Origin of the sequence: Sphingopyxis sp. (genome assembly GCF_035998965.1) — a bacterium.
Taxonomy (GTDB): Bacteria; Pseudomonadota; Alphaproteobacteria; order Sphingomonadales; family Sphingomonadaceae; genus Sphingopyxis.
Map to the genome: position 1 here is coordinate 1 of NZ_DASYHE010000040.1, position 57116 is coordinate 57116.

Sequence of the window (57116 nt, forward strand, 5' to 3'; positions counted from 1 at the left end):
TCCAGCAATCACCCGGCAATCACCGTGGCGGAAATTGCCGCGTAATTGGGGAAAAGATAGCATAGGGAGTGGCTATAAAAAACTAGCCTTTTCAACCCTATAGCACTCCTATATACGCCTCCAGCGAAAATACCAGACTTCGTGCCCCAGTCGGCGCGCCTTGGCTTCGTAACGCGTTTCTGGCCAGCCGCCCGGGCGGTTCTGGAAATCCTGCGCGTCGCTGGCCAGCCATTCGAACTGGTGGCGGTGGCGGCGCATGACCATCAGGGCATGTTGCAGATAGATCGGGTGGTCGGTGCCGAAACGGAATTCGCCGCCGGGCTTCAGTTTGGCCGCGATCAGGTCGAGCGGGCCGTCGTTCATCATCCGCCGTTTCGCATGGCGCGCCTTGGGCCAGGGGTCGGGGTGGAGCAGATAGGCAAAGCTGAGCGCGCCGTCGGGAACGCGCTGTAACACTTCCAAAGCGTCGCCGTGGTGGATGCGAACATTGCCCAGCGGCAGTTTCGCGCCATGATCGCCGGCAACATGGACCAGCGCCTGCGCGACCCCGTTGATGAACGGCTCAGCGCCGATAAAGCCATGATCGGGCAGCATATCGGCGCGCGCCGCCATATGCTCGCCGCCACCAAAGCCGATTTCAAAATGCAACGGAATTTCGGATCCGAACACACGCTGCGCGGAAACTTCGCCAACTTCCGGCACCGCAATCTGCGGCAACAATGTATCGACCAGCTCCTGCTGCCCGGCGCGAAGGGGCTTGCCCTTGGAGCGACCGTAAAGGCGGTTGATCGTCGTCGGATCGCCGGGTTTGTGCGCAGTCATGCGGTGCGCGTTAGCGCGGCCGCGCCGCCGGTTAAAGTGCGCTATTTCAGTTTTTCGCCACTGTTGATCTGGACCTGGCGATTCTTTCCCCACGTGCCCACCGTACTGGCGCGGTTGTTGGCGTTGAGTATTTCGATCACACGCTCCGGCGATGGCAATCGGTCCTGCAACAAGAAATTGATGTCCTGCGTCGCCGTATGGAGCGTGACATTATAGCGCAAAGAGGCTTTGGTTCCGTTCTTGCTCGCAATCTCGTCCATCGCGACCTTCATTGGCGAGGGGCCGACCCATATCCCATTGCCGTTGTCGCCATAAGCGAGCAAATAGCTCGTTTCCGAACCGCCGGGTCGATAGACGGCGATATTTCCATCCAGCTGCCTGTCGCGGCACCATTGTCCCATAGACGTTGTAGCTGGTTCTTTCTTGATCGAATCGTCACCGGCAGCGGCCGACATCAGTGCAACACCCAAGGCCTCAGCCGTCAGGTCGCTGCCGCTCGCATCTGCCGCTTTTCCTTGGAACTGGAGGGGTTTGGCGCAGGGAACAGCAGGCGAAGCTGCTTCGGCAGGTGCAATGTTCCGTGGCCACTCGATCTCCGCCAGCGCTGCGTCCATCCACCTCGCGAGGTCGGCGGGTGACCGCGTTTGCGACGAAGCCCGAATTTTTACATACCAGTTGCCGATCGGGAGCAGCATTACGCCGGTGCTCTTATACTGCGAGCGCCCGTTGGCGGCATAAATCGCGCTGAGCCCTGATGCCGTCGTCTGCCCGGGCGGCGTGAGGGCCGAGGGGGCGCCGACAATGTTCGGATCGCCATAAATGGCGCGATTCTCGATCGCCCATTGCGCCTGGGCGAACCACACCGGGACCGCGCCATTGGTGTTGCGGTAGATATAGACCGAAACCGCTTCCGCCGAACCCGGGGTGTCAAACTGCAGGCCGACATCCAGATCGTCCGCGGCAAAGCTCGTTGCGCTTGTCCGGGCATTGCCCGCTAGCGTCGCGGGCACCGATATGCCGCTATGCTGGTGTTTCCAAACTTTGCCCGGCTTGACCTTGAGCGGTTCTTGCGCTGCCGCAGAGCCCGCGACCAGCGTTAGTGCTGCTGCAAGAAAACACGCGTTCATCCAATAACTTGCCATCCCGTCGCTCCCGCAGCCTGATCCCCAAAGCTGTCAGATCGGAGCGGCAATGGCAAGCCGGTCAGGCAGCGAGCGCCGCCTTCAGCTTGTCGGTGAGGTCGGTGCGCTCCCAAGGGAAACTGTCACCTTCTGCGGTGCGCCCGAAATGGCCATAGGCTGCGGTCTGCTTGTAGATCGGCTTGTTGAGGCCAAGGTGGGTGCGGATGCCCTTCGGCGTCAGGCGCACGAGCTGCGGGATTGCCGCCTCGATGCGGCTTTCCTCGACGGTGCCGGTACCGTGCAGGTCGACGTAGATCGACAGCGGCTCGGCAACCCCGATCGCATAGCTCAGCTGGATCGTGCAGCGGCGCGCGAGGCCTGCGGCGACGATATTCTTCGCGAGATAGCGGGTAATATACGCCGCCGAACGATCGACCTTGGTCGGATCCTTGCCGCTGAACGCGCCGCCGCCGTGCGGGGACGCGCCGCCATAGGTATCGACGATGATCTTGCGCCCGGTCAGCCCGGCGTCGCCGTCGGGCCCACCGATTTCGAAGCGGCCGGTCGGGTTGATGTGATAGACCGTGTTGGCGGTGAGCAGCTCAGCGGGCAGCACGTCGGCGATCACGCCGAGCACATATTTGCGCAGCTCGGTGTAAAGCGCCTCGTCGCCTTCGCCATTGTGGAAGAAATAGCCCGGCGCATGCTGGGTCGACACGACGATCGCGGTCGCTTCGACCGGGCGTTCGTTGGCGTAGCGCAGCGTGACCTGGCTTTTGGCATCGGGTTCCAGGAACGGCGCGATGCCGGCCTTGCGGTCGGCGGCCATGCGTTCGAGGATCTTGTGGCTGTAATCAAGCGTTGCGGGCATCAGGTCGGGGGTTTCGTCCGACGCATAGCCGAACATGATCCCCTGATCGCCCGCGCCCTCGTCCTTGTTTTCGCCGGCATCGACGCCCTGCGCGATATGCGCCGACTGGCCGTGCAGATTGTTCTCGAAACGGAAGCTTTCCCAGTGAAAACCCGATTGCTCGTAACCGATTTCGCGCACCGTCTTGCGCACTGTCGCTTCGATTTCCTCCAGCGCGCCCGGCGCCCAGGCGTCGTTTTCGAACACGCCCTTGCAGCGGATTTCGCCCGCCAGCACGACCAGCTGCGTGGTGGTCAGCGTTTCACAGGCGACGCGCGCTTCGGGATCCTTCGACAGAAACAGGTCGACGATCGAATCGCTGATCTGGTCGGCAACCTTGTCGGGATGTCCTTCGGACACGCTTTCGGAGGTGAAGAGGAAGCTGTTGCGCATGGGAAGCCTTCTTGGAACGAATAGACGCGGATCGGATATAAAGGAAGCTTTATGTGAGGCCGCTGTTAGCGTCCGCGGCGGCGAAAGGCAATGGCCGCCGCGAGCAACAGCAGCGCAAATCCGACCGGCAGGATATTGCCGAAACGCGCGAACAGCGTCGGGGCGTGCGCAGGTGGCAGAACGGTGTCGATCCGCCCAGCGGCGTACATCGGCAACGATTCGCGGATGCGGCCATCGGCATCGATGACCGCGCTGATCCCGGTCGGCGTCGCGCGCACGACAGGCAGCCCTTCCTCAATTGCGCGCAGCCGCGCCTGCGACAGATGCTGCGGCGGACCCCAGCTACCGAACCAAGCGTCGTTCGAAGGGTTAAAGATGAAATCGGGGCGGTGGTCGCGGTCGACGACCTGCCCCGAAAAGATGATCTCGTAACAGATTTGCAGCCCCGCACGGCCAAAGGCGCCAAGGTCGAGGGTGCGCGGACCGGGGCCGGGCCAGAAATCGATATCGCCGGGGGCAAGGCGCGACAGCCCGATTGCCGACAACACGGGGCGCAGCGGCAGATATTCGCCATAAGGCACGAGATGCGCCTTGTCATACCGCGCGCCGAGGGTGCCGTCGGCATGTACAGTCATCACTGCATTGCGCGCGCCGACGACGTCGCCGCTTTTGTCGAGTTCGAGCTTGAGTGCGCCGAGCAGCATCACGTCATCGGGGTTCATCAAAGCCGTCAACCGCGCCCTCGCCGCGGCGGGCGAGCGGTCATAATAGACCGCCGGATAGCCCCATTCGAGATAGTCGGGCACTGCCGCCTCGGGCCACAGGATCAGGCGCGGGCTGTCGTCCTTCGGCGCAGTCAGCCGCGCGAGTTTGGCGAAATTGGCGTCGGCCTTGGCGCCGACCCATTTGTCCGCCTGCCCGACGTTCGGCTGGACGACGGTGATGGGAATGGATTTCGGTTGTGGCGTGGCCGCAGAAACGACGGCCCTATCAACGAAATTGCCCACGGCGCTTGCTTGAGCAAAAACCAGAGTGATCACTGCCGCTGCGACCAATATGCCGCCGAGTATGACGGTCGGAAATGTGCCAGCCCTCAATGAAGGGCCGAGCGCCCACCGCCATGCCGGCAGCCATCGCACCGCTTGGACAAGAATGAACCCGGCGGCTAGCATGACGATCGCCGACATTCCGTAGGTGCCGACCAGACGTGTCGGCGAGAGCATCGGCGTCATCGGTGCAAGGATCGCGCTCAGCGGATTCCACGCAAAGCCGGTGAACACCCAACTGCGCAGCCATTCGGTGAGCGTCCATAGTGCGGCAAAGGCGAGGATGGAGGACAGCGAAATCCTCCCCATCCCGGGGAGGGGGACCGGCGAAGCCGGTGGAAGGGGCTCGCGGCCTTGCACGACGTTGGTTGAAGGATGCACCCCCCCTCCGTCAGCGCTCTGCGCTGGCACCTCCCCTTTCCGGGGGGGAATGAATAGCCAAGCCCCCCAAGCCGCCAGCGCGGGATACACCGCCAGATACAGCGCCAGCAGCACAACGGCGATCCACCCCAGCCATGCGGGCATCGCCGCCTGATAGGTGAACGCCGTCGCGATCCAGTTCAGGCCGACGACGAAATGCCCGACCCCGAACGCCCAGCCGATCCCGAACGTCTGCCAGCCCTTAGGACTGCGCGCGACCAGCGTCATCCAGCCCGCGAGCGCGAGCAAGGTCAGCGGCCAGAGATTCAGGGGCGCAAATCCCGTCGCCGAAATGGCGCCGAGCGTCAGGGCGATCAGCTTGGGCCAGCGGGCGGCAAAAGCGGCAATGCGGGGGGATAACGCGGTCACGCGCGCTGCTTTAGCCGGGCGCCGCGATGCTCACTAGAGCATATATTTCATCTTGATGGCCTGATGCGTTTCGCCGGTGACCGCAAAGCTCGCCGATTTGAACTTGGGCGCACCCATGCCGATCGCCGGATTGCGCGAAAAGCCGAAGCCTTCCTTCGGCATGAACAGCGCCATATCCATCTTGTTGTTGCTGTTTTCGTCATGGACAACCGCAACCGCATAGGTGCCGTCAGCGGGGGCGGCGATCTTGAAATGACCCGCGTTGGCGGCCTTTACCGCCAGACGCACCGACGCCTTGTCCTTGCTGCAATCGGGAAAGGCCTTGGGGTTGGCGGTCAGGCAGACGAGTATCTGCCCCTTGGTGCTGCGCAGCCCGGTAACGCTGACATCAACCGTCGGCGGCGGGGGGCTCGCGGCGGCGGTGAGCAGCAGCAAAGCTGCCAAGCCCGATATCGGTGCCGCAGATCTTGTCCCAGAAACGGAAATACAGGCCATAATTCCCCCGGTAAGCGGCGTGATGCTGCTCGTGATGCGTTGCGGTTATCAGCCACCGCCCGACTGGTCCATGAACAAGCGCGCGCGGGAACATTTCCCAGCCCATATGATTGCCAACCCCCATGACGGTCATGATCGTCAGCACCAGCCCCAGCACCGCGACATGGATCGGGATCAGGAACACCAGCGCGGGGATGACAACCGCACCGGTGATCGCCTCGACCGGATGAAAACTCATCGCTGCCCACGCGGTTGGCGGGCGGCTTTGGTGATGGACTGCATGGGCGATACGGAACGGCCGCGGCCGGTGCATCCAGCGGTGGGTCCAGTAAAACCATGTGTCATGAGCGAGCAGATAGGCGAACAGGCTGACCGGGAGATACCAGAGCGGCCAGGCATCGACGTCGGTATAAATCCGTGTCCAGCCATGCGCCTGCCACCCCCACGCGACCACGCCTGCCGGGACGCCATAAATCGCGGCGCTGGCGAGGCTCCAGCCGATCTCGCGCCGCATCTGCGGCTCCAGTCCGCGATAAAGTCCCGGATGCTTGATCCGCGTCGCCAGGGCAAAGCCGCCGCTGCTGAGCAGGTAGCGGACCCCGACGATCAGCGTCATGGCCAGCGCAGACCAGAGCAGGGCGACGGCCGCCGTCACCCGCGTTTCGCGTCGAGCAGTCCGGCGACTCGCTGCCATAGCGCGGCATAGGCTTTGCCCGCCTTGCTGGAGCGGGCATAGGCGGCGAGCGGCTTGCGGCGCGCCGCCATCTGTTCGACGATGCTCGCCATCGGCAGCACCGGCCAAGCGGCTTCGGCGGCCAGCGCGGCGCGGTGAAGTCCCCGCCGCGCATCGACCATGGCATAGACGGGCAGCAAGGGGGCGCTGTCCTTTTTGGCCGGACGCAGATGCGCGATCACTTCGTCGAGCGCGCGGCGCGACAGCGGCGAAGGGATCACCGGCACGACGATGAGGTCGGCCGCGCGCATCATCTGCTCGCTGGTTTCGGTCAGCCCCGGCGGGCAGTCGAGGATGATGCGGTCATAATCGGTGCCGACGTCGGCAAGCAGCCGCGCAAGGCGCTTTTTCTTGCCGGCGTCGAGGAACAGGGCATCGAGGCCGCGCAGTGATGTATCGGCGGGCAGCAGGTCAAGTCCAGCGATCGCCGTTCCGGTGACAAGCTTGGACGGCGCGACGTCGCGGTCGAACACCTGTTCGGCGGTGCGTTTGCCCGGCCCGTCGTGACCCAGAATGAAGCTCGACGCCGCCTGCCCATCCAGATCCCATAGCAGCGTGCGCCCGCCCGCTTGCAGCGCCGCCTCGGCGGCCAGATTCACCGCCAGGCTGGTTTTTCCGACCCCGCCTTTCAGGCTGTAAATCGCGATGACATGCGCCGTTTTGCTCATGCCGCCCGGATTCGGTCGTTTCTCCCGGCAAGTCAAGCAAGGAGCGACCGGCACGGCGAACGGCTTTGCGCTTCGTCGTTAGCGCCGCTAGGGCGGACGGATGACCGCGTCCGAACCTGATTATTGCGACATTGCCATCGTCGGCGGCGGGCTGGCGGGCGGGCTCGCCGCGCTCGCGCTCGCGGCGAAGCGGCCCGCGCTCGATGTGCGGCTGATCGAACCCGATGCGATTGGCGGCAATCATATCTGGTCGTTTTTCGACAGCGACATCGCCAAGCGCGACCGCTGGCTCGTCGCGCCGCTCGTCCGCTACCATTGGGACAGCTATGACGTCGCTTTCCCTGACCGCGAGCGCCGGGTGCGGATGGGGTATAAGAGTATCACCGGCGAAGCGCTGGCCGAAGCAGTCGCCGCGGCGCTGCCCGCAGGCCGTATCATCACCGACAGGGCCAAGCATGTCGCGCCCGACCATGTGCTGCTGTCGCGCGGCGGTCGGTTGTCGGCAAAGCATGTCATCGACGCGCGCGGTACCGGCAAGACGTCGATGCTCGACTGCGGCTGGCAGAAATTCGTCGGGCAGGCGCTGACCGTCGAGGGTGGGCATGGCATCGACCGCCCGCTGGTGATGGATGCCACGGTCGAGCAAATGGACGGCTATCGCTTCGTCTATCTGCTGCCCTTCGATGCCCAGACGGTCTTTGTCGAGGACACTTACTACAGCGACACACCCGACCTTGATGTCGCAGCGGTGCGCGACCGGATCGCGACCTATGCGGCGCGGCGGCAATGGAATGTCACCGCAATCACGCGCGAGGAAACCGGCGTACTTCCCGTCGTCGTCGCGGGCGCGTTTGACCGGCTGTGGCCCGCGATCGACCGCACCGCGCGCATCGGCGTGCGCGCCGGGGTGTTCCACGCCTTGACGGGCTATTCGCTGCCCGATGCGGTGCGCACCGCGGCGGCGCTGCCCGCGCTGATCGATCGCGGCGATCTGGGGCCGCGGCTGCGCAGCCGCGCCGCGGGGTCATGGCGCCGCCAGCGTTTTTACCGGATGCTCGGCGCGATGCTGTTCCGCGCCGCCGAACCGGATGAGCGATACCGCATTTTTCAGCGCTTTTATGGCCTCGCGCCCGGCCTGATTGCGCGCTTTTATGCGGGACGGTCGAATACCGCCGACAAATTGCGCATCCTGTCGGGCAAGCCGCCCGTATCTGTACGCCGCGCGCTTGCGGCGCTTTCAAAACTGGACTGGAAATGACTCGCACCGCACTTGTTATCGGCGCCGGCTTCGGCGGCCTTGCGCTTGCCATCCGACTGCAATCGGCCGGGGTTGCGACGACCATCGTCGAGGCACGCGACAAGGCCGGGGGGCGCGGTTACCACTGGCAGCGGCAGGGATTCACTTTTGACGCCGGGCCGACGGTGATCACCGATCCGCCGTGCCTAAAGGAACTATGGGCGCTTAGCGGGCAGGATATTGCCGCCGACGTGACGCTCGATCCCGTGATGCCTTTTTACCGCCTGAACTGGCCCGATGGCACCAATTTCGACTATTCGAACGACGAAGCGGCGCTCAACGCCGAAATCGCGAAGCTCAACCCCGCCGACGTCGCGGGCTATGAGAAGTTTCTGACCTATTCGAAGGGAGTGTATGAGGAGGGCTATGTCAAGCTTGGCTCGGCCGCCTTCCTCGACTTCGCCTCGATGATCAAGGCGGCGCCGGCGCTTATGAAATATCAGGCATGGCGCAGCGTTTATTCCATCGTGTCCTCCTATGTGCAGGACGAGCGGCTCCGGCAGGCGCTGTCGTTCCACACGCTGCTCGTCGGCGGCAATCCGATGAACACCAGCTCAATCTATGCATTGATCCACACGATCGAGAAAGAGGGCGGGGTGTGGTTCGCGCGCGGCGGCACGAACAAGCTGGTCGCCGGCATGGTGGCGTTGTTCGAACGGCTGGGCGGGACGCTCCGCCTCGCCGATCCGGTGACCAAGATCGAGACGCAGGGTGACCGTGCGACCGCCGTGCAGACCGCGAGCGGCTGGCGCGGCGAGGCGGACATGATCGCATCGAACGGCGACATGATGCACAATTATGCCGCACTGCTGTCGGACCATCCACGTGGCAAGAAGGCGGCCAAATCGCTGGCGCGCAAACGCTGGTCGCCGTCGCTGTTCGTCGTCCATTTCGGGGTGAAGGGCGATTACCCCGACATCGCGCATCACAGCATCCTGTTCGGCCCGCGCTACAAGGGGCTGCTCGACGACATCTACAAAAACGGCGTCGTTCCCGATGACTTCTCGCTCTACCTCCACCATCCGACCGCGACCGACAAGGCGATGGCGCCCGACGGTTATTCAACCTTTTACGTGCTTGCCCCGGTCGCGCACCTGGGCAAGGCGAAGGTCGATTGGGATGGTGCATTCGGCCAGCAATTCGCCGATGCGATTTTGGACGAGGTCGAGGCGCGGGTGCTGCCGGGCTTGAAAGCCAATCTCGCGACCAGCTTCCACTACACCCCCGCCGATTTCGGGCGCGACCTGTCGGCGCATTTGGGCAGCGCGTTCAGCCTGGAGCCGGTACTGTGGCAAAGCGCGTGGTTCCGCGCGCACAATCGCGACGATGTTATTTCGAACCTGTATTTCGTCGGCGCGGGGACGCATCCGGGCGCGGGAATCCCGGGGGTCGTCGGCAGCGCGAAGGCGACTGCGAAGCTGATGCTCGAGGACGCCACCTGAATACCAAACACCGTTCGCCCTGAGCTTGTCGAAGGGCCGTTCTTCCTTCAAAGGCAGAGGAAGAAAGGGCGGGGCTTCGACAAGCTCAGCCCAACCGGAAATTTGCGAAAGCCTCAGAGCAATGAAACGTCTTGCCGTCTATTGCGGGTCCGCGACCCCTGCCGATCCGGTCTACATCGAAACCGCGCGCCATGTTGGCCGCACGCTGGCTGAGCGCGGCATTGGCGTCGTTTATGGCGGCGGCCGCCTCGGGCTGATGGGCGCGGTCGCCGATAGCGCGCTGGAGGCAGGCGGCGAAGTCATCGGGGTAATCCCCGACGCGCTCGTCGGCACCGAAGTTGCGCACCGCGGCTGCACCGAATTGCACGTCGTCAGCGGCATGCACGAACGCAAACGCATGTTCACCGACCTCAGCGACGGTTTCCTGACCATTCCCGGCGGCGTCGGCACGATGGATGAATTGTGGGAAGCGATCAGCTGGGCGCAGCTGGGTTATCACAACAAGCCGGTCGGGCTGCTCAACGCCGCTGGATTTTACAACGACCTGATCGCCTTCAACCGGAATATGATCGACGTCGGCTTCATCCGCCCCGCGCACGCCGGGATCATGATCGTCGACGCCGGGCTCGACGATCTGCTCGAGAAGATGGCGACCTATGAACCCCATGCGCCGATCTTCGCGATGAAGGCCGACGATCTGTAATGGATGCGGCGCCACAATGATTGAGGGGGTCTATGACGCGCACGCCCTCCACGGTTTCGCGCACGACAGCATCGCGCGCGGATCGAAAAGTTTCGCGCTCGCCAGCCAGTTGTTCGACCGCGAAACGCGCGAACGCGTCTGGCTGCTCTACGCTTGGTGCCGCGCTGCCGACGACCTGACCGACGGACAGGATCATGGCGGCGCGATGTCGCAGGATCATGACGCGCAGGCCGCGCTCGCGCGCATTCGCACCCTCACCGACGCCGCCTTTGCCGGACAGCCGACGGGGGAAAAAGCGTTCGACGCGCTCGGCTTTCTGCTGACTGACGTGGCAATTCCACGCGCGGTCATCGACGACATCATTGCGGGCTTTGCGCTCGACGCCGACGACTGGCGCCCGCGCAGCGAGGCCGACCTACTGCGCTATTGCTATCATGTCGCGGGCGCGGTCGGGGTCGCGATGGCACTGGTGATGGGGGTCGACCCCGCCGATGAGGCGACTCTCGACCGCGCCTGCGACCTCGGCATCGCGTTCCAGCTCGCCAATATCGCGCGTGACGTGGCCGAGGATGCCGCTGCCGACCGCTGTTATTTGCCGATGGAATGGATGGTCGAACTCGACATCCCGCCGGGCCAGCACATGCACCCCGCTTTCCGTGGACGATTGTCGGTGATGGCGAAATGGCTGGCCGAAATGGCCGAGGAATATGAGGCGTCGGCGCGTTGGGGCGCGCGCAAACTGCCGCCGCGCAGCCGCTGGGCCGTCCTCGCCGCCGCGGGCATCTATGGCGATATCGCGCGCGAAGTCCGCGCCCGCGGCGACCATGCGTGGGACCACCGCGCCAGCACGACGCGGCTGGCCAAGCTCGGCTGGATCGTGCGCGCCGGCTGGTCGGTGCTCCGCCGTCCGCCGGGACGCCGGATCAGCCGCGACGGGCTGTGGACGCGCCCGCATGTGGATGTGAAGCGGCTGGAACCGCCCGCGTGACGCAGATCGAATGGCTGGCCGCGGTGCTGGTCCTGATCAACGTCTCGCTCGTCGCGCTGCGCAGCGTTTGGAACTATCCGTTCGCACTGGTCGCGGTCAGTCTGTACGCTGCCGTTTTCTATGACGCGCGGCTGTACAGCGACATGGTTTTGCAGGGCTTCTTCTTCGCGCTTAATCTTTACGGCTGGGCCAGCTGGCTGCGCGCGAAAGGCGACAGCGGCGTCCCGGTCGGCTGGATGGACCGGGCGTCGCGCCAGGCTTGGGCCGCGGCGACGATCGTTGCGTGGATCGGATGGAGCTTCGCTATGGACCGCTACACCGATGCCGTTGCACCCTGGATCGACGGCGCGGTCGCGATGTGCAGCATCACCGCGCAATGGCTACTCGCGCGGCGGCGGGTCGAAAGCTGGTTTCTGTGGATCATCGTCGATCTGATCGCGATCCCGCTGTTCGCCTGGCGCGGGCTTTATGCGACCAGCGCGGTCTATGTCGTGCTGCTCGGCCTGTCGATCGACGGGCTGATCCAGTGGCGCCGCGCCGCGGCAACGGACAGGGTGGCGGCTTGACCCATCATGTCTGTTTCCACGGCGCCGAAAGCACCGGCAAATCGACGCTGGCACCGCGCCTCGCGTTGCGGCTGGGCGGGCTTGTCGTCCCCGAATATGGCCGCACCTACGCCGAGGCGAACGGGACCGATCTGGACGACATCGACCTGCTGGCAATCTTCGACGGCCATATCGCGGCAACCCGCGAAGCGCTGGCGCAAAATCCCGAATGGCTGATCTCCGATACCGATGCGCTGATGACGCAGGCATGGGCGATCATGCTGCTCGGCCGCCGCCTGCCCGAAATCGATCTGTGGGACGATGTTGCGGACCTCTACCTGGTGCCGGCGATGGACCTTGAATGGCAGGAGGACGGCACCCGCCTGTTCGGCAGCGACCTGGCGCGGCGGCAGTTCATGGATCTCGCGATCGGCGAGCTGGAACGGCGCAAGCTCAAATGGGCGTGGGTCGAGGGCGATGGCGACGCGCGCCTGCAAAGCGCGCTGGCGGCGATAGAGGCGGCTGGATTGGGCTGATCAATCCTCCCTGTGGCGAAGCCATGGGGAGGGGGAAAGCTCGCGAAGCGAATGGTGGAGGGGCATTGCGACGGTAGCGTTATCGCCTCCCCTCCGTCAGCGCTTCGCGCTGCCACCTCCCCATCGCTGCGCGACAGGGAGGATCACGTGGCGTAGGAGTCGCGCAATTCCCGCTTCAACACCTTACCGATCGGGCTGCGCGGCAGTTCGTCCACCACGGTGATGCCGCTGATCCGCTGCGTCTTCCCGACCTTGGCGTTGCAATCCGCGCGAACTGCCTCAGCATCGGCGCCGTCCTTCAGGACGACGAAGGCAACCGGGGTTTCGCCCCATTCCTCGCTCGGCATCCCGACCACGGCGGCCTCGACGACGCGGTCGTCGGCGAGCAGGATCGCTTCGAGGTCGCTCGGGAAAATGTTGAAGCCGCCCGAAATGATCATGTCCTTGGCGCGGTCCATCAGGGTCAGGAACCCGTCCTCGTCGATCCGCCCGATATCGCCGTGGCGATAGAAGAGATTTCCCTCCGCATCGTACCAGTGCATCGCCTTGGTCGCGTCGGGACGGTTGTTATATCCGGTCATCATCGCGGGCGAGCGGCCGACGACTTCGCCGACCGATCCTTGCGGCAGTTCGTTACCCGCCTCGTCGATCACCTTGGCGATATGGCCTGGCGCGGGGCGGCCGACCGTGTGCAGCTTGTCGGGGAATTGATGCGCCTCCAGAATGAACGCCGCGCCGCCCTCGGTCATTCCGTAGATTTCGACCAGCCCGCCGGGCCAGCGCGCGAGCACATCGGCCTTAAGCGATGCGGGGAAGGGCGCCGAGGTACAGTATTTGACCACAAAGCTGCTGAGGTCAAAGCTGTCGAAATTCTCCAGCGCCATGATGCGGCGATATTGCACCGGGACCAGCATGGTGTTGGTCGCACGCTCGCGCGCCGCGAGTTCGAGGAACCCGCGGGCGTCGAATTTCTTCATCAGCACGGTCTGGCCGCCCGACCCGACGGTCGGCAGGAAGCTCGCCATCGTCGTGTTCGAATAGAGCGGGGTCGATAATATGGTGACCGCGTTGGGACCATAAGCAGGGGCGCCGCGGATGATATGCTGCCACCGCATCGCATGGCTGTGGATGATGCCCTTCGGTATGCCGGTCGTCCCCGACGAATAGATGATGTTGAAACCGTCCTCGGGCAGGATCTCGACCGGCGTGTGCTTGGCGCCTGCCAGTGCCAGCCACGCGTCGAGTGGCGTCCCCGCCTCGCTGCCGTCCATCGCGATCAGGTCGCTGGCGGTAATCACCTGGCCTTCCAGGCTCGCTTTCGCCGCGCTGTCGATGAACAGGTGGCGCGCTCCGGTATCGGCGATCATCGCGGCCATCTGTTCGCCTGTCGCGCTGTTGGTGACCAGTCCCGCGACGCCCCCCGCGCGCAGCGTGCCGATGATGACGGCCATCTGCTCGACGCTGTTCAGTCCGGCAATCGCGGTGCGGTCGCCTTTGGCAAAGCCGTCCTGCTGCAAGCGCGCCGCGATTCGGTCGGCCAATTGATCCAGTTCGGACCAGCTCAGCCGCCGCTCGGCGTCGGCAGCCGCTACGGCATCGGGACGTTCCGCGGCATGGGCACGGACCAGGTCGGGCAGGGTGGCGAAGTCGCCGTCGAGGATCTGGGCTGCATTCATGCTGCGGAGTTAGCACAGGCGCGGTGTCGCGCAATGCCCGGTGCGCTGGGTAGATCGTAAGACGGGGCGAGGGAGCGTGGATGCGATCGACCGCATATATTGGATCCGAAACGCCGCACCCGCCCGGCCTCGCGGCGCCCGTGGTGGCGCTTTTCCATCCTGACGAAACGCGGGCCGAGCGGCTCGCCGGGGCCATCGTCGCCGAGGGGTGGCGCGCCCAGCGGCTCGCGCCACCCGCTGCGGGTTTGCGGCCGTGGCTCGACGGCTGTTTCGATATGCTCGTCCTCAACCCCTTTCTCGGTTGGCAGGAACCCGCAGAATTCGTTCGCCTCGCGCGCAGCATTGCGGGCAGCCGTCCGATGCTGGCGCTGTCCGATCGCGACAGCGTCGCCGACCGGTTGTTGGCCCTGCGCGGAGGTGCGGATGATGCCGCAGGATGGACCAGGAATTTGCCCGAAATACTTGCCCGCATTGCGGGCTTGCTGCGGCGCGCGCGGCTGACGGCGGGGCAGATCGGCGCGGGCGAGCTTCGCATCGATCTGATCGACCGGCGGGTCGAGCGCGCAGGGCGGCTGATCCGCCTGCCGCTGCGCGAGTTCGACCTGCTCGCCAATCTGGCGCGCGTTCCCGACCGGCCGATGTCGCGCGATGCGCTGCTCCGCGCGGTGTGGCGGCTCGATTTTGACCCCGGCACCAACCGCGTCGAAGTGCATATGTCGCGGCTGCGCGCCAAGGTCGATCGCGGCTTCGCTTGGCCGATGCTGTGGACCGTGAAGGGGCAGGGTTATGCTTTGCGAACGCGGCCCGATCCGATGTCATCGACGCCCGAAGCCGCGTGTTTCCCTCCCCTCGCTTGACCAAAAGTTTCAGCTTGCTACTGATCTGGGACATAAGAAACCAACGATTCCCGGAGATGATGGCCCGATGCACCCTTCCGTTCATGCCCGCAGCAACCCCGACAAAGCCGCGATCATTGTCGCCGAAACGGGAGAGGCGATCAGCTATGGCGAACTCGACGCGGCGTCGAATCGCGCCGCGCAATTGTTTCGCGCGCATGGGCTGGGGCATGAGGATGTCGTCGCCTTCATGCTCGACAACACCCCACATTATTACGGGTTGACCTGGGGCGCGCAGCGGTCGGGGCTGCGCTACGTCTGCATCTCATCGCGGCTGACGCAGGACGAGACCGATTATATCCTCGAAAATTCGGGCGCCAAGATGCTCGTCGTATCGGCCAGCCTGGGCGCCGCGGCGCAGCAGCTGACCACGACAATCACCCGCTTTGCGATGGGCGGCGAGATTGCAGGCTGGGCCAGCTGGGAGGATGCGGTTGCCGCGATGCCTGCGACCCCCGTCGCCGACGAGCGCGCCGGGGTCGACATGCTCTATTCGTCGGGGACAACCGGGCGGCCCAAGGGGGTGCGCGTGCCGCTGCCCGAAGAGCCGGCGATCGACGCGATGAACAGCCTGGTCATGCTCGCCTCTGCGGTGTTCCAGATCAATGCGGACAGCATCTATCTGTCGCCCGCGCCGCTCTATCATGCCGCGCCGCTGCGCTGGTCGATGACGATCCACCGTCTGGGCGGCACCGTCGTCCTGATGAAGAAGTTCGATCCCGAAGCGGCGCTGGCGCACATCGAAAAATATCGCGTCAATTCCAGCCAGTGGGTGCCGACGCATTTTGTGCGAATGCTGAAACTGCCCGAGGAGGTTCGTACCCGCTACGATACCTCGTCATTGAAGGTCGCGATCCACGCCGCCGCGCCATGCCCGATCCCGGTCAAGCAGGCGATGATCGACTGGTGGGGGCCGGTGCTCTTCGAATATTATGCCGGGTCCGAAGGCAATGGCATGACCTTCATCTCCAGCGCCGATTGGCTGACCCACCGGGGCAGCGTCGGTCGCCCGATCTTGGGCACGGTGCATATCATGGGCGAGGATAACGAGACCGAGCTTGGTGTGGGCGAGGAAGGCACGGTCTTTTTCGAAAGCGAGAATGTCTTTGAATATCACGGCGATGACGAGAAAACCGCGTCGAGCCGTAACTCAAAGGGATGGTCGACGCTGGGCGATGTCGGCAAGCTGGACGAAGAGGGTTTTCTGTACCTCACCGACCGCAAGAGCTTCATGATCATCACCGGTGGCGTCAACGTCTATCCGCAGGAGATTGAAAATCACCTCGTCAACCATCCGAAGGTCGCCGACGTCGCCGTGGTTGGCGGGCCGCACGACGAAATGGGCGAAGAGGTGATCGCGGTGATCCAGCCCGCCGATATGGCGGATGCGACCGACGAACTCCGCGGCGAACTGATTGCCTATGCCCGTGAGAAACTGTCGGGGGTGAAAATCCCGCGGCGCATCGACTTTCTGGAAACGCTGCCACGCCACGACACTGGCAAACTCTACAAACGCCTGCTCCGTGATCAATATTGGGACAAGGCGAAGGCGGAGACCTGAGCATGAGCGCGCGTGTCGAATTTTTCTTCGACCTGTCGTCGCCCTGGACCTGCCTTGCATTTCACAATCTGCCTGGCGTGCTTGAGCGGACGGGCGCGACCGCCCTGTACCGGCCGATCCTGGTCGGCGGGGTGTTCAATGCGGTTAACCCCGCCGTCTATGCAGCGCGCGAGCAGGCGGACAATCGGCGGCTCCAGCATAGCTGGAAGGTGCTCCAGGACTGGGCGCGGCTGGCAGGCGTACCGATGAATTTTCCTTCGCAATGGCATCCGGCCAAAAGCATCGCTGCGATGCGGTTCTGCTGCGCGCTGGAGGAGGATCAGGCGGCGCTTTTGCGTTTTGCGGCGGCGGTCTTCGTTAGCTATTTTGACCGGCAGGAAAATCTCGACGATCCGGGGGTGCTGGCGGCGGTTGCCGATGCCGAGGGGCTCGACGGCGCAGGGCTTGCCGCAGCTGCGCACAGCGACCCAGTGAAGGCGCGGCTGCGCGCCAATACCGACGAGTTGATCGCGCGCGGCGGCTATGGATCGCCGACGATTTTTGTCGATGGCGATGATATGTATTTCGGCAATGACCAGCTTCCGTTGGTTGAGGCCGCGCTGAAAGGGATTCCTCGATGAAAGACCGGATTTCGATCACCATGCTCGACGGCGGCATCGCCGATGTGCGGCTGATCCGCGCCGACAAGATGAACGCGCTCGACCCCGCAATGTGGGCGGCGCTGACCGAGGCGATCGATACGCTCAAGGCAATGGCGGGGCTGCGCGTCGTCGTCCTGTCGGGAGAGGGGCGTGCCTTTTGCGCCGGGCTTGATCTCTCCAGCCTGAGCAATGAGTGTGATCCCGGGACGAGCAGCACCGGCGGCAGTTTGACCGAGCGTGCGCACGGGATTGCCAATGGTCCGCAATATGCAGCGTGGGGGTGGCGCGAACTGCCGGTACCGGTCATCGCCGCGGTGCACGGTGTTGCCTTTGGCGCGGGCAGCCAGATCATGGCCGCCGCCGACATCCGCATCGTCCATCCCGACACGCGGATCGCGATCATGGAGATGCGTTGGGGGCTGGTCCCCGACGTCGCCGGGATGGCGCTGTGGCGCACGCAGGTCGCCGACGACGTGCTGCGCGAGATGATCTACACCAACCGCGAGTTCAACGGCTCGGAGGCGAAGCTGCTCGGGTTCGCGACGCATGTGTCCGATAATCCTTTGGCCAAGGCGTTGGAGCTGGCCGCGGTGATCGCCGACAAAAACCCCCATGCGATCCGCGGCGCCAAGCGGCTGTGCAACATGCTGGCCGATGCGACCGACGCGGAGATTTTGCAGGCCGAAAGCGACGAGCAGGTGAAGGTCATCCGCACCCCGAACCAGATGGAGGCGGTGATGGCCGGGATGCAGAAGCGGAAGCCGAATTTCGTGGATTGAAATCCTCCCTGTGGCGAAGCCATGGGGAGGGGGACCGTCCGCGAAGTGGATGGTGGAGGGGCAGCGACGGCAGCGTTATGGCCCCTCCGTCGCCACCTCCCCATCGCTACGCGACAGGGAGGATCGGTTTAGATCAACCCCAAAAACCGCACCGCATTGTCCCAGTCGCGCTTGTGGGCGGCGCGTTGCGCCTGCGCCTCGGCATCGGCGCCCCAGCGGCGTTCCTGATATAATTGGTCTAGGCTGACTGCGTCCCACAAATGCTCGGGGTGGAACGCTTGCGCCATGCAGGCCAACCCGGCGACCAGCGATCCGCCGATCGTCACGAGCGGCGTCAGCGCTGTCATCCGCCAAGGGTCATGTCCCAGCGTGGCAGCCCGCAGCGCCGCGACCGTCGCGGGCGGCTGGTCGACTGGGAGTATTCCCTGCGTGATGATGAATTCGACCCCGAATTGCGCTTCGGCCCACGCCAGGATCGGGTTCCACGCCGCCACCTGCTCCGCCTGCAACGCCGCATCGCGGTCGTCGCGGTAACAGAGGAGGTCGGTTTCCGCATAGGCGGCGACGGGTTCGCCGAACCCCGCCGGGTCGGGCGTCGCGAGGTCGATCGCGGCATTGGCGAGCCCGGTCATCGGCATCGCACGCGGATCGATCGTCTCGCCCTGCGCCTGCCATTCGGCTGCGATCGCTTCGGCCAGCGCCGTGTTCGCCACCACCAGCGGTGCGCGGTGCGGCGTGCGCGTCGGCCGTCCGTCGAGCGCGACACCCCAGCCACCGTCCTGCGGGACGACGGCGACCTCTTTCCAGAAGCGCTTCACAGGTTTCTGGGGGAGCGCCAGCGCCGCGCGAGCAACCGCGGCATCACAGCGAAATCGAAAGCGCCGATCAACACCAGCGCGACGCCGATCCAGCGGTCGGTCGGCTGCCCCGCCAGCTCCCAACCGCCGCGAATCAGCACGAAGCCGATCAGGACCAGCAACGCGCCCGCAAGGCGCATCGCGACAATCGCGAAATATCGTTTCTTGGCGAGCGCGTCGTCGGCTTGGGTCATGCGCCCTCCCTATCGTCGCCAAGGTGGCGCATCAACTGCGCGAGCGCGCCATGGCCCGTTGCCTCGACGCCCGCGGCAACGCGCTCGCGTTCGTCGGCGGACTTGTTCTGCGACAGCTTGATCGTGGGGCGCCAAGCGGTAATCCGAAGTTCGAAACCGGTAATCGCGCCGGTCATCTTGCTGAACAGCGCGGGGCTCATCTTGTCCCGGGTCCATGGGGGATTGGCGCCGACGCGCGCCTCATGGTTCGCCGACAGCGTGTCGAGGTGGGCGATGAGCGTTGCGTCGTCGAGCTTGCCGACGACGCCCTCCATTTCAATCGCGACATAATTCCACGTCGGCACCTGGTCGGCTGCCTCATACCAGCTGGCGCTGACATAGGCATCCGGCCCCTGCACCACTGCGAGGGCCGTTCCGCCATCGAGGTGCCGGGTCAGCGCATTGCCGCGCGCGAGGTGGAATTGCAGCGTGGCCAGGTCGTCGCTGAGAACCACCGGCGCGTGCGCAACGCGTGGGCCGTCGGGGGTGGCGGCGAAGATCGCGGCAAAGCCGATCTCGCGGACCAGCAGTTCGGCCAGGTCGTCTTGGCGCGGCCGAAAGGCGGAGTTGGGATGCATCAGCTTGCTCGCGGTGGACGCGCCGGGTGTTTCTTCGCGCTCGGTTTTTTGCCTGCGGCTTTTGCGGGCGCCGGTTTGCCGGGCTTGCCCGATTTCGCCTTGGGCTTGGGTTTCGGCTTGCCGACAAAGTCGGTGGGCTTGCCCTCCGCAGTGCGCCCGCGGCGTTCGCCGCGCCGCGCCTTGCGGATTTGTTTGCTGTGCGCCTTCGCCTGCGCCTTCAGCGCCGCTTTGGGCGGCGGGCCTTTATCGGTCGGATCGATCCCGACCTCGCCCAGCAGCAGGTCGAAGCCCAGCGCGTCAAGGCTGGCGGCGAAATGGTCCGGCACTTCTGCGCTGACATCGATTGCGCCGCCGTCGGGATGATCGATGCGCAGGCGGCGGCTGTGCAGATGCATCTTGCGGCTGATCGTCCCGGTCAGGAACGCGCCCTTGCCGCCATATTTGCCGTCGCCGACGATCGGATGGCCGATCGCCGCCATATGGACGCGCAACTGATGGGTGCGGCCGGTCAGCGGCTGCAGCTCGACCCACGCGGCGCTGTTCCCGGCGCGCTCGATGACACGGTATCGGGTTTTCGACGGCAGACCGTCGTCATGGACGTGCATCTTCTCGCCGCCCGACCCCGGCTGTTTGGCGAGCGGCAGGTCGATCTCGCCCTGCTGGATGTCGGGCACCCCGACGATCAACGCCCAATAGGTCTTCTTCGCGCTGCGGTTCGAAAAACTCTTCGCGAAATAGGCGGCGGCGCGCGGGGTGCGCGCGATCAGCAGCGCGCCCGATGTGTCTTTGTCAAGCCGGTGGACCAGCTTGGGCCGCGTTGGCCCGTCGAATTTCAGCGCGTCGAGCAGCCCGTCGACATGGCTGTCGGTCTTGGTACCGCCCTGCGTCGCCAGCCCCGGCGGCTTGTTGAGTACGATCGCGCTCGCGTCGCGGTGGATCATCATCCCGGTCGCCAACTCGATATCGGCATCGGTCAGCGGACGGCCCTTGCGCGCCGGACGCGCCGCGGCTTCGACCGGCGGCGTCGGCATCACCAGCTTTTGACCCGCGGCGATGCGGTCGGACACATCGGCCTTTTTGCCGTCGAGGGTCAACTGCCCCGACCGCGCCCAGCGCGCGAGCAACGCATGCGGCGTGCCTTCGCGGTGGCGCTTGAACCAGCGATCGAGGCGGATGCCGTCGTCCTCCTCGGCGATCGTGGCGCTGTCGAGCTGTGGCTTGGCGCCGGTCATGCCGGTATCTGTCGCATGATGAACAGGCCCAGCCCACACGCCGCGATCGCTCCGATCACCGACGCGAGGACATAGGCGGCCGCCTGCGCATTTTGGCCGCGTTCGAAAAGCATCCAGAATTCCATGCTGAAAGAGGAAAAGGTGGTGAAGCCGCCGAGGATTCCGACGCCGACGAACAGCCGCACTGTATCGCTAATGCCATCGCCGCGCGCGAGCGCACCGATGAGCAGGCCCATGAGGAGACTGCCGACGATATTGATCGTCAGCGTCCACCAAGGGAAGCCGGGACCGAGCCGCGCGAGCATCGCCTGGCCCACCAGATGGCGGGCACCGGCGCCGATCGCGCCGCCGATCATGACGGGAAACACACTGTTCATGACGCTCGCCCTAGCCCGAAACGGCGCCGAGGCATAGCGGGTGCGTTTTTGCTACGAGTCGGGCGTCGTCAGCGCCGTCGCAGGGCGCTCGTGCGCCGCGCGCCAGTCGGCGGGCCGGACAAAGTCGCCCTGCCAGATGCCGCGCCGCCGCGCCTGCGCTTCGGCTTCCTCGATCCTATAGGCATCGCTGGTCGCGACCGCCCAGCCCTGCCGTACCAGTTCGGCGCCCAGGTCCAGCCCATTCGGGAAAACAGCGGTGCGGCATGTGGCGAGCGTGCGTGCGTAACGATCCTTTGCCGTCAATTCGCAATGGAGCGGCCCGCGACCGGCCAGCTTCGCCAGCGCCGATCGCGCCTCCTGCCCGCAGGGCCAACGCGCGGCGGCGCGGGCGCAATCCTGTCGATATTCGACCGCATCGACACCCGAAAGCCGGATCGACAGCGCGGTGTCATCCTGCCGAACCGTCAGGCTGTCGCCGTCGATCACATGGACCAGCGGTACGGTGACCGTGGGTGCGGGCAACCACGCCCATGTTGTCAAAGCGAGACCGGTCAGCACCATCAGCGCGGCCACCGACCGTAAGCGCCGCCGCCAGCGGAGTCGGATCAACGAAGAGCGTCCGTTCGTCATAGCCTCGCCTGACCGGCGCGGGGCTCCTTGGCAAGCGGCGAAAATCGGTTGACGAAAAGAACAAACCATGTCCATTTTGAACTAAATTCATCGCCATAAACCCGCATCAACCCACGGCAGATCCGGCAAATGGGTCCGAATTGGCGGCGAATACGAACGAACAAAAGGTGAATATCGCCGAAATGACGACATAGTTACGCCAAGGTGGAGCAAGCAGGAGGGAACATTAGATGATGGACCATGACATGTGGATTCGGTCGGACGCGGCGGCCTTTCCCGGCAATGACGGGGATGCGGGGGATTGGGGAGCGCCTCTGCCGTTCGGTCATCTGGCGCATAGGGGCGTCCCCTCGTCGCTGGTGTTCGTGGGGCCGCAGCATGCCGTCCCGGACGTTGAACAGGGCGATGGCATACGCATTGCCGCGGTCGTTCCGGCGCCGCGTGCTGCGGAACATTTGCGACAAATGGGCGCCATCGACATTGTCTGGATTGCTGCGACAGACGCGATCGAATCCGCAACGCTGGCCGATCTGTTTGCGGTCGCGGTCGAGCGAAAGAGCAGGCTGATCTGCGAGACGACGCTCGCAGCGCTCGACCGTATTGCGGGCGTGGTACCCGAAACGCTGCGAACCGAATATCTGATCGATGCCGATGGAACCGATCGGCGAATGGCCCTGGCGGCAGCCCGCCGCGCGCCGCGGATGATGGTCCACGATAATGCGCGGGGCGATGCGATGGAGCGGATCGACCAGTTGCAGGAGGAGGTGGCGCGCATATCCCGGTTGCTCGGCGATCTGGCGGGTCGGCGCGGACTGGAAGGTACTCCGACCGGCTTTGCGCCGCAGGGCGGAGACTATGCCGACTATCCGGGGCAGGTTCGCGCGCCGATCCGCGACTATGCCGCAATTCCGCGCAGCTTCGTCCCCGAACAGCGCATCCTTGACCGGCAACGCGCCAAGGCGGTGCGCCAAATGCTGCGCCAGCGGCGAATGCGCGAGCAATTTTTCCCCGCCGACCTGTTCGCCGATCCGGCGTGGGACATGCTGCTCGACCTTTACGCGGCACGGCTCGAACGCCAGCCTGTATCGGTATCAAGCCTGTGTATCGCCGCTGCCGTTCCGGCAACGACGGCGCTGCGCTGGATCAAGACGATGACCGACGCCGGATTGTTCATCCGCGAAGCTGACCCGCACGACGGCCGCCGCATCTTCATCGCGCTGGCCGAAGGCGCGTGCGACGCGCTTGCGCGCTATTTCGAGGCGCTGGAGGAATAGCTACGGCTTGCCAGCGGTGGCCGGTTGTGGCAGGGGCGCGCTTCCCGGATTTCGGGGGCGCTTAGCTCAGTTGGTAGAGCATCTCGTTTACACCGAGAGGGTCGGCGGTTCGAGCCCGTCAGCGCCCACCATCCAGTCTTTTTCTATATATATCAACATGTTAACGGGATTTCCGCTAGCGGTTTTATGCCCTCATTTCGGGGGGGTGGGGCCGTTTTGAGCATCATGGATTCCGACTGAGAGACGTATTTGGCGAGGGAAATATGCGGTCGTTAGGCCGCTGATCCTGGCCGTGATAGCGGTTTGACCGCTTTCCGCTTACCAAGCGCCAACAGCCGACACTCTGCAGCCAACCAGTCTGGGACGAAAACGCCATTACGTTTTATCATGGCGTGCAGATTTTCGCATGTGCGGGAACCGACATCAAATGACGTGCTGCACCTGACCTCTTCCTACTATATTTGTGCTTCCCAAGTGCCGGTATCTCGGTCGGATTAGTGGTCGCACTGCCGTACTGCCGCATTGCCGCGCAACGTAAGCTCCACCGGACGGGTTGACCAATGTTGCGCCTCTGCAGGCACACGCGTCAAACAAATGGCGGAAAATTGCTCTTCGCGCATCGTTACATCGTGGGCAAAAGGGGACGGGTATGACGATTGCGAGACGCGAGCTGCTTGGCGCCGCGGCTTTAGGTGCCATTCTGGCCGACGGCGCGGCAGCCGCGCCGCGGCAAAAACAGGGCCCCGAAGGCGTGCGGGTTAACACCGGGGTCCGCTGTGAGACGGCAAGCGGGTCGGTTGCCGGCTTCGAGCGTGGCGGCGTGCGCATATTCCTCGGCCTGCCTTATTCCGCTACGCTGACTGCGGCGCATCGTTTCGGCTCGCCGCCGCCGCTTGCACCCTGGATCGGGGTGCGGCGGGCCTATAATTATGGCCCCACCTGCCCGAGCGAGGAGCGTCAAGCCGACGAAAGCACGAGCGAATGGCCCTTCCTGTTGCAGCGCGGGCCGATCACGCTGGCGAGCGAGGACTGCCTGCGCGTCAATGTCTGGGCGCCCGAGGCAGACGCCCCAGCGCGTCCGGTCATGGTCTGGCTGCACGCGCAGGGGTTCGGTGGCGGGTCGAGCCAGCATTTTCTGGCGACCAACGGCGAAAATCTTGCGCGCGAGCAAGATGTTGTGGTCGTCAGCCTCAATCACCGCACCGGGGTGCTTGGGTTTGCCGATGTGTCCGGGCTCGCGGGTGGCGATCCAGACGCCGGCAACGTCGGAATGCTCGACATTGTCGCCGCTCTGCGCTGGGTGCGCGAACATATCGCCGCCTTTGGCGGCGACCCTGGCAACGTGACTCTGTTTGGTCAGTCAGGTGGTGGTTTCAAGATCAGCGTCCTCCTTGGGATGCCGGCTGCGCGCGGATTGTTTCATAAGGCGATCATCCAGAGTGGCGCACGGCCCTTTGTGCACGAACGGGCCAGTGGGCGGGCCCTCGCCGATGCGTGGATCGAGGCACTGGACATCGGCAAGACGCCGGACCTGGCGGCGCTACGGGCCTTGCCGGTGTCGCGGCTTCTCGACGCAGCCGGGAAGGCGTCGGCACAGATCCAGCGCATCGCGGCGCGTCCGCTGGATCTTCATCCGCCCGCCTGGTACTGGCAGCCGGTCGCAGGCGTACCAAGCCTGCCCGACCAGCCGTTCGGCACGGTTCCATCGGAAATCTCGCGTGACATTCCGCTGCTGGTCGGAACCACGCGCCATGAATTCCCGCGGAGCGTCGATGCTCCGGAAGCGGAGGCCATGACTTGGGACGCGCTGACGACAAGCGTTGCGCGTGACCTTGGTGAGCGGGCTGGGCTGGCCGTTACAGCAGCGCGCAGCGACAATCCGGGCGCGTCTCCCGTCGAGGTCGCCGCCATTCTGTCGGGGCGCCATTTTCGCATGGGGGCGTTGCACATCGCGCGGCTCCGCGCAGCGGCCCGCCACGCACCGAGCTGGACCTATATCTTCGACTGGCGAACGCCCCTTCTCGAAGGCAGGCCCCGCGCCTATCATGGGGCGGAGGTGCCCTTCATCTTTGCCAATACCGACCTTTGCGACCAAGCGACAGGCGGCGGCGAGCGACCGCGCCGCCTGGCGCGCGTGATGGCTGGCACCTGGGCGCGCTTTGCACGCACCGGAAGCCCTGTTGGCAGAGACCTGCCGGTCTGGCGGCCATTTTCCCCTGCGGCGCCGTCGGCAATGATTTTCGATGATGTCTGCCGGATCGATCCCGATCCCGATCCCGCCCTCCGTTCGCTGCTGTTGCCATGACCTTTATCGGCAGTGCCGAACGGGCGATCTGGATATCGCAGAACGTGCTCCCTCACGAGCCTGTGCTGCGCCGCTGGCTGGCGGCACAGTCCGCCGACCATATCGATGTCGATGATATCGTTCAGGAAAGCTATGCGGTGGTCGCCAACCTCGCGAGCGTCGCGCACATTCACACGCCGCGCGCCTATCTTTTCGAGGTGGCGCGATCGATCATCCTGCAGCAGCTGCGGCGGTCGCGCATCGTCTCGATCCACAGCGTCGCAGATCTCGCGGCGCTGGAGATAGCGGGGGACGAACCCACGCCTGAAGACGTTGCGGGGGCCCGAATGGAACTGCGCGAACTCGCCGCAGCGATCGCGAAACTTCCGCCGCGCTGCGCCGAGGTCTTCCGTCTTCGCAAAGTCGATGGCCTGTCGCAGCGCGAGACCGCGGCCGCCCTCGGAATCTCTGAAAACACGGTGGAAAAGCAGATCGGCAAGGCAATAACGATCGTCTCCGACCTTCTTGGACGTGGCGGAAAAAGACCCGCCAAAGCATCGACGCAAAAGAACAATATGAAAGGACGTTATGCAGGACCGCGAGACCAGCTCGGCGATTGAATCCGAAGCTGTCCGCTGGGTAGCGCGGCTCGATCGGGGCCCGCTATCCGCAGAGGACGCTGAACGGCTAAGCAGCTGGCTCGCCGGCGATGCGCGTCGTCAGGGGGCCTTCGCGCGTGCGCAGGCTGTGATGGCTTTCGCCGACCGCGCGCGTGCTTTGCGGCGGCCCGATGTCGACACGTCGGAGGCAGAGAAAATCGTTCGCACCTCCTCCCGTCGCCGCTGGATCGGCGCGGCAGGCGCCGCCTGTGCGGCGCTTATGTTCACCTATTTCCTGCTGCCGCGGGCAGAGACGGTTGCGACGGCGCGGGGCGAGGTTCGCACGGTCGCGCTCGGCGATGGATCACGCGCGACTCTCGACACCGCCAGCCGGTTCGAGGTGCGCTTCGCGCGCTCGCGGCGCGACGTCGAATTGCTCGCTGGTGAGGCCTTGTTTGATGTCGCGAAAGATCGTGATCGTCCCTTTGTCGTCAAGGCGGGCCCGGTTGACGCGATCGCGGTCGGAACCAGCTTTAGCGTCGCGCACGACGGGCGGGGCGGGGCGATCGTGACGGTTCGGGAAGGCAAGGTGGAAGTGCGCTCGCGGTCGGGACGCCTGCTCCGCCTGCTCACCGCTAACATGGAGATGCACGTCGCGCCGTCCTCCGCGGCGGTCGTCAACACGCTCGCGAGCGAGGAAGTCGATCGCGAGCTTGCGTGGCGGTCGGGCATGATCGCGCTCGATGGCGACCGCCTAGACGACGCGGTCCGCGAGTTCGCGCGTTACGGCGGGCCCAGGATCATCGTCGAAGACCCGCGTCTGGCGGAGCACACGCTGTCGGGCTGGTTTGCTGCCAATGACCCGCGCGGATTCGCACGGGCGGCGGCGCTTTCGATCGGCGCGCGCGTGCGCGAAACCGACGAAGGAATCTTCGTCGAATAGCCGATGGCGGAAAATCGGTGTTCGCGCATCGACGTTTATGAAGGCGCCGGGGGGGGGCGCCATCTTAACAGGGGGGACATATGAATCCTTATCGCACCGCATTATGCACCGGCGTCGCGCTGCTTGGCCTTGTCGCTGCAACGCCCGTGCTGGCGCAGCAGCGCAGCTTCAACCTTGCGCCGCAGCCAGCGGCGACTGCGATTCCTGAGTTTGGTAGGCAGGCCGGCGTGCAGATCGTCGCGCCGGTCGATGCGTTGCGCGCGTTCCGGACCCCAGCGATCAGCGGCGTGCGCGATGTGCGCGACGCGCTTGCCGAACTTTTGCGTGGCAGCGGTCTTGAAATTGCATCCGACGACGGTCGCGTCATCGTTCTGCGCCGCGCGCGGACAGCCAGCACCGCGCCCACTGCGCTGGCGGCCGAATCCGCGCCGTCCGATGCCGAGATTGTGGTGACGGGCTCGCGCCTCCAGTCGGCGGGTCCCGTAACGGCTGCCCCGGTGGCGCAGCTGCGCGGCGATTCGGCTCTGACGCGCAGCGGCAGCATCTCGATCGGCGATCAACTCAGCCTCCTTCCGCAATTTCGCACTTCCGGTACACAGGCCGCGTCGACGGCGCTCGGCACTCAGGCGCCGGGACAGGTGGGGATCAACCTGCTTGATCTGCGCGGGCTCGGTCCCTCGCGCACCTTGGTGCTGCAGAATGGTCGACGCCTTGTGTCGAGCACGCAGCAGATATCGCAGCCCGATACGAACACGATCCCGGCCGAGCTTATCGACCGGGTCGATATTCTGACCGGAGGGGCGTCCAGCGTCTATGGCGCGGACGCGATCGCGGGGGTTGTGAACTTTGTCCTCAAGCAGGATTATGAAGGCCTGTCGCTGCACGGTCAGGCTGGCATATCGGATCGCGGCGATGCCGGGGCGCAGACCGTCGGTATCGTGGCTGGCCGCAACTTTGCGGGGGATCGTGGTAACGTCGCGATCTCCGCCGAATATGCGCGCCGGGATGCTCTCCGGTACCCCGACCGCGATTTTGCGCGCGGCCAGTCCGACTTCATCCAGAACCCGCTCGCGGCGCAGCCTGGCCAACCATTGACCATTCCGATCGATGACATCCGTTTCCTGTCTTATTCGAACGGCGGTACGCTTCCCTATGGGCCTCCCTTCTATCGCTTCCAATCGGACGGTAGCCTTGCTCCGGCGAATACCGGCCGAATATCCTATCCCAATCTTGGCATCAGCGACGGCGGTGACGGCTACGGACCGATCGAGGCCGGTTCGCTGTTGCCCGACAATGAGCGGGTTTCTGGGACCTTGCTCGCCCATTTCGACCTCAGCGATAGCGCGACTCTCTTCGGTCAGGCGGATGTGATCTGGCAGCGTTCTTCGGCGTTCAGCGGCCCGCTCACCCAGCAGTTTGTGTTTTCGAAGAGCAATCCCTATCTGTCGCCGCAGGCCCTGGGCGTGCTCAATGCCTATGGTCCGACCGCAGCGACGCCCAATTTTGTCGCTGTCCGCGCCCTGACCGATGTCGGTGTGTTCGGCGAGCGCAACACACGCGAAACCTACCGCGGCGTCGTGGGCCTCAAGGGCGATCTTTCGGATCGGCTGCGCTATGAACTTTCTTACAGCTACGGCCGAACCGAAATCGAAACCGAATTTTTCAACAATGTCATTGTTCCGCGAACGCTGCTCGCCGCCGATGCGGTCGTCGATACGGCAGGGGTACTCGGCACCGCCGGCGCCATCGTCTGCCGATCGCGCCTCGCCGCCCCCGCCAGCAGCGACCCAGATATAGCGACATGCGTGCCAGCCAATTTTTTCGGCGACGGTTCGGTCAGCGAGGCAGCGCGCGACTATCTCACAATCCAGACCACGTCGCGGGGGCTGCTTCAGCAGCATCTGGCGGGCGGCTTTCTTGCGGGCGACAGCGGCGGCTTTCTGAGCCTGCCGGGCGGTCCTGTGGCGTTTGTTGCGGGCGTTGAGTTTCGCCGCGAATCGACACGCTACACGCCCGATCCCCGCGATACGATGGGGCGAACGCAGTCGGGCGGCGCGGGCGTTGCCGGCGCGGTCGAGGTGTCTGAAGCTTATGGCGAGCTTAAACTTCCGCTGCTTGCGGATGTCGCTGGCGCCCGGCGGCTTGAGCTTGGCCTGTCGGGGCGCATCAGTGACTATAATCTCGATCGCGTCGGCACGACGGAATCCTGGGGTGTCAGCGCGCTCTACCAGCCGATCGATGATCTGACGCTGCGCGGTTCGTACCAGCGCGCCGTTCGCGCCCCCAATGTTGCTGAACTTTTCCAGCCAACGCTCACGGGAACCACCCAGATCACCGATCCGTGCGATGCCCGCTTCATTGCCCAGGGAACTCCATCACGCCGCGCCAATTGCGCTGCGCTTGGCATACCGACCAGTTTTCAGTCGCCGACGATCCCGATCACAATCGGTACAGTGACGAGCGGCAACCCCAATCTCGACGTCGAGCGCGGGACGACCTACAGTTTCGGCGCCGTGTTTCAGCCGCGGTTCATCCCGCGCCTTCGGCTTTCGGTCGATTATTTCAATATCGAGCTCAAAGGTGCGATCGCCGGGGTAAACAGCACGACGATCAGCCCGTTTCGGATACCGTCGCAGTGCGTCGATGCCCCGACGCTCGACAATCCCTTCTGCCCCCTGGTCGTTCGCGATGCCGGATTCAACATTGTGCGGGTGACTCAGTTTCCGATCAATCTCACCCGGCTCACTGCGTCGGGCATCGATGCCGACCTTTCCTATTCCGTTCCGCTTGGCGATGCCCGCGTCGCATTTCAGGGGCTGGCAAGCTATGTGCTCAAGCGCGATGATTATCGCTCCCCGGCGTTGCCCGATTTCCGGACGCAGATCGTCGAAACGCCGAGCGCGCCGAGATTCCAGGCAACTTGGGCGACAATGCTCAACTGGGGGCCGGTCGAGCTGACGCATCGCATGCGCTATCTATCGAGCGTCTACTACAAGAATGACGATGTCGCCTTTTTCGAAAGCGTGAATGGGGCGCCGGCGCTCAATCCGAATCGGCGGTCGGCGGACCTCGTGAAAACCGGCTCGTACGACTATCATGACCTCCGCATGGCGATCGACTTTGGCGAAGGGCGGAGCTTCTATCTCGGTGTTGATAATGTTGCGGACAAGAAACCCCCGTTCAGCATCTATGGAGCCGGGTTCGGCGGGGCGCAGTTCGATAGCGTCGGTAGGTTCTTTTACGCCGGCTTCCGGATCGACCTGTGATCGGATCGCTCATTCTCGCGCTCGCCGCCGCCGCCGCCGGGGACGCCTCCCCGCCGCCCGATTGGAGTGGTCGCTGGGAGGGACGCCTCGTCAACTATCCCGGACGACCCGATGCGCCCGATGTTCGGATCGTTCGTGACATCGGGCACTGGCCAACGGTTGATAACAGCTGCACGCCGTTCCGTACCGCCTATCGCGAGGCAGGCGTCGAAAAGGGTGTGAAGGACTATAAGCTGTGCCGCGGCACAGGAGCAGCCAGTCTCTACATTGATGAAGGGACCGTTCCGGAGGGGGTCGACGTCCGGTTGCCGGCGACCCTCTTTGGCGATACGCTGGTCAGCGCCTTCAAATATCGCGACCTGCTTCTCGTCGTCTCGACGCGGGTCGTCGGGGGCGTGATGACCGAGGATATTGTGACGGCAAAGGACGTGCCGCCAGGCGATGGGGTGACACAGCTTCACACTCGCTCCATGCAGAGGCTCGAACTGCGCCGGACGAATGGAGATGGGCCTTGATGCGGTCGCGTTCTAGGACATGGACAGTGTTCGCGGCTCTTGCTGCCGCGCTATCGGCGGGGCTTGTCGCGCCACCCACTAAGGCAGCCAAACCAGGGGACGGAGCAGCTTTTCTGGCGGAGAATGCGCGCAAGGACGGCGTGGTCGTCCTGCCGGGGCTGCAATATCGCATACTGACCTCCGGTCCCGCAGATGGCGAGCATCCAAAGCTTTCCGGGATGGTGACGGTGCATTACGAGGGCCGCCTGCCATCCGGCGAAATTTTCGATTCCTCTTTCGCGCGCGGCGAGCCAGCCACGCTCAAGGGGCGGTCAGTCATTCTTGGCTGGCAGGCGATCCTGCGAATGATGCGACCCGGCGATGAATGGGAAGTTTGGATCCCGGCCGAGCTCGCCTACGGTGCAAAAGGCGCAGGCCCAATTCCGCCAAATACGCCGATCGTTTTTCGAATTCGGCTGATCTCTTTCGAACCGGCCCCGGAATAGTCGAGGACCTTTTCAGGAAAAGCGCTCCTTAGTTTGATTGGCAGATGCGTATCCCAACTTAAAATAAAACGGGCGGGATCAAGGTCCTTCGTTCCAGAAGCGACTGAAGTCGGCCATCGCGACCGGCGCTGACTAGAATCCGAAAGCGGAGGTTATGTCTGCGGGCGATCCACGGTCGCTTCGCGCCCGATGTCGGCCGTTAAGGCTATGCTCGGCTCGCACCTGAAAGCTGCCGTTCGGCCCCGTGGAAACAACTGATCTGCGCTTGCATTGAAATGGGCAAACACATGCAAAATTTATGGTTCAGCAACCGAACCTGGTAATCCCTGACGGCTGCGCGCGATATCGCTCTGTTGGGGCGCGGCGACCGATTGTCGCTGGATGAAGGTTGAATTCAGCACCCCCCTGTCGCTCTCGTCGACCTTGTCGGCAAGCGGCAAAAAGTCTGGCACGAGCGTCTTGGCGGCGCGCACCCCCATCTCGCGGATCGGCCAGCGCACCGTGCTGAGAGCGGGCCAGATATGCGTCGCGGTCGGGCTGTCGTCGAAGCCGATGATCGACAGCGCGCCTGGGACCTCGATGCGTTTGGCATGCGCGACGCTCATCACCCCGGCGGCCATTTCGTCGTTCGAACAGAAGATTGCGGTCGGCGGCTCGGGCAGCGACAACAAGGCCTCGCCCGCCTCGATCCCGGCGGCATAGCGGTAGTTTCCCGACGCATTATACGCATCGGGAAGGTCGAGCCCCGCCTCGGCCAGCGCTTCCATAAAGCCCTTCTCGCGTTCGGCGGCCGAGCGAAAGCCCTGCGGGCCGCGTACAAAACCGATGCGGCGATGGCCGAGTGCGATCAGCGCGCGCACCGCCTCGGCAACGACTTCGCGGTCGTTCGACGACACGCAATGCTTGGCATCGTCGAGCGGCGCCGAACCGACGCGCACATAGCGCACCCCCAAGTCTTCGCAGAGCGCCGCCAGCTCGTCATTCTCCGAAATCGGTGGCAACAGCAGCGCGCCGATCGGTCGCTGCTTTTCGAGGAACGTGCGGACGTCGTCGAGCATCCGCTCCGACCCGCGATCAACCGGGCGGACGAGCAGCGCCAGATCGCTGTCCTTGATCGCGTCGAGCACGCCCTGCTGGAAATTCAGCACCGTCTGGGCATTGGGGTTGTCGTGGAGCAGCGCGATCAGAAAGTTGCGCCGGAATGCCAGCGCGCGGGCCTGCGGGTTGGGAACGAACCCCAGCGTCTCGATCGCCTGCTCGACCGCTTTGCGTGTCTTTTCGGTCAGGAATTCGGAACGGTTGATGACCCGGCTGACCGTTTTTTTGGACACCCCGGCCAGTGCGGCGACATCGTTGATCGTCGGCTGCTTGCCGCCCACGCCCTTTTTCTGTGCCGCCATTTGCGTCCAATCCTCTGCGGGTTCGGGCTGCTGTCCCGCCATTCGCCCGGTGTGATGGGCGCTCGGCGTGGCGAAATCAACCGCGACAAACCGCCATCTGCCGAAAACGGATACCGGTGTCTAGGTCAGCCTCGCAATCTCATTGGCATCGATATTGACACCGGTTACCGAAATGTCTAGCTTGGTGAAAATCCAGCAAAGGAACCGCATCATGAAGATCGCGCTGATCACCGAAAACAGCCAGGCCGCCAAGAACGCTATCATCCACGACGCGCTGACCACGGTCGCCGAGCCGCTCGGGCATGAGGTGTTCAATTACGGTATGTATTCGGCGGACGACACGGCTTCGCTGACCTATATCATGAACGGCCTGCTTGCGGGCATCCTCCTCAACTCGAAAGCCGCCGATTTTGTGGTCACCGGTTGCGGCACCGGCATGGGCTCGATGCTCGCGTGCAACGCGATGCCGGGCGTGTTTTGCGGTCTGGTGATCGATCCGACCGACGCCTTTCTGTTCGGCCAGATCAATGACGGCAACGCGATTTCGATGCCCTATGCAAAGGGCTTCGGCTGGGCTGCGGAGCTCAACCTGCAGGATGTCTATCGCAAGCTGTTCGATGGCGAACGCGGGCTCGGCTATCCGAAGGAACGCGCCGAAATCATGCGCACGAACCGCGGCATCCTCAAAGATCTCAAAGCCGCGTCATGCCACGACATGCTGACGGTGCTGAAGGCAGTCGATCAGGATTTGCTGCGCGCGGCGATCGCGGGCGAGAAGTTCGCTGAGTATTTCTATGCCAGTTCGCAGGACGATGCGATCAGTGCCTATCTGAAGAGCCTTTCGGCGGAGCGGGCGCTCGCCTGACATGGCCGGGCTGTTCGATCTTTCGGGCCAGGTTGCGCTCGTCACCGGCGCCAATACCGGCATCGGGCAGGGAATCGCGCTCGCGCTCGCCGAAGCAGGCGCCGACATTGCTGCGGCGGGGCGTTCGGCGGCGGACAAGACGGTCGGCAAGGTGCGCGCCCTTAGCCGCAAGGGCGAGAATTTCGCTGCCGACCTGTCGAGCGTCGGCGCGGTACAGCCGCTCGTCGATGCGGTGCTCGCCGAATTCGGGCGCATTGACATCTTGGTGAACAACGCCGGGATCATCCGCCGCGCCGACGCGGTCGATTTCACCGAAGCCGATTGGGATGCGGTGATGGACACCAATCTCAAGACCTTGTTCTTCCTCTGCCAGAGCGTGGGCCGCCAAATGATCGCGCGTGGTAGCGGCAAGATCATCAACATCGCCTCGATGCTGACCTTTCAGGGCGGCATTCGCGTGCCGAGCTATACCGCGTCGAAATCGGGGGTTGGCGGGCTGACCAAGCTGCTCGCCAATGAATGGGCGGCGAAGGGCATACAGGTCAACGCGATCGCGCCCGGCTATATCGCGACGAACAACACCGCCGCGCTGCAAGGCGACGAGGTGCGCAACCGTCAGATCATGGAGCGGATCCCGGCAGGGCGCTGGGGCAACCCCGGCGACCTCGGCGGTGCTGCGGTATTTCTGGCATCGCGTGCGTCGGACTATGTCCAGGGCCATATCCTCGCCGTCGACGGCGGCTGGCTGGCGCGGTAAATCAACCTCAAAGCCGTTCGTGCTGAGCCTGTCGAAGCACTGTTCTACCTTTCGAGGCCATAAGAAAAAGCAGCCCTTCGACAAGCTCAGGGCGAACGGGAGTAGGGATGGCGCAAGGCAAGCTGGTATTTTTCGGCGAACTGCTGATCCGCCTGACCGCGCCGGGCAAGGAGCTGCTGATGCAATCGCCGTCACTGACGCTCCACGTCGGCGGCGCCGAGGCGAATGTCGCGATCGGGCTCGCGCATCTCGGCAATGATTGCGCGATGGTCAGCAAAATTGCGGACAATGCACTGGGTCGCGGAGCCCTTGCCGCGGTGCGCGGCGCAGGCGTCGACTGTGCTGCCGTCACGAACGGCCCCGGCCGCATGGGGCTCTATTTCCTCAGCGTCGGCGCGGGACTGCGCTCGTCAGAGATCGTCTACGACCGGGCCGGGTCGAGCTTCGCGGCGACCGGCGCGGAGGATTATGACTGGGACGCGCTGCTCGCCGGTGCCGGGCTGCTCCACCTGTCGGGGATCACCCCCGCACTCGGGCCGCGTTCGGCCGAAGCGGCGCTCGCAGCGGCGCGCGCCGCGAAACGGCTGGGTGTGCCGATGAGCTTCGACGGCAATTATCGCACGATGCTGTGGGAGGCTTGGGACAGCGACCCGCGCACGATACTGTCGGAACTGATTGGCCTGACCGACATCCTGTTCGGCAACCACCGCGACCTGTCGCTGGTGCTGGGCAAGAAATTCAGTGGCGAGGGCGAGGACCGGCGGCGCGAGGCCGCCGAGGCGGGCTTTGCCGCTTTCCCCGACCTCAAGCTGATCGCCTCGACCGCGCGCCACACCGTCACCGCCGACCACCACCGCATCGCGGCGCGCGTCGATCTGCGCAGCGGCGGTCATCAGACCGACGAGATCGACGTCACCGGCATCGTCGATCGCATCGGCGCCGGCGACGCCTTTGCCGCCGGGGTGCTCCACGCGCATCGCGCGGGGGGAGACGCGAAAGCAATGGCCGAATCGGGGCTTGCGCTGACCGCGCTCAAACATTCGCTGCCCGGCGATGCGAGTCGGTTCGGGCAGGCCGATATCGACGCCTTTCACGGCGGTGGGCTCGATGTCCGGCGCTGAAGACCTTGGCCGCCGCGCCGTCTTGGCGGGTGGGATCGCGCTGGCCGTATCGGCTGCGCGACCGGTGATCGCGGCGCAAGAGGACTATGTCGCCACCCAGCTGCTCAAGGCGCCTGACGGCGAATATCGCAGTCGAAGCTGGCATAATTCGCAGCCCAAGTCCTATTGCTATCCCGGAATCCGCTATGCCCGCGCCCAGCGCTTTCGCGCTCCGGTTGCCGTGCGCCGGGCCGAGCAGATCGTTGCTGGTGACTTCGGTCCGGCCGCCCCGCAAGCTGGCGAGCGTTACGCGCCGCAATCCGAGGATTGCCTATTCCTCAATGTCTGGACGCCCGCGATCAGGCGCTCCGAGAAGCGGCCGGTGATGGTCTATTTCCACGGCGGCGCCTATTCGAGCGGCAGCGTCACCGATCCGGTCAACGATGGCGCGGCGCTGGCGGCGCGCGGCGATGTCGTGGTGGTGACGGTCAACCACCGCCTGAACGCGCTCGGCTATCTCTATCTCGCGCGGCTCAATCCGCGCTTTCCCGACAGCGGCAATGCCGGGCAGCTCGACCTGATCGCGGCGCTGCAATGGGTGCAGCGCAATATCGCGGCGTTCGGCGGCGATCCCGCCAATGTGACCGTGTTCGGCCAGTCGGGCGGCGGCGCGAAGATCGCGACCTTGATGGCGATGCCCGCCGCCAAAGGGCTGTTCCACAAGGCGATCACGATGAGCGGGCAGCAAATCACCGCCTCGGGGCCGCTTAACGCGACGAAACGCGCCAAGGCTTTCCTGGGCGCGCTTGGCATGGGCGTCGATCCTGCGATCGCGCCGGTCGAACAGATCGTCGCGGCGCTAGCGGCGACCGATCCGATCCTTGGCGGCGGCGTCTATGTGGGACCGGTGCTCGACATGAAGCACTTACTGCGCCACCCCTTCTGGCCCGATGCTGCGCCGCAGTCGCTCGGCATCCCGATGCTGCTCGGCAATACGGTGCTCGAAACGCGCGCCTTCTACGCCCTGATGGCAAGCAACTCGCGGGGCTGAGCTTCGACAATCTCGCCGCCCGCATCGCGTCCGAAATGCGGATCGACGCGCATCCCGAATGGGTCGTCGGCGAATTTCGCGCGCGCTATCCCAAGGCAGCGCCGCTCGACCTGTTCCACCGCATCGTCACCGCGGCGCGCAGCTGGCGCGGGCAGGTCGAGGAGGCCGAGGCGCGCGCACGGGCAGGCGTTCCGGCTTTCGTCTATCAGCTCGATTTCGAGGATGCGAAGCACACCGATGATATCGGGCTCAGCTTTGGCACCATCCCCAACCCGACCGTCGCGCAGCAGGCAATGAGCGACCGGGTGATGGACGCGTTCGTCCGCTTCGCGCGCACCGGCGATCCGGGCTGGCCCGCTTATGACCTGAAACGGCGGCAGACGATGGTGTTCGATACAAACAGCCGAGTTGAAAATGACCCGCGCTGCTGGGAGCGCGAACTGTTCGCGCGCGTGCCGTATATTCAGCCGGGTTCCTGAGCATCCGTCATTGCGAGGAGCCGAAGGCGACGCGGCAATCCAGAGTAGCGTAAACCGCTCTCGATTGCTTCGCTCGCAATGACGGTGGTTCAAATGATCTTGTGGAACGCCAGCCAGTTCCACAGCAACTCGGGCCAGATCGCAACCGGCAGCCCCGCGGTTTTCATCAGCCCGAAGCCATGGCCGCCGCGCTCGAAGAAATGCGCTTCGCACGGCGCGCCGATTCGCCGCGCGGCATTGCGTAGGCGGACGCTGTTGGCGATCTTGACGACATCATCATCCTCGGCATGGAGCAGCCACAGCGGCGGTTGATCGGCGCGGACATTGCGTTCGGGCGAATGGAGCTGTTCGCGCGTGACGCCGGGATTGGCGCCGATCAGTTTCTCGCGGCTGACCGCGTGCGCTATTGCCGGGTCCATCGATACGACGGGATAGATAGCGGCCAGCGCGTCGGGGCGCGCCGATAAGGCATCGGCAGCGTCGATCGGCGCGTAAACGCGGGCATCGAACCGCGTGAGCAGGCTCGCCGCGACCTGTCCGCCCGCGGAAAAGCCGCCGAAGACGACGCGCGCCGGATCAATCCTGTCGATCTTCGCCCGTCTGCGCACCAGCCGCACCGCGCGCTGCGCATCGGCGAGCGGGACGTCGGCCCCGTTCGTCCAGCCATCACCGGGCAGGCGGTAAAAAAGCACATAAACGGTGACCCCGCGGTCGCGCAGCCAGCGCGCCAACTCATAGCCCTCCTTGTCGATCACAACATAACGATAGCCGCCGCCGGGCGCGAGGATCACCGCCGCACCGTTGGGCTTGGCGGGGCGGAAGATGTCGAGCCGCGGGCGGGTGATGCCTTGCAGCATCCGGTCGCTGGCGTTCGGATCGTCGCCGCGCTGGACGACCTGTTCGACGAGCCCGGACGGCGGCTTGATATGGTCGTCGGGCCAGAGTGCGATGCTCGCATTGGGCACCACACCGGCGGGTCTCGTCCACGCCGCCTGCGCTGCCGCGCTCGCGAACGGCAGCGCGAGGCTGGCGGTCAGCAGCGCGCGGCGACCCAGTGCCATCCTATTTGGCCGTCTTGTTCGGATAGGCGATGATCAGCACCAGCGGTTCGGTACCGATCTGGCGGATGCCCACTTTTGCCCCGCTATAGAGCCACGCCGCCATGCCGGACTTCAGCTCCTTTTCCGTGCCGTCCGAATGGACAACGCCGGTGCCCGACAAGACATAATAGATTTCATCATGATCGATTGGGTGGACGCCTATCGCGGCGCCGACATGCAGCGCCCGCTTGCGGAATTCAAAGCTGCGTGGCGCGGGGATGCTGTCGCTGATCCGGTATGCGGTGGACAGGCCGATCGCGCCGTGCGGCGGCGCTTCCTCGCGCATCGTCTCGGCCTCGTCGATCACGATCATCGTGGGGGCGTCGGCCCCGGCGAGGAGCAAGGCGGCGAGCCACATCGTCATTGCCCCGTCCGCGAAGTGCGGTCGCGCGGCGACAATATTTCCTGCGGCATCGGCGCCGTCTGGCCGGGGTAGAGCCCCGACCGCGGTTCCATTGTCGCCAGATCCCAGTCGGCCGCAACAAAGGGCGCGCGCACCGGCGGGGCAACCTTGGGATAGGCGCTCACTTCTTTCTCGTCGTCGATCACCTCGCCGCGCCCTTCGGCGACAAAGAACAGCACCCGGATCTCTTCGGCATCGCGTGCCCACGGCCGCGCCCCCGCGCTCGCGAGCACCGATGTTTCGACATCGCGCACCGGCAGAATCTTGTACCCCGTCAGCGGCGCAAGCGGTGCCTTGGCGCGGGTCAGCTGCGCGCGCGTCTCGCCATAGCGGCCGAATTCGGGCAGCGGCTGGCCGTGGCGGTCGACCAGCAGATTGTCCTTGCCATAATAGGCGAGATCGCCGTCGCCGCCGAGCATCAGGAAGGGCAGGCCGGGGTCGGTATCGTTGCCGCCGCGCATCACATTGCCGACCGCGGTGATTTCGCCGGTCACATAGGGCCGGCCGACCCACTCTAGGTTCATCAGGTTGTAATGCACCGCGCGATGCTGCGGGTTATAGATCAGGTTGTTGACCATCAGCGCCTGCGCGCCGCCCTTGATCAGCGGGTTGCGCTCGACATTATGCGCCCAGACGTTGCGGTAAAAAACGATCCCGGTGGCATTGTCGTGGATCAGCGATCCCTTGCTATGTTCGCCCTTGGGATGGCTCGCATTGGCGAGACCCTCGGCGGCGAGATTGTTCGAAAAGGTGATGTTGCGGCTGGTCCCGGCGCGCCATTCTTCGACGGTCTTGCCGGTGAAACGCGGGCCGGACGCCGACATATTTTCGTCGATCCCCCACATCAACGTGCAATGATCGACGATGACATTGTGCGCGGCCACGGTCGAGAAGGTGTCGGCTTCCCACCCGCTGCGTTTCGGCTGGCCGTCGACCCCAGTATAGATGCGCAGGTGGCGGATCACGACGTCGTGCGTCTTCACGTCGATGCCGGTTCGGATCAGCGTGATCCCCGGTCCGGGCGCGGTTTGCCCGGCGATCGTCAGGAACGGATGGGTGACGCTGATCGTCGTGCGCCCCATGTCGATGACGCCGCCAACTTCGAACACGATGATGCGCGGCCCCGGGGTTTCGATCGCCGCCTTCAGCGAGCCCGGACCATCGGGCGCGAGCGTCGTGACGCGCAGGATCTGGCCGCCGCGTCCGCCGACGGTTTGCGCGGCGGGACCGACCGCGCCGGGAAACGCCAGCGGCTCGGCGTCGGCGGCCCATGCCGGACTCGCGGGCATCGCAAAAGCCAGCAAAAGCGCGGCCAGCCAAGGTCTTTTGGGCATCCCGTCTCTCCATTTCATTGGGGTATTGACACGGTCGTTCCAATCCCTCTATCTTCCTGACACCGGTTACCCCAATCGGTCAACGATAAATTATTCCAAGGGAGAGGGGATTGGGCAGCCTGTCGCAACAAGCGACGGGGCCATCATCACTCTCAAAAAAATTTCCGGCCAGGCGATCGCGCCGATTTGTCTGGCCTCGCAAAGTAACCGGTGTCATTTCTTGCTTCAGCAAGAGTTTCGGCCGATCAAGGGAGGATGATAATGGCTATTCATGCAACGCGGGGCCTTCGCGCTTTGACCAAGCTGGCGTGCGGCGCTTCGCTTGCCGCGCTCGCGGTGTCGCCGGCCTGGGCGCAGGACGCCGCGCCCGCCGCCGACGATGCGGTCGCGACCGAAGACGAGATCGTCGTCACCGGGTTCCGCGCCTCGCTCGACAAGGCGCTCGACGTCAAGCGCGAGTCGGTTGCTGCGGTCGACGCGATCGTTGCCGAAGACATCGCCAAATTCCCCGATCAGAACCTCGCCGAATCGCTCCAGCGCATTCCCGGCATCACCATCCAGCGCGACGGCGGCGAAGGCCGCGGTATCACGGTGCGCGGGCTGGGTTCGCAATTCACCCGCGTCCGCGTCAATGGGCTCGAAACCGTCGCGACCTCGACCGACGGCGCCTCGGCGAACCGCGACCGCGCCTTCGACTTCAACGTGTTCGCGTCGGAGCTGTTCAGCTCGATCGTCGTCCACAAGACCGCTTCGGCCGAACTCGACGAAGGTTCGCTTGGTGCCGTCGTCGACCTCAACACCGGCAACCCGCTCGCAGGCAAGAGCGGCTTCACCGCCGTACTGTCGGCGCAGGCGAGCTATAACGATCTGTCGGAAAAGGCCGGTCCGCGCGTGGCGGGTTTGCTCAGCTGGGTGAATGACGCCGGCACCCTCGGCTTTGCGGTATCGGCCGCCTATTCGGACCAGAAGACGCTCGAGCTCGGCAACAACACGGTGCGCTGGGCGCAGGCGCGCTTCGATTCGGTCAATGGCGCCCCGTGCTTTACCACCACCGCGACGAGCGGCATCGGGGTTGCCAATTCGGGCGGCGTTTATACCAACGGCCGCTCCGCCGCCTGTGATTCGGTCGCGCTCGCTTTCCACCCTCGCATCCCGCGTTACGGCGAGATCGCGCACGACAAGAAGCGCCTCGGCATCACCGGCTCGATCCAGTTCGCGCCGACCGACGCGACCAAGATTTCGCTCGACGGGCTCTTTTCCAGCTTCAAGCACCAGCGCCGCGAGCGTTGGGGCGAGGTGCTGCTGCGCAGCAACGAGCGCTCGATCAACGTCCGCGATTATGTGATCGACGGCGACAACAACATGATCTCGGCGACGCTCGACGACGCGTGGGTACGCACCGAACATTATCTGCGTCAGGCGAAGACCGAATTTTATCAGTTCGGTGGCAGCTGGGACCAGGATGTCAGCGACAATTTCCGCTTCACCCTGCTCGGCGGCCTGTCGAAATCGACCGCATCGATCCCGCTCGAAACCACGCTCGTCTTCGACGACCGCGACGCGCAGGGTTACCGCTACGATTATACCGACATGGCGAATCCGGTGCTGACCTTTGGCACCAGCGTCACCAATCCGGCGAATTTCCAGCTCGCCGAAATCCGCGACCGCCCATCTGAGGTCGAAAACAAGTTCCGCACTGCGCAGCTGCGCACCGAATGGGACGTCGCCGACGGCTTCACGGTCAAGGCGGGTGCAGTCTATCGCCGTTTCGACTTCACCAGCATCGCCTTTACCCGCGACACCGTGGTGTGCGGCAATGGCGGGGTCGACCGCGTCCTCGGCACCTTGACCTGCTCGCCGTCGTCGGCGTTCGGTCCGACCGCGATTTACGGCTTCCCGGTGACCTCATCGCTCGCCGAGCTGTTCAAGCTCGGCAAGGCAGGGCAGCCTGCGGGAACCACCACCGAATGGCTGGTCCCCAATCTCGAAACGGGGACCGACTTTACCGGGCTGTACAACCGCACCCCAGCGCTCGACGCCGGCAACAACCGTAGCGTCCGCGAAGAGGTCACCGGTGGTTATCTGCAGTTCGATGCCAAGGGTGAGCTTGGCGGTCTGCGCTACGCGCTCAATGCCGGTGTCCGCTATGTGCACACCGATCAGACGTCGAGCGGGCTGAACAGCGGTGCGGCGGTGACGGTCGAGCGCAGCTATGAAGACTGGCTGCCGTCGATGAACCTTGCGCTGTTCCCGCACGACGACATCATCATCCGCGCCGCGGTTGCCGATGTAATGACGCGCCCGACTCTCGGCAATTTGACCCCGGGTGGTTCGGTCGACGGCTTCAACTACCGGATCAACTATGGCAACCCGTTCCTGGATCCGTTCCGGGCGACCTCCTATGACCTGGCGTTCGAATGGTATTTTGCGCCGCAGGCGATCTTCTCGGTCGCCTTGTTCAAAAAGGATATCGCGAGCTTCCCGGTCGCGACGACGAGCAGCGGTACCTTTGCTTCGACCGGCCTGCCGCTGTCGGTCATCCCGCCGAGCAGCCCGGGGGCGATCAACCCCGAAGGCCAGCTGTGGACGATCACCTCGATCGGCAATGGCGCAGGCGCGAAGCTGAAGGGTGTGGAAATCGCGTTGCAGGCGCCGTTCACCTTCCTGCCGGGCTTCCTGTCGAACTTCGGCGGCATCGCCAACGCGACCTTCGTCGACTCGGACGCCGACTACACGGTGGCGGGTCCGTCGGTGGTCCCCGGCGGCGCGAACGTGTCGGCGGTTCGCAACGGCACGCTCTTCAACCTGTCCAAGCGCGCCTACAACGGCACGCTCTATTATGACGACGGCAAGTTCAGCGCCCGCGCCTCGATCAGCTATCGCAGCCGCTATGCCGACGCGAACAGCGGCACCGGCAACGTGTTCGAAGGCTATGGTTCTACGATCAACGTCGATGCGTCGATGCGCTATGCGATCACCGACAATATCGAATTGTCGGTCGAGGGCATCAACTTGACCGACGAATATCGCTATCGCTTCACCGATATCGATGCCGACCGTAACTACGAAAACAACCATTTCGGCCGCACCTTCCTGTTCGGCGCGCGCGTCAAGATTTGACGCATCATAAAAGGTAGTCCCGGTGAGGCCCGGTCTTCGCTTGCGGGGGCCGGGCCTTACTTTTTCGAGGAATCAAAATGACCGATCGCCGCGACATGCTGAAACTGGCCGGGACGGGTCTGGCGGGGGCGATGGTCGGCGGGCTCGGGTTGCCGGGCGCCGCGGTGGCGCGGGCGAAGTCGGAGGCACCAGCACCCGCGTGGGCAAAGGGCTTCGACGGGCAACGCAAAGCCGATCTGGGCGACGGGCGCTTCCTCAATCCGATCATGGCTGGCGATCATCCCGATCCGTCGATCCTGAAGGACGGCGCCGACTATTACATGACCTTCTCGACCTTTGATTCCTATCCGGGGCTGGTCCTCTGGCATTCGCGTGATCTGGTGAACTGGCGACCGATCGGCCCCGCGCTGACCCGCAATATCGGGTCGGTGTGGGCACCCGAATTGTGCAAGCATGGCGGGCGCTACTTCCTCTACATCCCGACCAAAGGCCCGAACACCAGCTGGGTGATCTGGGCCGACAAGATCGAGGGGCCGTCGAGCGATCCGGTCGACCTGAACCTGCCCAACCATATCGATCCCGGCCATGCCGTCGGCGAGGACGGATCGCGATGGCTGTTCCTGTCGGGCGGCGACCGCGTTCGCCTGTCCGACGATGGCCTGTCGCGGATCGACGAGCCCGAGCATGTCTATGACCCGTGGCGCTACCCCGCCGACTGGGTCGTCGAGGGTTTCGCCCCCGAAGGCCCGAAGATCACGCGCCACGGCGATCATTATTACATGATCACCGCGGTGGGTGGCACCGCGGGACCGCCCACCGGCCATATGGTGATCGCGGCGCGATCGAAATCGATCCATGGGCCGTGGGAAAATTGCCCCGCCAACCCGCTCGTTCGCACGACATCGGCGGCCGAAAAATGGTGGTCGCGCGGCCATGCGACACTGGTCGAGGGACCGGCGGGCGACTGGTGGAGCGTCTATCACGGGTTCGAAAACGGCTATTGGACGCTCGGCCGTCAGGCGCTGCTCGACCCGATCGAATGGACCGACGACGGCTGGTTCCGGATGACCGGCGGCGACCTGTCGCAGCCGATCGCCAAGCCGAGGGGCGGGGTGGCGGGGCCGCATGGCATGGCGCTGTCGGACGATTTCAGCACGCTTACGCTCGGCGCCAAATGGAATTTCTTCAAACCCGCCCCCGACGAACGCCGCCGCGCGCGCGTCGAGGATGGCGCGCTGTTGCTGAAGGCGCGCGGTAAGGCGCCGGTCGATTCATCGCCCTTGCTGCTGATCGCGGGCGATCAGGCGTATCGCTTCGAATGCGATATCGAAATCGCCCCCGGCGCGACCGCAGGGCTGATCCTCTTTTACGACGACCGGCTCTATTGCGGGCTCGGCTTCGACGGCGAGCGTTTCGTCACCCACCAATATGGCATCGAACGCGCGCGTCCCGCCAATCCGCATGGTCGCACGTTGAGGATGCGCGTCACCAACGACCGCCATATCGTCACCTACCACACCAGCGGCGATGGCGGAAAAACTTGGTCAAGGTTCGATCGCGGCATGGAAGTGTCGGGCTATCACCATAATGTGCGCGGTGGTTTCCTGATGCTTCGCCCCGGTCTCTACTCGGCGGGAGAAGGCGACGCGCGCTTCCGCAGTTTCACGTTCCGCGCGCTCGATTAAAGCGTCACGCCCGACTTCCAGATCGCGATGTCGCGTTCTTCGTTTACCTCGGCCTTGGTCAGCTTGCCCGACGCGGTGGCGACGATCAGGTCGAGCAGTGCGTCCGATGCCGCATCGAAACCTTCGCTGATTACCATCCCGGCATCGAAGTCGATCCACCCCGATTTGCGCGCGGCAAGATCGCTGTTCGAGGCAATCTTCAGCGTCGGGGCCGGAAAGCCGAGCGGGGTGCCGCGCCCCGTGGTGAACAGGATCACCGTCGCGCCCGCGGCGGTCAGCGCCGTCGACGAGACCGCGTCGTTACCCGGCGCCTCAAGCAAAGTAAGCCCGGCCAGCGTCGCTTCACCGCCATAAAGTTGGACATCGACCAGCGGCACCTGCCCGCCCTTTTGCACCGCGCCGAGCGATTTTTCCTCGAGCGTCGTGATCCCGCCGACGATGTTGCCGGGGGAGGGATTCTCGCTCACCGGCTCGCCGTTGCGGGTGAAACAGGCTTTGAAATCCTGTACCAGCCGGGCTGTCCGGTCGAACACGTCGCGTGACACCGCGCGGTCCATCAGCAGCTGCTCGGCGCCAAAGATTTCGGGGATTTCGGTCAGGATCACCTTGCCGTCTGCGGCTGCAACGGCATCGGCGATCTGCCCGACGAGCGGATTGGCGGTCAGCCCGGACAATCCGTCTGACCCACCACATTTGACCCCAAGGGTCAGCGCCGACAGCGACGCAGCGGTGCGCGGGGTGTCGGCGCAGGCCGCGACCAGCTCATCCACCAGTGTCAGGCACCCGGCCTCGTCATCCTCGACCGCTTGCGCTGAAAGGATACGAATATGGTCGCGACGACCCGCGGGGATGGTGTCGAGCAATGCGGTGAGCTGGTTGCTCTCACAGCCCAGCCCGACAATCAGCACCCCGCCCGCGTTGGGATGCTGCGCCAGCGCCGCCAGCAATCGCCGCGTATGGGCCAGGTCGTCGCCGAGCTGCGAGCAGCCGAACGGGTGCTTGAAGGCATGGATGCCATCGACGCGCCCGGGATGGCGTATCGCCGCGATCCGCGCGACCCGCGCCGCGAGATTGCCGACGCAGCCCACCGTCGGCAGGATCCACACCTCGTTGCGCGTCCCGACGCGCCCGTCGGCGCGGGCATAGCCCAAGAAGTGGCGCTGGGGCGGCGCGGGCCGGGGCGGCGCGGCGGTCGGCGTATAGGCGTAATCGTCGCTCCGGGTCAGCGCAGTCCCAAGATTGTGACTATGGACATGGGCGCCAATGGCAATGTCGGCGGTCGCGGTGCCGATCGGAGACCCATATTTGAGCACACTAGAGCCGCGCGCAATCGCATGCAGGGCAATTTTGTGGCCGCGCGCAATCGCTTCGGTCGCCGTCACGCGCCGCGAGCCGACGGCCACCGCGCTGTTGGCGGCCAGATCGGCGAGTGCCGTGGCGACATTGTCGGCCGCATGGATTTGGATCGCATCGGTCATCTGGCGCCTTTTTCCGTCGGTCGCGGCGCGACCCTCGCCCAATCATCTATCGCGTCGCCGGTCATCGCCCACCGCTATTCGCTTGCTTTTGACACCGGTGTCTCTTAGACGGTTTCGCGGAAGAGGGAAATCACAAAGATGCTGGCAACCCCGGAACAAGAAGCTATCGCCCGCGCCTTTCTGGCCGCTCGCGCCGAAAAGACACCGCTTACCTTGTATCCTGGCGCGATGCCGGAGACGATGGCCGAAGCCTATGCGATCCAGAGCGCGGCGATCACCCTCGACGGGCGGCGGGTCGGCGGCTGGAAGGTCGGGCGGATCGCCCCTGACCTCGTCGAACGCTATGGCGGCGAGCGCATTGCCGGACCAATTTTTGCCGACGAGATTGCCGCTGATGGGGCTGCCATGCCGGTCTATGCGGGCGGTTTTGCTGCGGCCGAGGCCGAAGTGCTGTTGTGCCTCGGCGAGGTCGGCGACCATGACCATGACATCGAATCGGTTCGCTTCTGCGTCACGGAGGTGCGCACGGGCATCGAAATCGCCAGTTCGCCTTTTCCCGACATAAACCGTCATGGCCCCGCGGTCACCGCGTCGGACTATGGCAACAACAAGGGGCTGGTGCTCGGGCCGCCGATTGCCGACTGGCGCGACCGCGATCTGATCACGATGCCGGTCGAAATGACGATCGACGGCGATCCGGTGGGCGCGGCGACGATGGAGACGATGCTCGACGGGCCGTTCGGATCGGCGCTGTTCCTGATCCTCACCCTGCGTGCGCGCGGCATCACCATCGCGCCCGGCACTTGGGTGTCGGCGGGGGCGATCACCGGGGTGCATGAAATTGCAGTGGGCCAACGCGCCGAAGCGCTGTTCGACGGACAAATCCGCGTCGGCTGCTCGATCAAAAACTACTAAAGCAAACCACGGGAGAGAGACATGGCACAGGCAATCGCGAACGGAGGTGCGGCTTTGCCGGTGCCACGCGCGGGTCGTTACCGCTGGCTGATCATCGCGCTGCTCTTTGCCGCGACGACGGTCAACTACATCGACCGCACGATGCTGGGCCTGCTCGCCCCCGTGCTCGGCGACGAGCTTGGCTGGAGCGAGAATGACTATGGCAACATTGTCACCGCCTTTCAGGCCGCTTATGCGCTCGGCTTCCTGCTCATGGGTTGGTTGATCGACCGCTTCGGTCCCAAGATCGGTTACTCCATCGCGATCACAATCTGGACGATCGGCCATGTCGCGCATGGTTTTGCCGGATCGGTTGTATCGTTCATGGCGGCGCGCATCGTACTCGGGGTCGGCGAGGCGGGGCATTTCCCGTCGGTCGTCCGCGCCAGCAGCGAATGGTTCCCGCAAAAGGAGCGCTCCTATGCCATCGGCTGGGTCAACAGCGCGACCACCATCGGGGTGATCCTGACCGCGCCGACGATCTGGCTGTTCATGGTCTGGATGGGCTTCGACTGGCGCCAAACCTTTATCTACAGCGGCGCCTTTGGCGTCGTCCTGCTGCTGCTGTGGCTCTGGCTCTACAGCAACCCGCGCGAAAGCGGAAAGGTCAGCGAGGCCGAACTCGCGTGGATCGAACATGACCCGCCGGAACAGGTCGAGCGCCTCGGTTGGGGCAAAATCGTCACCAAGCGCGAAGCCTGGGCGTTTGCGATCGCCAAATTTCTGACCGACCCGGTGTGGTTCCTGATGCTGTTCTGGCTGCCCAAATATTTCGCCTCGACCTATGATGTCGACCTCAAGGTCGTGCTGCTGCCGATGATCATCATGTATCTGCTGTCCGACGTCGGCAGTATCGTCGGCGGCTGGACTTCATCAAAGCTGATCCAGAACGGCCATAGCGTCAATTTCGCGCGCAAGATCACGATGATCGGCGCGGGGCTATGCGTCTTGCCGCTATTGTTCGTCACCGGGCTTGAAAATATGTGGCTCGCGGTGGTGCTGATCGGCATCGCGCTCGCGGGGCATCAGGCCTTCTCATCGACGATCCTGTCGATTCCGCCCGACATGTTCCCCAAGCGCGCGGTCGGCTCGGTGATCGGGCTCGGCGGCTTTATGGGCGGCGTCGGCGGCATGATCATGGCGAAATCGACCGGGTTGGTCCTCGACGCGACCGGCGGAAATTACACGCTGATCTTTGCCGCCTGCACGACGGTCTATTTCCTCGCGGTGCTCGCCGTCCACCTGCTCAGCCCGAAGCTGGCGCCGGTGCGGATCGAAAGTACGGCCGCGCCTGCATAACGCGAGCGCTGATCCTGCATCCCGACCGGCTATTCCCGTCCGATCCGGGGCAGCGCGACATCGCGCGGCGGCTTTACAAGGAAGCCGCGGACCTGCCGATCGTCAGCCCACATGGTCATACCGATCCCCGCTGGTTTGCGGGCAATGCGCCGTTCGGCAATGCGGCGGAGCTGCTGCTCCATCCCGACCATTATGTGTTCCGGATGCTCTATTCGCAGGGCGTGTCACTCGACGCGCTCGGCATCCGCAACCCCGATGCCGACCCGCGCGAAAGCTGGCGTCTTTTCGCGCAAAACTATCACCTCTTCCGCGGCACCCCGTCGCGAATGTGGATGGACTGGGTGTTTGCCGAAGCGTTCGGGATCGACGTGCAGTTCGAGGCGGTGACCGCGGACCTCTATTACGACCGGATCACCGAAGCGCTGGCGACCGAGGCATTCCGCCCGCGCGCCTTGTTCGACCGCTTCGGGATCGAGGTGATCGCGACGACCGAAAGCCCGCTCGACACGCTCGATCATCACAGCGCGATCCGCGCGGCAAACGACAGCGGCGAATGGGGCGGGCGGGTGATCACCGCCTATCGTCCCGACCCGGTCATCGATCCCGAGTTCGAGGGTTTCTACGCCAATCTCGCGCGCTTTTCCGACCTGTCGGGCGAGGATGCCTACAGCTACGCCGGCTATCTCGCCGCGCATCGGGGCCGCCGCGCCTTCTTCGCCAGCATGGGCGCGACCTCGACCGATCATGGCCACCCGACCGCTGCGACCGCCGACCTGTCGGATGCGGAGGCCGAAGCCTTATTCGCGCGCGTCACCGGCAAAAATGTCAGCGCCGCCGATGCCGAACTGTTCCGCGCCCATATGCTGACGGTGATGGCGGGGATGAGCCTCGACGACGGGCTGGTGATTCAGATCCACCCCGGCGCCTTGCGTAACCATAACCCTTGGCTGTTCGACCATTATGGCCGCGACAAGGGCGCAGATATTCCCACCAGCACCGACTATGTCCATGCGCTGCGCCCGCTGCTCGCCAAATATGGCAATGAAGCTGCGCTGACGATCATCCTCTTCACCCTCGACGAAACCAGCTATGCACGCGAACTCGCGCCGCTCGCGGGGCATTATCCGGCGCTGAAGCTCGGCCCTGCCTGGTGGTTCCACGACAGCCCCGAGGGGATGCGCCGGTTCCGTGGGTCAATGACCGAGACGGCGGGTTTCTACAACACCGTCGGGTTCAACGACGACACCCGCGCCTTCCTATCGATCCCTGCGCGCCACGATGTCGCGCGCCGCATCGACTGCGGCTTTTTGGCGCAGCTCGTCGCCGAACACCGGCTGGAGGAATGGGAAGCCGCCGAGCTCGCGGTCGATCTCAGCTACAATCTCGCCAAGGCCGCGTACAAGCTGTGAGGCTGGGTTCCGGCACGCCAATCCCGGCGTCGGTGCAGGCGCCCGCTTACGACCGCGCCGCGCAGGCGGCTGGGATCGTTCATATCGGCATCGGCGCCTTCCACCGCGCGCATCAGGCGGTGTACACCGACGATGCCATGAATGCGGGCGACCGCAATTGGGGCATCATCGGCGTGTCGCTGCGCTCGGGTGATGTCGCGGCCCAGCTCAATCCGCAGGACGGGCTTTATACGGTCAGCACCCGCAGCGCGGCGGGAACCGACCTGCGTCTGATCGGCGCGGTGCAGCGGGTGCTGGTCGCGGCGGACGAACCGCAAGCCGTGATCGCTGCGATCGCCGCGCCGACGACGCATGTCGTGAGCTTCACAGTGACCGAAAAAGGCTATCTGCGCGCCGCCGACGGATCGCTCGACTTGGCCGCGGCGAACGGGCCGTCCAGCCTCTATCGCTTTATCGGTGCCGGCCTTGCCGCGCGCCGCGCCGCGCAACTGCCCGGCCTGACGCTGCTCAGCTGCGACAATCTCGCGAACAATGGCGCGGTGCTGAAGGGCTTGATGCACCAGTATCTGGTCGCGGCGTACCCTGACCTCAACGACTGGTTCGACACCGAATGCTACTGCCCCGCAACGATGATCGACCGCATCGTCCCCGCTACGACCGACGCCGATCGCGCCGCGGTGGAGGCGGTACTTGGCGCGCGCGATGAGGGCACCGTGGTCACCGAAGGTTTCAGCCAGTGGGTGATCGAAGATGATTTTGCCGGCCCGCGACCGCGCTGGGAGAATGTCGGCGCGCAGCTGGTGACCGATGTTGCGCCCTATGAAACGGCGAAGCTCCGGATGCTCAACGGCGCCCATTCGGCGCTCGCCTATATCGGCCTTGGGCACGGTCACGAATTCGTCCATCAGGCGATCGCCGATCCCGCGATCCGCCCGATCATCGAGACGCTGATGCGGAACGAGGCCGCGCCGACGATCGCCGCGGCGCCGGGGCAGGATTTGTCCGCTTATGCCGATGCGCTGCTGGCGCGATTCGGCAATCCGGCGCTGCACCACCGGCTGATCCAGATCGCGATGGACGGCAGCCAGAAGATTCCGCAGCGCTGGCTCGAAACGCTGGCGTGGCATCAGGCGCGCGGGCAACGTTGTTCATCACTAGAGGCCGCGATCACCGCGTGGATCGCTTTCCTGCGCAGCGATCATAGGGTCGATGATCCGCTTGCGGATCAACTTCGCGCATCGGCGGCAGGGACGGACGCAATGGAAAATCTGTTCGGAGGGCGTGGATTGCTCGCCTCCGAATGGCGACCGGAAATCTCCACCTGATTGCGCGAGTTTAAAGGGGAGCGAGGGTCGAGCATCTTGGCGCAGTTCGTTGATCTTTTGATCATAACCGTCACCGGAACACCCATTGCCGCGACGCCGTTCGCATCTGACTGACCTAGCGCCCGTCAAGTCGAGACGGTCCTGGTTAGCGTAACCTGACCTCATCTTATCCACCATTTGAAGCTAGAGTCCGACTTGGCGAAGGACGGACAGACGAAGCGGAAGCAGTTTTCGGAAGAGCATATTATCGGCCTCCTGAGGGAGGCAGAGGCCGGCGCGGTGGTCACGGATCTATGACGTCGTCACGGCATGTCGAGCGCGCCCCATTATGCGTGGAAGGCCAAGTTCGGCGGACTGGCGGTGTCGGACGCCAGACGGCTTGGAACGCTGGAGGAGGAGAACCCGTGCCTAAAGCGACTGCTCGCCGACAGGAGGTTCGACAATACGGGTCTGGAGGACATGCCCTCCGGCGTTCGCAGCCGAACTTGAAAAGCAATGAGCGGGGTTAGCCCCTCGCCTGCGCTTATGCGCGACAACACGCCTCGGCCTCTTTTTGCAGCTGGATAAAAGATACGGGTCGAGTCAGTTTTCGTGTTCCGTGCGGCGGCTGGCGAACGATGGAATACTAAGGGATGCCGGGTTCGTTTGAAGGCCTGACTGAAAGACTATCCGCTGCCAACTGCTCGCAAAGACCAATGATGGCCCGCTCATAACCTGCGAGTGACGTGCGGCGGGGTTTGCCGAAGCCGCGGAGCAGCGATGCGCCCTCGATCAGCGCCACGATAACCCCCGCATTTCGCTGGGCCAGACGTTTCGGCATCGACGGAGCGGCGGCGCGTATCGCTTCGGACATCTTGTCGAGATAGGAGTCGTAATAGGCATTCATGATCGCGGCTACCGCTGCATCGCGTCCGGCGATCGCCCACAGCTCCCAAAAAATGATGCAGCTGTCCTTGTCCGTTTGATCCTGCAGCAGATATTCGATCATCCGCCGAAACTTCATTTGCGGCGTGCCGGTTCGGTTTTGTGCCAAGGCGGCCAGCGACGCATCATAGATATCGACCGTTCGCTGCAATAGCGCGTTGAGCAAATCCTCTTTTGTCGAAAAATAATATTGCAAATTGCTGAGCCGCATGTCGGCCGCGTCCGCTATGCGGCGCATCGTGAACATCGCGTAACCATCCTCGATCAGCACCCGGACAGCGGCGTCAAGGATATCCTCAACCCGCCGCTGTCCTTTCTCGTGAATCGCCGTGCCTGGACGACTGGGCTTCGTCATACCAATTTTGGACAATGTACAGCGGTCCCCATGGGCTAATATTTCCAGCTAAGCAAAATGCCATATTGGCGCGGCGCCGCCAATTGGCCAGTCTTAAGGCCGAAGGATTGTGCCAGCGCGTCGATCCCGTGCGCAAGGTAGCGTTTGTTGCCAAGATTGCGACCGAACGCCGACAACGTCCACCCCTGTGTAGCGTTGGTGAGCGCGATGGACGCGTTAAATAGCCCGACGTTTCCGGTTTGCAAATCGGGGTCGTTGAACGGCGTGAAGAACAGGTTGCTGCTGTAAACATATTCGCCGCGGACATTCAGGTTGAGGTTGGTCGTGACTTGCGGCGACCAATCGACCGCAGCGGTCAATGTATCGCGCGGCGCGCGGGGCAGGACATTGCCCGACAGGTCGAGATCGCCAAAGTCGAACTGGCGATAGCTGGACACCAGATGGGCATAGTTGAAGCTGAAGTTTAAATCGGATGCCGGACGGACGAACAGTTCCGCCTCCACGCCTTTGACCCGCGCCTTGGCGGCATTGGTAATTTGAACGACCGGCACCTGCCCGCCCGTGTCGATGGGCGCAAATACCTGCAGGTCGGTGTAGTCATATACAAAAGCTGCGGTATTCAGCCGGATACGCCGATCGAGAAAGACCGTTTTCAGCCCTGCTTCGTAAGACGTAATCTTTTCGGACGCAAAAGGCTTGGCGGCAGCAACTGCATTGGCCGGAAAGTTGTTGAAGCCGCCGCTTTTGAAGCCGCGGGTCACGCTGGCGTAAGCAAGGACGTCCTCGTTCGCCTGATATTCGACCACGAGCCGGGGCGAGAAATTATTGAACGACGTGCGCGGTTCGGTGAGCGCCACATAATCGACGGCCGCGCCGCCACCGATCGGCAGATATTGCCGCTGGATCGCCAACCGCTTGCGCTCGTTTGTGTAGCGCGCGCCGACGGTAAGCTTAAGTTTAGGCGTCACCTTCCAGCTGAGTTCGCCGTAGCCGGCGATGCTCGTTGTCCGCGTCCGGGCGTTGGTCAATTCGTCGTCTAGACCGAAGAAGGGCAGGATGAAGCGGTCGGTCGCGCGCCCGCGATCGCGCAGAAAGAACAGGCCGGCGATCCATGACAGGGCCGAATCGCCTTCTTTCGAGATCAGGCGGATTTCCTGGGTCAGCTGGCGGGTGCGCTGGCGGGTATCGATATGCACGACCGGAAACGGCGTGCTGTCATAATCCTCTGTATAATGGATATTGGTGGAGCGATAGGCCGAGATCGACGACAGATTGGCGCCCCCCAGATCCCAGTTCACGGCCATCGAGCCGCCAAATATATTGCGGCGGATAAACGCATCGGTGAAATCATAGGAGCCTGAAAAGGGATCGGTGCTTTCTTCATACAGATCGAACAAGGTGCCGCCGACGACCTCCTTGAAGGTGCTCGACGGACGGTCGCGGGCAAGATCGAGGCTGAACGTGACATCGACCGTCTCGGTCGGCTCGATCCGTAGCTGGCCGCGGACGGCAAGGCTGTCCTCGTCGTTCAGGCGGGCGCCGGTTGCGGCGTCTCGGGTCCAGCCATCGCGTTGTTTGAAACTGCCTGACACTTTGCCAAAAACATTGTCCGCGATCGCGCCACCGAGCATGCCGCGCACCGACCGCTGATCGAAACGTCCATAACCGAGCTCGATCCCGGCACGGAAATCGGCGCTCGGCTGCATCGTTTCGATACGGATGGCACCGCCATTGGTGTTGCGACCGTAAAGCGTCCCCTGTGGGCCGCGCAGCACCTCGACCCGTTCCAGATCGAACAGGTCAAACAGCGCCGAAGAGGCGCGACCGACATACACATTGTCAAGATAGACCCCGACCGCGCCTTCCGATGTAATGCCATCGTCGTTCGAGCCGACGCCCCGGATGAAAACCTGCGGCGACAGTGTCGAATAGCTCGACAGATACAGTCCCGGCACGCTGGCTGAAAGTCCCGTCAGGTCGCTGACCCCTGCCTGCGTCAGCGATTCGCCTGATATGCTGGTGATGGCTACGGCAACCTTCTGAAGATTCTCGCGGCGGTATTGGGCGGTGACGATGATGTCATCGATACCGGACGGTGCCTCCGCCTGCTCGGCGACGTCGGATGTCGTCGGTGCTTCCTCGGCATGGGCTGCGCAGAGCGGCGCCCATAAAGCAGCGCTTGCGGTCATAACCGCCCGAACCTGCTTTGCCCCCGAAATGTTCTTCATGATCCTTCACCTCTCCGCCATGGTTTTGCTGTTGACAAATTATGTCAGATGACCAAATAATAGTCAATCACATCAGGATATCGCCTCGTTTGGCTATTTTTTGGGCTTTTCTCAGTTTCATAATTTTTTAAAAAGGTCATTAGACCAAATAGATTGAAGGTGAAGAATGACGCCAACCTCGTTTTTCTCGCGCCGCGGATTTCTCGGTGCAGGGGCGGCTACGGCGATCCTGGCAGGGGGCGGCTATGTCTGGCTTCGCGGCAGCGACGCCGACTATGCCCGCATGGCTGCCGGTGCTGCGCCGGTCGTGCTGTCGATCCGCGAATATGCCGTGCTGGATGCGCTAGCGGCGGCGATCATCCAGCCGCTGCATGGCGGGCCGGGTGTGGGCGCGGCGATGACCGCATTGCGGATCGATCGTGAGCTGTCATTTCACCACGAAACGAGCATGGTGGACGACATCAAGGCGTCGTTGGCGCTGCTTGAAAACATGTCCGTGATCGACGGCCTCGGCCCGCGCTTCACGGCGCTGGATGATGCCGACAAGCAGACCTTTCTGGCCAATTGCGTAAATGCCGGCCCTGGGCTGCGCCGCGCCGCGTACAACGGCATCCGATTCCTCGTCGTCTTCTTTTACTACACCGACGACCGGACTTGGCCGGGCATCGGCTATGCTGGCCCCATGATGGCAGAGAAGCTGTTCGAGGGCGGCAACCGGATCGCCAATTTGACTGGATCGACGGCACGGGCAGCGGAGGCGCCGACATCATGATTATCGAATATCAGCAAATCGATCGCGATCTGGCGGAAACCGCCGATGTCGTCGTTATCGGCTCGGGCGTCGGTGGCATGACTGTCGCGCAGCGTCTGGCCGAATCTGGATCGAAGGTCATCGTCCTGGAACGTGGCGGCTATTACACTGCCGCGCGCGGTGACCTTGACCAGCGCAGCGACAACATGCTCGCCCGCATCGACGGTCGTCGCGGCCTGGGAAGCACATCGACCGGCGAAGTGGCGCTCATGTATGGCAACTGCGTCGGCGGCGCGAGCGTCCATTACTGGGCCGACAGTTGGCGGCTGCCCAAAGACCGCGCCGATATGTACGTCGAAATGGGCGTCGAAGGCCATGAGCATGAGGTACTTGAGCCGATCTTCGAGCAGATCGAAAAGGATCTGAACGTTCATCGGGCGGGTCCGCAATACTACAACCGAATGAACCAGCTGTTCGACATTGGCGCGAAGAAGCTGGGCTGGCACGTCGAGGGCGTACCGCAGGCGCGCCGTGGCTGTGTGATGAGTGGCCATTGCTACCAAGGCTGCTCGTTTGACGCCAAGCAGACGGCTCTGGTCACCAGCGTCCCCGCCGCGGTCAAAGCCGGTGCGACGATTTATGCCGACTGCGAGGTAACCTCGATCACCCGCGACAGCAGCGGTCGCGCTGACGGTGTCGAAGCTCAGATCCTCGACCGCGCCACCGGCCGTCCCAACGGTCGCAAGCTCAAGGTCAAGGCCAAGATTGTTGTCCTCGCCGCCGGCGGCTTCGCGTCGGCAGTGATCTGGATGCGCTCGAAACTGCCCAACGGCAGCGGTCAGGTGGGCAAGAATCTTTACGTCAACCCCTGCCCATATCTCTATGCCATCTACGACGAACCGGTCACGCTGTGGGAAAATATCCCGACCGCCACCGGAACCGCCGATTTCCGCCTGCCGCGCTATGACGGCGATCGTTACATCGAGGGGGGCTATCTCCTCCACCCCAACCAGATCCAGGCCGAGTTTCTGGCCGCGACCATTCCCGGGTTCGGCAAGGACCATGCAAAGGCGATGGAACGGCTGACGCACATCGGCAGCGCGGTCTCTTGGGTCGATGATGAAATGCCCGGCGAGATCAAGGTCGATGACAAAGGTAATGCAACTTATGATTATCAGGTCCGCGGCGTCGATCTGCTCAAAACACGCGACGCGCTGAAAAAGCAGGCGGCGCTGCTGTTTGCTTCCGGCGCCCGCGAAGTGATTGTTCCGGATATCGTCGGAACCCGGCTGCGCGATCCGTCGCAGCTTGCGGTCTTTGACAGCCTCGACATGACCGGCGGCAACACCCTGTGGGGTGGTCCGCACCCCGCCGGATCGCTGCGCATGGGCAAGGATCCGGCGAAAAATGTCGTCGGATCCGATCATCAGGCGCACGAAGTGCCAGGATTGTACGTCGCTGATCCCAGCGCCTTTCCGCGGCCGCCGAGCGTCGATCCGTCGCTGACCATTATCGCCTGGTCTGTCGTCGCCGCCAACGCCATTCAAGCCCGGCTGGGATAGGGACCGCCATGACGATTGGCTATCGCATCGCGCAGCTTTTCGCCGCGCTTCAGGTCGCAAGCTACGCCGACACGGTGCGCAACATCGCACTCGGCGCGTTCGACAACATCGGCCTTGCTGCGCCGATGATCCGTATGGAGGCGGTGGGCAACGGTCTGTCCGCTATGGGGTGGGCCGTGGTGCTGATGTTGTCGGCTTCGGAACGCGGGACGGCCGCGGGTCG

At 64.0% G+C, this 57116-nt stretch carries 50 protein-coding genes, 1 tRNA gene and 3 pseudogenes (1 of these 54 running past the window's edge); 33 read left to right on the forward strand and 21 right to left on the reverse strand.

Going from position 1 to position 57116, the window contains the following annotated elements; translation table 11 throughout:
- Nucleotides 1-108: 108 nt before the first annotated feature.
- From trmB to VGN68_RS06185, 7 genes are all read right to left on the reverse strand, one after another.
- Entirely contained in the window at nucleotides 109-822 is a 714-nt protein-coding gene (gene trmB, locus VGN68_RS06155) for a tRNA (guanine(46)-N(7))-methyltransferase TrmB (RefSeq protein WP_327474858.1), read from the reverse strand.
- Nucleotides 823-863: 41 nt separating this feature from the next.
- Complete coding sequence (locus tag VGN68_RS06160) at nucleotides 864-1964, reverse strand: hypothetical protein (protein ID WP_327474860.1); 1101 nt, start codon at nucleotides 1962-1964, stop codon at nucleotides 864-866.
- Nucleotides 1965-2025: 61 nt separating this feature from the next.
- The gene (metK, locus tag VGN68_RS06165; RefSeq protein WP_327474862.1) at nucleotides 2026-3246 is read right to left on the reverse strand and encodes a methionine adenosyltransferase; all 1221 of its coding nucleotides are present in this window, start codon (nucleotides 3244-3246) and stop codon (nucleotides 2026-2028) included.
- 65 nt (nucleotides 3247-3311) lie between these two features.
- Nucleotides 3312-5081, reverse strand: coding sequence for an apolipoprotein N-acyltransferase (lnt, locus tag VGN68_RS06170; protein ID WP_327474864.1), 1770 nt, complete (start codon nucleotides 5079-5081; stop codon nucleotides 3312-3314).
- Nucleotides 5082-5114: 33 nt separating this feature from the next.
- Nucleotides 5115-5525, reverse strand: coding sequence for a DUF2141 domain-containing protein (locus VGN68_RS06175; RefSeq protein ID WP_327474866.1), 411 nt, complete (start codon nucleotides 5523-5525; stop codon nucleotides 5115-5117).
- Nucleotides 5470-6192 carry a sterol desaturase family protein gene (locus VGN68_RS06180; RefSeq protein WP_327475037.1) on the reverse strand — a complete coding sequence of 241 codons (723 nt, stop codon included), beginning with the start codon at nucleotides 6190-6192 and terminating at the stop codon, nucleotides 5470-5472. The genes VGN68_RS06175 and VGN68_RS06180 overlap by 56 nt, the downstream gene beginning before the upstream one ends.
- 35 nt (nucleotides 6193-6227) lie before the next feature.
- Nucleotides 6228-6977: a ParA family protein gene (locus tag VGN68_RS06185; protein WP_327474868.1), complete on the reverse strand. Its 750-nt coding sequence runs from the start codon at nucleotides 6975-6977 to the stop codon at nucleotides 6228-6230.
- A gap of 100 nt (nucleotides 6978-7077) precedes the next feature.
- On the opposite strand from VGN68_RS06185, the gene crtY reads away from it, so the two are divergent.
- From crtY to VGN68_RS06215, 6 genes are all read left to right on the forward strand, one after another.
- Nucleotides 7078-8235 carry a lycopene beta-cyclase CrtY gene (crtY, locus tag VGN68_RS06190; RefSeq protein WP_327474870.1) on the forward strand — a complete coding sequence of 386 codons (1158 nt, stop codon included), beginning with the start codon at nucleotides 7078-7080 and terminating at the stop codon, nucleotides 8233-8235.
- Entirely contained in the window at nucleotides 8232-9716 is a 1485-nt protein-coding gene (locus VGN68_RS06195) for a phytoene desaturase (RefSeq protein WP_327474872.1), read from the forward strand. The genes crtY and VGN68_RS06195 overlap by 4 nt, the downstream gene beginning before the upstream one ends.
- A 121-nt stretch (nucleotides 9717-9837) precedes the next feature.
- Nucleotides 9838-10419: a TIGR00730 family Rossman fold protein gene (locus tag VGN68_RS06200; protein WP_327474874.1), complete on the forward strand. Its 582-nt coding sequence runs from the start codon at nucleotides 9838-9840 to the stop codon at nucleotides 10417-10419.
- Between the two features lie 16 nt (nucleotides 10420-10435).
- Nucleotides 10436-11407 (forward strand): phytoene/squalene synthase family protein, encoded by a 972-nt coding sequence (locus VGN68_RS06205; protein WP_327474876.1) that lies wholly within the window; start codon nucleotides 10436-10438, stop codon nucleotides 11405-11407.
- On the forward strand, nucleotides 11404-11973 hold the full coding sequence (gene pnuC / locus VGN68_RS06210; RefSeq protein WP_327474877.1) for a nicotinamide riboside transporter PnuC: 570 nt from the start codon (nucleotides 11404-11406) through the stop codon (nucleotides 11971-11973). The genes VGN68_RS06205 and pnuC overlap by 4 nt, the downstream gene beginning before the upstream one ends.
- A complete protein-coding gene (locus VGN68_RS06215) occupies nucleotides 11970-12488 on the forward strand; it encodes an AAA family ATPase (protein ID WP_327474879.1) in 519 nt (172 codons plus the stop codon). Before pnuC ends, VGN68_RS06215 begins: the two co-directional genes overlap by 4 nt.
- Nucleotides 12489-12631: 143 nt before the next feature.
- On the opposite strand, the gene VGN68_RS06220 is transcribed toward VGN68_RS06215, so the two are convergent.
- Nucleotides 12632-14164, reverse strand: coding sequence for a class I adenylate-forming enzyme family protein (locus VGN68_RS06220; RefSeq protein ID WP_327474881.1), 1533 nt, complete (start codon nucleotides 14162-14164; stop codon nucleotides 12632-12634).
- 80 nt (nucleotides 14165-14244) lie between these two features.
- On the opposite strand from VGN68_RS06220, the gene VGN68_RS06225 reads away from it, so the two are divergent.
- From VGN68_RS06225 to VGN68_RS06240, 4 genes are all read left to right on the forward strand, one after another.
- Nucleotides 14245-15021, forward strand: coding sequence for a response regulator transcription factor (locus VGN68_RS06225; RefSeq protein WP_327474883.1), 777 nt, complete (start codon nucleotides 14245-14247; stop codon nucleotides 15019-15021).
- Between the two features lie 67 nt (nucleotides 15022-15088).
- A complete protein-coding gene (locus tag VGN68_RS06230) occupies nucleotides 15089-16621 on the forward strand; it encodes an acyl-CoA synthetase (protein WP_327474885.1) in 1533 nt (510 codons plus the stop codon).
- Between the two features lie 2 nt (nucleotides 16622-16623).
- On the forward strand, nucleotides 16624-17241 hold the full coding sequence (locus tag VGN68_RS06235) for a 2-hydroxychromene-2-carboxylate isomerase (RefSeq protein WP_327474887.1): 618 nt from the start codon (nucleotides 16624-16626) through the stop codon (nucleotides 17239-17241).
- A complete protein-coding gene (locus VGN68_RS06240; RefSeq protein WP_327474889.1) occupies nucleotides 17238-18041 on the forward strand; it encodes a crotonase/enoyl-CoA hydratase family protein in 804 nt (267 codons plus the stop codon). The genes VGN68_RS06235 and VGN68_RS06240 overlap by 4 nt, the downstream gene beginning before the upstream one ends.
- A gap of 128 nt (nucleotides 18042-18169) precedes the next feature.
- Here the strand turns inward: VGN68_RS06240 and VGN68_RS06245 are convergent, their stop codons facing one another.
- Genes VGN68_RS06245 through VGN68_RS06270 form a run of 6 tightly spaced genes read right to left on the reverse strand, consistent with a single transcriptional unit; the run spans nucleotide 18170 to nucleotide 21927 of the window.
- On the reverse strand, nucleotides 18170-18859 hold the full coding sequence (locus VGN68_RS06245; protein ID WP_327474891.1) for an ATP12 family chaperone protein: 690 nt from the start codon (nucleotides 18857-18859) through the stop codon (nucleotides 18170-18172).
- Entirely contained in the window at nucleotides 18856-19092 is a 237-nt protein-coding gene (locus VGN68_RS06250) for a hypothetical protein (RefSeq protein ID WP_327474893.1), read from the reverse strand. Before VGN68_RS06250 ends, VGN68_RS06245 begins: the two co-directional genes overlap by 4 nt.
- A complete protein-coding gene (locus VGN68_RS06255; protein ID WP_327474895.1) occupies nucleotides 19089-19709 on the reverse strand; it encodes an FMN-binding negative transcriptional regulator in 621 nt (206 codons plus the stop codon). The genes VGN68_RS06250 and VGN68_RS06255 overlap by 4 nt, the downstream gene beginning before the upstream one ends.
- A complete protein-coding gene (locus VGN68_RS06260) occupies nucleotides 19709-20941 on the reverse strand; it encodes an RluA family pseudouridine synthase (protein ID WP_327474897.1) in 1233 nt (410 codons plus the stop codon). Before VGN68_RS06260 ends, VGN68_RS06255 begins: the two co-directional genes overlap by 1 nt.
- A complete protein-coding gene (gene crcB, locus VGN68_RS06265) occupies nucleotides 20938-21318 on the reverse strand; it encodes a fluoride efflux transporter CrcB (RefSeq protein WP_327474899.1) in 381 nt (126 codons plus the stop codon). Before crcB ends, VGN68_RS06260 begins: the two co-directional genes overlap by 4 nt.
- Nucleotides 21319-21369: 51 nt before the next feature.
- Complete coding sequence (locus VGN68_RS06270) at nucleotides 21370-21927, reverse strand: thermonuclease family protein (protein WP_327474901.1); 558 nt, start codon at nucleotides 21925-21927, stop codon at nucleotides 21370-21372.
- A 251-nt stretch (nucleotides 21928-22178) separates the two neighbouring features.
- Between VGN68_RS06270 and VGN68_RS06275 the strand changes: the two genes are divergently transcribed.
- From VGN68_RS06275 to VGN68_RS06310, 9 genes and pseudogenes are all read left to right on the forward strand, one after another.
- Nucleotides 22179-23222 (forward strand): MarR family winged helix-turn-helix transcriptional regulator, encoded by a 1044-nt coding sequence (locus tag VGN68_RS06275; protein WP_327474903.1) that lies wholly within the window; start codon nucleotides 22179-22181, stop codon nucleotides 23220-23222.
- A 55-nt stretch (nucleotides 23223-23277) separates the two neighbouring features.
- Nucleotides 23278-23353 (forward strand) — tRNA-Val (locus VGN68_RS06280).
- 518 nt (nucleotides 23354-23871) lie between these two features.
- Complete coding sequence (locus VGN68_RS06285; RefSeq protein ID WP_327474904.1) at nucleotides 23872-25527, forward strand: carboxylesterase/lipase family protein; 1656 nt, start codon at nucleotides 23872-23874, stop codon at nucleotides 25525-25527.
- A complete protein-coding gene (locus VGN68_RS06290) occupies nucleotides 25524-26126 on the forward strand; it encodes a sigma-70 family RNA polymerase sigma factor (RefSeq protein WP_327474905.1) in 603 nt (200 codons plus the stop codon). Before VGN68_RS06285 ends, VGN68_RS06290 begins: the two co-directional genes overlap by 4 nt.
- Nucleotides 26095-26244 (forward strand): annotated as a pseudogene (locus VGN68_RS20530) (FecR/PupR family sigma factor regulator); the annotation flags it as partial. The gene VGN68_RS06290 and the pseudogene VGN68_RS20530, both read left to right, overlap by 32 nt.
- A 12-nt stretch (nucleotides 26245-26256) precedes the next feature.
- Entirely contained in the window at nucleotides 26257-27048 is a 792-nt protein-coding gene (locus VGN68_RS06295; protein ID WP_327474907.1) for a FecR family protein, read from the forward strand.
- Nucleotides 27049-27128: 80 nt separating this feature from the next.
- Nucleotides 27129-30314 (forward strand): TonB-dependent receptor domain-containing protein, encoded by a 3186-nt coding sequence (locus tag VGN68_RS06300; protein WP_327474909.1) that lies wholly within the window; start codon nucleotides 27129-27131, stop codon nucleotides 30312-30314.
- On the forward strand, nucleotides 30311-30829 hold the full coding sequence (locus VGN68_RS06305) for a hypothetical protein (protein ID WP_327474911.1): 519 nt from the start codon (nucleotides 30311-30313) through the stop codon (nucleotides 30827-30829). Before VGN68_RS06300 ends, VGN68_RS06305 begins: the two co-directional genes overlap by 4 nt.
- 26 nt (nucleotides 30830-30855) lie before the next feature.
- Entirely contained in the window at nucleotides 30856-31314 is a 459-nt protein-coding gene (locus VGN68_RS06310; protein ID WP_327474913.1) for an FKBP-type peptidyl-prolyl cis-trans isomerase, read from the forward strand.
- Nucleotides 31315-31610: 296 nt separating this feature from the next.
- On the opposite strand, the gene VGN68_RS06315 is transcribed toward VGN68_RS06310, so the two are convergent.
- Nucleotides 31611-32714 (reverse strand): LacI family DNA-binding transcriptional regulator, encoded by a 1104-nt coding sequence (locus VGN68_RS06315; RefSeq protein ID WP_327474915.1) that lies wholly within the window; start codon nucleotides 32712-32714, stop codon nucleotides 31611-31613.
- A 211-nt stretch (nucleotides 32715-32925) separates the two neighbouring features.
- On the opposite strand from VGN68_RS06315, the gene VGN68_RS06320 reads away from it, so the two are divergent.
- The 4 genes and pseudogenes from VGN68_RS06320 to VGN68_RS06335 all read left to right on the forward strand — a co-directional run bounded on the left by VGN68_RS06320 (nucleotide 32926) and on the right by VGN68_RS06335 (nucleotide 36966).
- Nucleotides 32926-33579 carry an RpiB/LacA/LacB family sugar-phosphate isomerase gene (locus VGN68_RS06320; protein ID WP_327474917.1) on the forward strand — a complete coding sequence of 218 codons (654 nt, stop codon included), beginning with the start codon at nucleotides 32926-32928 and terminating at the stop codon, nucleotides 33577-33579.
- Nucleotide 33580: 1 nt separating this feature from the next.
- Entirely contained in the window at nucleotides 33581-34336 is a 756-nt protein-coding gene (gene kduD / locus VGN68_RS06325) for a 2-dehydro-3-deoxy-D-gluconate 5-dehydrogenase KduD (RefSeq protein WP_327474919.1), read from the forward strand.
- 107 nt (nucleotides 34337-34443) lie between these two features.
- Entirely contained in the window at nucleotides 34444-35457 is a 1014-nt protein-coding gene (locus tag VGN68_RS06330) for a sugar kinase (protein WP_327474921.1), read from the forward strand.
- Nucleotides 35444-36966, forward strand: a pseudogene (locus tag VGN68_RS06335) (carboxylesterase/lipase family protein). Before VGN68_RS06330 ends, VGN68_RS06335 begins: the two are co-directional and overlap by 14 nt.
- Before the next feature lie 89 nt (nucleotides 36967-37055).
- Here VGN68_RS06335 and VGN68_RS06340 read toward each other — a convergent pair.
- From VGN68_RS06340 to VGN68_RS06350, 3 genes are read right to left on the reverse strand one after another with little or no spacing between them, the layout of a single operon-like run.
- Nucleotides 37056-38027, reverse strand: coding sequence for an alpha/beta hydrolase (locus VGN68_RS06340; RefSeq protein WP_327474923.1), 972 nt, complete (start codon nucleotides 38025-38027; stop codon nucleotides 37056-37058).
- Between the two features lies 1 nt (nucleotide 38028).
- A complete protein-coding gene (locus tag VGN68_RS06345; RefSeq protein WP_327474925.1) occupies nucleotides 38029-38430 on the reverse strand; it encodes a cupin domain-containing protein in 402 nt (133 codons plus the stop codon).
- The gene (locus tag VGN68_RS06350) at nucleotides 38427-39803 is read right to left on the reverse strand and encodes a pectate lyase family protein (protein WP_414713020.1); all 1377 of its coding nucleotides are present in this window, start codon (nucleotides 39801-39803) and stop codon (nucleotides 38427-38429) included. The genes VGN68_RS06345 and VGN68_RS06350 overlap by 4 nt, the downstream gene beginning before the upstream one ends.
- Before the next feature lie 261 nt (nucleotides 39804-40064).
- On the opposite strand from VGN68_RS06350, the gene VGN68_RS06355 reads away from it, so the two are divergent.
- Nucleotides 40065-42923 carry a TonB-dependent receptor gene (locus VGN68_RS06355; RefSeq protein ID WP_327474927.1) on the forward strand — a complete coding sequence of 953 codons (2859 nt, stop codon included), beginning with the start codon at nucleotides 40065-40067 and terminating at the stop codon, nucleotides 42921-42923.
- Between the two features lie 131 nt (nucleotides 42924-43054).
- Complete coding sequence (locus tag VGN68_RS06360; protein WP_327475041.1) at nucleotides 43055-44608, forward strand: family 43 glycosylhydrolase; 1554 nt, start codon at nucleotides 43055-43057, stop codon at nucleotides 44606-44608.
- On the opposite strand, the gene VGN68_RS06365 is transcribed toward VGN68_RS06360, so the two are convergent.
- A complete protein-coding gene (locus VGN68_RS06365; protein WP_327474929.1) occupies nucleotides 44605-46086 on the reverse strand; it encodes an altronate dehydratase family protein in 1482 nt (493 codons plus the stop codon). The two genes, VGN68_RS06360 and VGN68_RS06365, sit on opposite strands and share 4 nt — an antisense overlap.
- Before the next feature lie 138 nt (nucleotides 46087-46224).
- Here VGN68_RS06365 and VGN68_RS06370 point away from each other — a divergent pair, with 138 nt between their 5' ends.
- The 5 genes and pseudogenes from VGN68_RS06370 to VGN68_RS06390 form a co-directional block, all read left to right on the forward strand.
- Nucleotides 46225-47001: a 2-keto-4-pentenoate hydratase gene (locus tag VGN68_RS06370; RefSeq protein WP_327474930.1), complete on the forward strand. Its 777-nt coding sequence runs from the start codon at nucleotides 46225-46227 to the stop codon at nucleotides 46999-47001.
- A 21-nt stretch (nucleotides 47002-47022) separates the two neighbouring features.
- Nucleotides 47023-48339: an MFS transporter gene (locus VGN68_RS06375; protein WP_327474931.1), complete on the forward strand. Its 1317-nt coding sequence runs from the start codon at nucleotides 47023-47025 to the stop codon at nucleotides 48337-48339.
- Complete coding sequence (uxaC, locus tag VGN68_RS06380; RefSeq protein WP_327475043.1) at nucleotides 48336-49748, forward strand: glucuronate isomerase; 1413 nt, start codon at nucleotides 48336-48338, stop codon at nucleotides 49746-49748. Before VGN68_RS06375 ends, uxaC begins: the two co-directional genes overlap by 4 nt.
- A complete protein-coding gene (locus VGN68_RS06385) occupies nucleotides 49745-51073 on the forward strand; it encodes a mannitol dehydrogenase family protein (RefSeq protein WP_327474932.1) in 1329 nt (442 codons plus the stop codon). The genes uxaC and VGN68_RS06385 overlap by 4 nt, the downstream gene beginning before the upstream one ends.
- Before the next feature lie 195 nt (nucleotides 51074-51268).
- A pseudogene (locus tag VGN68_RS06390) lies at nucleotides 51269-51535 on the forward strand (transposase); the annotation flags it as partial.
- 163 nt (nucleotides 51536-51698) lie between these two features.
- Here the strand turns inward: VGN68_RS06390 and VGN68_RS06395 are convergent.
- The gene (locus tag VGN68_RS06395) at nucleotides 51699-52352 is read right to left on the reverse strand and encodes a TetR/AcrR family transcriptional regulator (protein ID WP_327474933.1); all 654 of its coding nucleotides are present in this window, start codon (nucleotides 52350-52352) and stop codon (nucleotides 51699-51701) included.
- Between the two features lie 35 nt (nucleotides 52353-52387).
- Complete coding sequence (locus VGN68_RS06400) at nucleotides 52388-54580, reverse strand: TonB-dependent receptor (RefSeq protein WP_327474934.1); 2193 nt, start codon at nucleotides 54578-54580, stop codon at nucleotides 52388-52390.
- Nucleotides 54581-54746: 166 nt separating this feature from the next.
- Here VGN68_RS06400 and VGN68_RS06405 point away from each other — a divergent pair, with 166 nt between their 5' ends.
- The 3 genes in view from VGN68_RS06405 to VGN68_RS06415 are tightly spaced (at most 8 nt apart) and all read left to right on the forward strand, a layout consistent with a single transcriptional unit that may run on beyond the window.
- Nucleotides 54747-55352: a twin-arginine translocation signal domain-containing protein gene (locus tag VGN68_RS06405; protein ID WP_327474935.1), complete on the forward strand. Its 606-nt coding sequence runs from the start codon at nucleotides 54747-54749 to the stop codon at nucleotides 55350-55352.
- On the forward strand, nucleotides 55349-56893 hold the full coding sequence (locus tag VGN68_RS06410; RefSeq protein ID WP_327474937.1) for a GMC family oxidoreductase: 1545 nt from the start codon (nucleotides 55349-55351) through the stop codon (nucleotides 56891-56893). The genes VGN68_RS06405 and VGN68_RS06410 overlap by 4 nt, the downstream gene beginning before the upstream one ends.
- Nucleotides 56894-56901: 8 nt before the next feature.
- A protein-coding gene (locus VGN68_RS06415; protein ID WP_327474939.1) for a hypothetical protein crosses the window boundary here: on the forward strand, nucleotides 56902-57116 show its 5' portion. It continues 172 nt past the right edge of the window; only the first 215 of its 387 coding nucleotides appear in the window; its start codon is at nucleotides 56902-56904; the stop codon falls past the right edge of the window.

Excerpts from the sequence above, each read along its gene's own strand:
- trmB (WP_327474858.1), bottom strand. The coding sequence starts at position 822 with ATGACTGCGCACAAACCCGGCGATCCGACGACGATCAACCGCCTTTAC.
- VGN68_RS06160 (WP_327474860.1), bottom strand. The coding sequence starts at position 1,964 with ATGGCAAGTTATTGGATGAACGCGTGTTTTCTTGCAGCAGCACTAACG.
- metK (WP_327474862.1), bottom strand. The coding sequence starts at position 3,246 with ATGCGCAACAGCTTCCTCTTCACCTCCGAAAGCGTGTCCGAAGGACAT.
- VGN68_RS06180 (WP_327475037.1), bottom strand. The coding sequence starts at position 6,192 with ATGACGCTGATCGTCGGGGTCCGCTACCTGCTCAGCAGCGGCGGCTTT.
- VGN68_RS06185 (WP_327474868.1), bottom strand. The coding sequence starts at position 6,977 with ATGAGCAAAACGGCGCATGTCATCGCGATTTACAGCCTGAAAGGCGGG.
- crtY (WP_327474870.1), top strand. The coding sequence starts at position 7,078 with ATGACCGCGTCCGAACCTGATTATTGCGACATTGCCATCGTCGGCGGC.
- VGN68_RS06195 (WP_327474872.1), top strand. The coding sequence starts at position 8,232 with ATGACTCGCACCGCACTTGTTATCGGCGCCGGCTTCGGCGGCCTTGCG.
- VGN68_RS06200 (WP_327474874.1), top strand. The coding sequence starts at position 9,838 with ATGAAACGTCTTGCCGTCTATTGCGGGTCCGCGACCCCTGCCGATCCG.
- VGN68_RS06205 (WP_327474876.1), top strand. The coding sequence starts at position 10,436 with ATGATTGAGGGGGTCTATGACGCGCACGCCCTCCACGGTTTCGCGCAC.
- VGN68_RS06220 (WP_327474881.1), bottom strand. The coding sequence starts at position 14,164 with ATGAATGCAGCCCAGATCCTCGACGGCGACTTCGCCACCCTGCCCGAC.
- VGN68_RS06225 (WP_327474883.1), top strand. The coding sequence starts at position 14,245 with ATGCGATCGACCGCATATATTGGATCCGAAACGCCGCACCCGCCCGGC.
- VGN68_RS06230 (WP_327474885.1), top strand. The coding sequence starts at position 15,089 with ATGCACCCTTCCGTTCATGCCCGCAGCAACCCCGACAAAGCCGCGATC.
- VGN68_RS06235 (WP_327474887.1), top strand. The coding sequence starts at position 16,624 with ATGAGCGCGCGTGTCGAATTTTTCTTCGACCTGTCGTCGCCCTGGACC.
- VGN68_RS06240 (WP_327474889.1), top strand. The coding sequence starts at position 17,238 with ATGAAAGACCGGATTTCGATCACCATGCTCGACGGCGGCATCGCCGAT.
- VGN68_RS06250 (WP_327474893.1), bottom strand. The coding sequence starts at position 19,092 with ATGACCCAAGCCGACGACGCGCTCGCCAAGAAACGATATTTCGCGATT.
- VGN68_RS06255 (WP_327474895.1), bottom strand. The coding sequence starts at position 19,709 with ATGCATCCCAACTCCGCCTTTCGGCCGCGCCAAGACGACCTGGCCGAA.
- VGN68_RS06260 (WP_327474897.1), bottom strand. The coding sequence starts at position 20,941 with ATGACCGGCGCCAAGCCACAGCTCGACAGCGCCACGATCGCCGAGGAG.
- crcB (WP_327474899.1), bottom strand. The coding sequence starts at position 21,318 with ATGAACAGTGTGTTTCCCGTCATGATCGGCGGCGCGATCGGCGCCGGT.
- VGN68_RS06275 (WP_327474903.1), top strand. The coding sequence starts at position 22,179 with ATGATGGACCATGACATGTGGATTCGGTCGGACGCGGCGGCCTTTCCC.
- VGN68_RS06285 (WP_327474904.1), top strand. The coding sequence starts at position 23,872 with ATGACGATTGCGAGACGCGAGCTGCTTGGCGCCGCGGCTTTAGGTGCC.
- VGN68_RS06290 (WP_327474905.1), top strand. The coding sequence starts at position 25,524 with ATGACCTTTATCGGCAGTGCCGAACGGGCGATCTGGATATCGCAGAAC.
- VGN68_RS06295 (WP_327474907.1), top strand. The coding sequence starts at position 26,257 with ATGGCTTTCGCCGACCGCGCGCGTGCTTTGCGGCGGCCCGATGTCGAC.
- VGN68_RS06300 (WP_327474909.1), top strand. The coding sequence starts at position 27,129 with ATGAATCCTTATCGCACCGCATTATGCACCGGCGTCGCGCTGCTTGGC.
- VGN68_RS06315 (WP_327474915.1), bottom strand. The coding sequence starts at position 32,714 with ATGGCGGCACAGAAAAAGGGCGTGGGCGGCAAGCAGCCGACGATCAAC.
- VGN68_RS06320 (WP_327474917.1), top strand. The coding sequence starts at position 32,926 with ATGAAGATCGCGCTGATCACCGAAAACAGCCAGGCCGCCAAGAACGCT.
- kduD (WP_327474919.1), top strand. The coding sequence starts at position 33,581 with ATGGCCGGGCTGTTCGATCTTTCGGGCCAGGTTGCGCTCGTCACCGGC.
- VGN68_RS06330 (WP_327474921.1), top strand. The coding sequence starts at position 34,444 with ATGGCGCAAGGCAAGCTGGTATTTTTCGGCGAACTGCTGATCCGCCTG.
- VGN68_RS06340 (WP_327474923.1), bottom strand. The coding sequence starts at position 38,027 with ATGGCACTGGGTCGCCGCGCGCTGCTGACCGCCAGCCTCGCGCTGCCG.
- VGN68_RS06345 (WP_327474925.1), bottom strand. The coding sequence starts at position 38,430 with ATGACGATGTGGCTCGCCGCCTTGCTCCTCGCCGGGGCCGACGCCCCC.
- VGN68_RS06350 (WP_414713020.1), bottom strand. The coding sequence starts at position 39,803 with ATGCCCAAAAGACCTTGGCTGGCCGCGCTTTTGCTGGCTTTTGCGATG.
- VGN68_RS06355 (WP_327474927.1), top strand. The coding sequence starts at position 40,065 with ATGGCTATTCATGCAACGCGGGGCCTTCGCGCTTTGACCAAGCTGGCG.
- VGN68_RS06360 (WP_327475041.1), top strand. The coding sequence starts at position 43,055 with ATGGTCGGCGGGCTCGGGTTGCCGGGCGCCGCGGTGGCGCGGGCGAAG.
- VGN68_RS06365 (WP_327474929.1), bottom strand. The coding sequence starts at position 46,086 with ATGACCGATGCGATCCAAATCCATGCGGCCGACAATGTCGCCACGGCA.
- VGN68_RS06370 (WP_327474930.1), top strand. The coding sequence starts at position 46,225 with ATGCTGGCAACCCCGGAACAAGAAGCTATCGCCCGCGCCTTTCTGGCC.
- VGN68_RS06375 (WP_327474931.1), top strand. The coding sequence starts at position 47,023 with ATGGCACAGGCAATCGCGAACGGAGGTGCGGCTTTGCCGGTGCCACGC.
- VGN68_RS06395 (WP_327474933.1), bottom strand. The coding sequence starts at position 52,352 with ATGACGAAGCCCAGTCGTCCAGGCACGGCGATTCACGAGAAAGGACAG.
- VGN68_RS06400 (WP_327474934.1), bottom strand. The coding sequence starts at position 54,580 with ATGAAGAACATTTCGGGGGCAAAGCAGGTTCGGGCGGTTATGACCGCA.
- VGN68_RS06405 (WP_327474935.1), top strand. The coding sequence starts at position 54,747 with ATGACGCCAACCTCGTTTTTCTCGCGCCGCGGATTTCTCGGTGCAGGG.
- VGN68_RS06410 (WP_327474937.1), top strand. The coding sequence starts at position 55,349 with ATGATTATCGAATATCAGCAAATCGATCGCGATCTGGCGGAAACCGCC.